Source organism: Amycolatopsis sp. NPDC043889 (assembly GCF_056435645.1).
Map to the genome: position 1 here is coordinate 137,057 of NZ_JBWKEC010000002.1, position 57,671 is coordinate 194,727.

The 57,671-nt window shown below is 70.1% G+C and carries 39 protein-coding genes and 2 pseudogenes (1 of these 41 cut by a window edge); 17 read left to right on the forward strand and 24 right to left on the reverse strand.

All coding sequences use genetic code 11. From position 1 onward, the window contains the following. Nucleotides 1-372 precede the first annotated feature (372 nt). Both AC0685_RS06200 and AC0685_RS06205 read right to left on the reverse strand, forming a co-directional pair. Entirely contained in the window at nucleotides 373-1,098 is a 726-nt protein-coding gene (locus AC0685_RS06200) for a GAF and ANTAR domain-containing protein (protein WP_478224593.1), read from the reverse strand. A 55-nt stretch (nucleotides 1,099-1,153) separates the two neighbouring features. Continuing rightward, nucleotides 1,154-1,786 (reverse strand): GAF and ANTAR domain-containing protein, encoded by a 633-nt coding sequence (locus AC0685_RS06205; protein ID WP_478224594.1) that lies wholly within the window; start codon nucleotides 1,784-1,786, stop codon nucleotides 1,154-1,156. A 218-nt stretch (nucleotides 1,787-2,004) separates the two neighbouring features. Between AC0685_RS06205 and gap the strand changes: the two genes are divergently transcribed. Genes gap through AC0685_RS06220 form a run of 3 tightly spaced genes read left to right on the forward strand, consistent with a single transcriptional unit; the run spans nucleotide 2,005 to nucleotide 5,122 of the window. After that, on the forward strand, nucleotides 2,005-3,024 hold the full coding sequence (gap, locus tag AC0685_RS06210) for a type I glyceraldehyde-3-phosphate dehydrogenase (protein WP_340681315.1): 1,020 nt from the start codon (nucleotides 2,005-2,007) through the stop codon (nucleotides 3,022-3,024). Then, on the forward strand, nucleotides 3,021-4,169 hold the full coding sequence (gene nagA, locus AC0685_RS06215; protein WP_478224595.1) for an N-acetylglucosamine-6-phosphate deacetylase: 1,149 nt from the start codon (nucleotides 3,021-3,023) through the stop codon (nucleotides 4,167-4,169). Before gap ends, nagA begins: the two co-directional genes overlap by 4 nt. Beyond that, on the forward strand, nucleotides 4,166-5,122 hold the full coding sequence (locus AC0685_RS06220; protein ID WP_478224596.1) for a DUF3048 domain-containing protein: 957 nt from the start codon (nucleotides 4,166-4,168) through the stop codon (nucleotides 5,120-5,122). The genes nagA and AC0685_RS06220 overlap by 4 nt, the downstream gene beginning before the upstream one ends. Before the next feature lie 12 nt (nucleotides 5,123-5,134). Here the strand turns inward: AC0685_RS06220 and AC0685_RS06225 are convergent, their stop codons facing one another. After that, nucleotides 5,135-6,136, reverse strand: coding sequence for a zinc-binding alcohol dehydrogenase family protein (locus AC0685_RS06225; protein WP_478224892.1), 1,002 nt, complete (start codon nucleotides 6,134-6,136; stop codon nucleotides 5,135-5,137). Between the two features lie 134 nt (nucleotides 6,137-6,270). Here AC0685_RS06225 and AC0685_RS06230 point away from each other — a divergent pair, with 134 nt between their 5' ends. From AC0685_RS06230 to AC0685_RS06240, 3 genes are all read left to right on the forward strand, one after another. Beyond that, the gene (locus tag AC0685_RS06230) at nucleotides 6,271-6,564 is read left to right on the forward strand and encodes a DUF4342 domain-containing protein (RefSeq protein ID WP_478224597.1); all 294 of its coding nucleotides are present in this window, start codon (nucleotides 6,271-6,273) and stop codon (nucleotides 6,562-6,564) included. Then, nucleotides 6,561-7,211, forward strand: a complete 651-nt coding sequence (locus tag AC0685_RS06235) for a LiaF transmembrane domain-containing protein (protein ID WP_478224598.1) — start codon at nucleotides 6,561-6,563, stop codon at nucleotides 7,209-7,211. The genes AC0685_RS06230 and AC0685_RS06235 overlap by 4 nt, the downstream gene beginning before the upstream one ends. A 1,118-nt stretch (nucleotides 7,212-8,329) precedes the next feature. Then, nucleotides 8,330-9,403: a family 43 glycosylhydrolase gene (locus AC0685_RS06240; protein WP_340681310.1), complete on the forward strand. Its 1,074-nt coding sequence runs from the start codon at nucleotides 8,330-8,332 to the stop codon at nucleotides 9,401-9,403. Nucleotides 9,404-9,972: 569 nt separating this feature from the next. Here the strand turns inward: AC0685_RS06240 and AC0685_RS06245 are convergent. Beyond that, nucleotides 9,973-10,788, reverse strand: a complete 816-nt coding sequence (locus tag AC0685_RS06245; RefSeq protein WP_478224599.1) for an HAD-IC family P-type ATPase — start codon at nucleotides 10,786-10,788, stop codon at nucleotides 9,973-9,975. A gap of 113 nt (nucleotides 10,789-10,901) precedes the next feature. Beyond that, nucleotides 10,902-11,255, reverse strand: a pseudogene (locus tag AC0685_RS06250) (P-type ATPase actuator domain-containing protein); the annotation flags it as partial. On the opposite strand from AC0685_RS06250, the gene AC0685_RS06255 reads away from it, so the two are divergent. Beyond that, nucleotides 11,137-11,379, forward strand: coding sequence for a hypothetical protein (locus AC0685_RS06255; RefSeq protein WP_478224905.1), 243 nt, complete (start codon nucleotides 11,137-11,139; stop codon nucleotides 11,377-11,379). The pseudogene AC0685_RS06250 and the gene AC0685_RS06255 overlap by 119 nt on opposite strands. 310 nt (nucleotides 11,380-11,689) lie before the next feature. Here AC0685_RS06255 and AC0685_RS06260 read toward each other — a convergent pair whose 3' ends face one another. The 8 genes from AC0685_RS06260 to AC0685_RS06295 form a co-directional block, all read right to left on the reverse strand. Further along, entirely contained in the window at nucleotides 11,690-12,634 is a 945-nt protein-coding gene (locus tag AC0685_RS06260; protein ID WP_478224600.1) for a TauD/TfdA family dioxygenase, read from the reverse strand. Continuing rightward, on the reverse strand, nucleotides 12,631-13,908 hold the full coding sequence (locus tag AC0685_RS06265) for an ATP-grasp domain-containing protein (protein ID WP_478224601.1): 1,278 nt from the start codon (nucleotides 13,906-13,908) through the stop codon (nucleotides 12,631-12,633). Before AC0685_RS06265 ends, AC0685_RS06260 begins: the two co-directional genes overlap by 4 nt. After that, nucleotides 13,905-15,176, reverse strand: a complete 1,272-nt coding sequence (locus tag AC0685_RS06270; RefSeq protein ID WP_478224602.1) for an ATP-grasp domain-containing protein — start codon at nucleotides 15,174-15,176, stop codon at nucleotides 13,905-13,907. The genes AC0685_RS06265 and AC0685_RS06270 overlap by 4 nt, the downstream gene beginning before the upstream one ends. Further along, nucleotides 15,173-20,605 carry a non-ribosomal peptide synthetase/MFS transporter gene (locus AC0685_RS06275; protein WP_478224603.1) on the reverse strand — a complete coding sequence of 1,811 codons (5,433 nt, stop codon included), beginning with the start codon at nucleotides 20,603-20,605 and terminating at the stop codon, nucleotides 15,173-15,175. The genes AC0685_RS06270 and AC0685_RS06275 overlap by 4 nt, the downstream gene beginning before the upstream one ends. Next, nucleotides 20,602-23,640, reverse strand: a complete 3,039-nt coding sequence (locus AC0685_RS06280; RefSeq protein ID WP_478224604.1) for a non-ribosomal peptide synthetase — start codon at nucleotides 23,638-23,640, stop codon at nucleotides 20,602-20,604. Before AC0685_RS06280 ends, AC0685_RS06275 begins: the two co-directional genes overlap by 4 nt. A 112-nt stretch (nucleotides 23,641-23,752) precedes the next feature. Further along, on the reverse strand, nucleotides 23,753-29,065 hold the full coding sequence (locus AC0685_RS06285; protein WP_478224605.1) for a type I polyketide synthase: 5,313 nt from the start codon (nucleotides 29,063-29,065) through the stop codon (nucleotides 23,753-23,755). 13 nt (nucleotides 29,066-29,078) lie between these two features. Further along, a complete protein-coding gene (locus AC0685_RS06290) occupies nucleotides 29,079-32,534 on the reverse strand; it encodes an acyl carrier protein (RefSeq protein ID WP_478224606.1) in 3,456 nt (1,151 codons plus the stop codon). Continuing rightward, the gene (locus AC0685_RS06295) at nucleotides 32,531-35,959 is read right to left on the reverse strand and encodes a non-ribosomal peptide synthetase (protein ID WP_478224607.1); all 3,429 of its coding nucleotides are present in this window, start codon (nucleotides 35,957-35,959) and stop codon (nucleotides 32,531-32,533) included. The genes AC0685_RS06290 and AC0685_RS06295 overlap by 4 nt, the downstream gene beginning before the upstream one ends. Before the next feature lie 262 nt (nucleotides 35,960-36,221). On the opposite strand from AC0685_RS06295, the gene AC0685_RS06300 reads away from it, so the two are divergent. After that, a complete protein-coding gene (locus tag AC0685_RS06300) occupies nucleotides 36,222-36,575 on the forward strand; it encodes a hypothetical protein (RefSeq protein WP_478224608.1) in 354 nt (117 codons plus the stop codon). Nucleotides 36,576-36,623: 48 nt separating this feature from the next. Here the strand turns inward: AC0685_RS06300 and AC0685_RS06305 are convergent, their stop codons facing one another. The 3 genes from AC0685_RS06305 to AC0685_RS06315 form a co-directional block, all read right to left on the reverse strand. Then, nucleotides 36,624-36,893, reverse strand: coding sequence for a hypothetical protein (locus AC0685_RS06305; protein ID WP_478224609.1), 270 nt, complete (start codon nucleotides 36,891-36,893; stop codon nucleotides 36,624-36,626). 486 nt (nucleotides 36,894-37,379) lie between these two features. Continuing rightward, complete coding sequence (locus AC0685_RS06310; protein ID WP_478224610.1) at nucleotides 37,380-38,330, reverse strand: DMT family transporter; 951 nt, start codon at nucleotides 38,328-38,330, stop codon at nucleotides 37,380-37,382. A 657-nt stretch (nucleotides 38,331-38,987) separates the two neighbouring features. Beyond that, the gene (locus tag AC0685_RS06315; RefSeq protein ID WP_478224611.1) at nucleotides 38,988-39,788 is read right to left on the reverse strand and encodes an SAM-dependent methyltransferase; all 801 of its coding nucleotides are present in this window, start codon (nucleotides 39,786-39,788) and stop codon (nucleotides 38,988-38,990) included. A 361-nt stretch (nucleotides 39,789-40,149) separates the two neighbouring features. On the opposite strand from AC0685_RS06315, the gene AC0685_RS06320 reads away from it, so the two are divergent. After that, nucleotides 40,150-40,929 (forward strand): alpha/beta fold hydrolase, encoded by a 780-nt coding sequence (locus AC0685_RS06320; RefSeq protein ID WP_478224612.1) that lies wholly within the window; start codon nucleotides 40,150-40,152, stop codon nucleotides 40,927-40,929. 29 nt (nucleotides 40,930-40,958) lie between these two features. Then, nucleotides 40,959-41,153, forward strand: a pseudogene (locus AC0685_RS06325) (MerR family transcriptional regulator); the annotation flags it as partial. Between the two features lie 657 nt (nucleotides 41,154-41,810). On the opposite strand, the gene AC0685_RS06330 reads toward AC0685_RS06325, so the two are convergent. Then, nucleotides 41,811-42,500, reverse strand: a complete 690-nt coding sequence (locus AC0685_RS06330; RefSeq protein WP_478224893.1) for a LysE family translocator — start codon at nucleotides 42,498-42,500, stop codon at nucleotides 41,811-41,813. Beyond that, entirely contained in the window at nucleotides 42,449-43,012 is a 564-nt protein-coding gene (locus tag AC0685_RS06335) for a MarR family winged helix-turn-helix transcriptional regulator (RefSeq protein ID WP_478224613.1), read from the reverse strand. Before AC0685_RS06335 ends, AC0685_RS06330 begins: the two co-directional genes overlap by 52 nt. Nucleotides 43,013-43,103: 91 nt before the next feature. On the opposite strand from AC0685_RS06335, the gene AC0685_RS06340 reads away from it, so the two are divergent. After that, entirely contained in the window at nucleotides 43,104-43,832 is a 729-nt protein-coding gene (locus AC0685_RS06340) for an SDR family NAD(P)-dependent oxidoreductase (RefSeq protein WP_478224614.1), read from the forward strand. An 836-nt stretch (nucleotides 43,833-44,668) separates the two neighbouring features. Here the strand turns inward: AC0685_RS06340 and AC0685_RS06345 are convergent. Beyond that, nucleotides 44,669-46,048 carry an amino acid permease gene (locus AC0685_RS06345; RefSeq protein WP_478224894.1) on the reverse strand — a complete coding sequence of 460 codons (1,380 nt, stop codon included), beginning with the start codon at nucleotides 46,046-46,048 and terminating at the stop codon, nucleotides 44,669-44,671. Nucleotides 46,049-46,242: 194 nt separating this feature from the next. After that, a complete protein-coding gene (locus AC0685_RS06350; protein ID WP_478224615.1) occupies nucleotides 46,243-47,130 on the reverse strand; it encodes a LysR family transcriptional regulator in 888 nt (295 codons plus the stop codon). A gap of 72 nt (nucleotides 47,131-47,202) precedes the next feature. Here AC0685_RS06350 and AC0685_RS06355 point away from each other — a divergent pair, with 72 nt between their 5' ends. Then, nucleotides 47,203-48,198 carry a YeiH family protein gene (locus tag AC0685_RS06355; protein ID WP_340688428.1) on the forward strand — a complete coding sequence of 332 codons (996 nt, stop codon included), beginning with the start codon at nucleotides 47,203-47,205 and terminating at the stop codon, nucleotides 48,196-48,198. Here AC0685_RS06355 and AC0685_RS06360 read toward each other — a convergent pair. The 3 genes from AC0685_RS06360 to xsc form a co-directional block, all read right to left on the reverse strand. After that, the gene (locus tag AC0685_RS06360) at nucleotides 48,176-49,168 is read right to left on the reverse strand and encodes a phosphotransacetylase (protein ID WP_478224616.1); all 993 of its coding nucleotides are present in this window, start codon (nucleotides 49,166-49,168) and stop codon (nucleotides 48,176-48,178) included. The genes AC0685_RS06355 and AC0685_RS06360 overlap by 23 nt on opposite strands. 67 nt (nucleotides 49,169-49,235) lie before the next feature. Then, nucleotides 49,236-50,600: an aspartate aminotransferase family protein gene (locus AC0685_RS06365; protein WP_478224617.1), complete on the reverse strand. Its 1,365-nt coding sequence runs from the start codon at nucleotides 50,598-50,600 to the stop codon at nucleotides 49,236-49,238. A 347-nt stretch (nucleotides 50,601-50,947) separates the two neighbouring features. Then, nucleotides 50,948-52,756 carry a sulfoacetaldehyde acetyltransferase gene (gene xsc, locus AC0685_RS06370; protein ID WP_125795585.1) on the reverse strand — a complete coding sequence of 603 codons (1,809 nt, stop codon included), beginning with the start codon at nucleotides 52,754-52,756 and terminating at the stop codon, nucleotides 50,948-50,950. Between the two features lie 144 nt (nucleotides 52,757-52,900). Between xsc and AC0685_RS06375 the strand changes: the two genes are divergently transcribed. The 3 genes from AC0685_RS06375 to AC0685_RS06385 are packed head-to-tail and all read left to right on the forward strand — an operon-like array spanning nucleotide 52,901 to nucleotide 56,328. Beyond that, nucleotides 52,901-53,701 (forward strand): IclR family transcriptional regulator, encoded by an 801-nt coding sequence (locus AC0685_RS06375; protein ID WP_340688425.1) that lies wholly within the window; start codon nucleotides 52,901-52,903, stop codon nucleotides 53,699-53,701. Between the two features lie 9 nt (nucleotides 53,702-53,710). After that, on the forward strand, nucleotides 53,711-54,643 hold the full coding sequence (locus AC0685_RS06380) for an AAA family ATPase (protein ID WP_478224618.1): 933 nt from the start codon (nucleotides 53,711-53,713) through the stop codon (nucleotides 54,641-54,643). Next, a complete protein-coding gene (locus AC0685_RS06385) occupies nucleotides 54,640-56,328 on the forward strand; it encodes a cobaltochelatase CobT-related protein (RefSeq protein ID WP_478224619.1) in 1,689 nt (562 codons plus the stop codon). Before AC0685_RS06380 ends, AC0685_RS06385 begins: the two co-directional genes overlap by 4 nt. Here AC0685_RS06385 and AC0685_RS06390 read toward each other — a convergent pair. Next, the gene (locus AC0685_RS06390) at nucleotides 56,311-56,511 is read right to left on the reverse strand and encodes an antitoxin (RefSeq protein ID WP_125682836.1); all 201 of its coding nucleotides are present in this window, start codon (nucleotides 56,509-56,511) and stop codon (nucleotides 56,311-56,313) included. The genes AC0685_RS06385 and AC0685_RS06390 overlap by 18 nt on opposite strands. Nucleotides 56,512-56,809: 298 nt before the next feature. Here AC0685_RS06390 and AC0685_RS06395 point away from each other — a divergent pair, with 298 nt between their 5' ends. Then, a complete protein-coding gene (locus tag AC0685_RS06395; RefSeq protein WP_478224620.1) occupies nucleotides 56,810-57,349 on the forward strand; it encodes an OmpA family protein in 540 nt (179 codons plus the stop codon). Further along, nucleotides 57,346-57,671, forward strand: the 5' portion of a protein-coding gene (locus tag AC0685_RS06400; RefSeq protein WP_478224621.1) for a polysaccharide pyruvyl transferase family protein. The gene runs 898 nt beyond the window's last position; only the first 326 of its 1,224 coding nucleotides appear in the window; its start codon is at nucleotides 57,346-57,348; the stop codon falls past the right edge of the window. The genes AC0685_RS06395 and AC0685_RS06400 overlap by 4 nt, the downstream gene beginning before the upstream one ends.

Consider the following 57,671-nt stretch of genomic DNA (forward strand, 5'->3'; position numbering starts at 1 on the left):
GGGAAGGGTGTGGGTTCCCCCCCGCGGGGGAGGTTTGGGGGGGGAGGAAAAGGGGGGGGGGGTGGGGGGGGGGGGGTGGGGGGGGGTTTTTGGGTTCCCACCCAAAAACCCCACCCACGACCCTCTTCAAACCTTCTTCTTCACCATTCCACCAGGCGAGCGCTCCCGGCGAGGCGCCAGAATCTCGACGCTCCCCGCAGCGACCTGGTACGCGTCCAGCGTGTCGACGAATTTGCCACCACACGGCCACCGACAAGAGCAAATTCAACTACGCCGAAGGCGGGTGAACCTTCCACCACGATGGGTTAGCGATCAAAGCGCCCCTGAATACTCTCCAATCCTCCAATGCGCAGGCTGATCGACCTCCCACGGTCATTCCGGAGCATCGAGCAATGCCGACGCGCTGAGTTCACCTTCGATCACGGAACCGGCGACCGCGCTCAACTTCAGATTGCGCTGACTCGCATAGCCGCGGAGCGCGGAGAGCGCGGCCGCCATGTCGACGGCTAGATGTTCGGCGACGACTCCCTTCGCCTGCTCGACCACGATGAGACTCTCCAGCGTCGCCTGAAGCTGCTCGGTCACGAACTCGTAGTGGCGAACAGGGTGATGCTGGAACAGACCGATCGTCCCGACGTCCGCCAATGCCTGAGCGGTCCGGAGGTCCCTCACATCGAACTCGCCGCGGTTCCGCCGGAGAATGTTGAGCACCCCGACGGCCTCGCCTCGCAGACGCATGGGAATCGCGGCTACGGCGGCGAAACCGGCATCGGTGGACGCGATCGCGAACCTCGGCCACCGAGCCGGTGCGACGTGCAGATCCGGCTCCTCGACCCGCACACCGGATTGGAAGGCATCCAGTGACGGGCCTTCCTCTGTCTGAAGGTGGAACAACTCCGTCAGCCGTATGCACTCCTCGGACGTGGCGACCAGTTGCAGCGGACCGTGCTGGGTGGTCAGCAGCACGCCTGCCGCGTCCGCGTCCAAGAGCTGTGTACAACGTTCCACCAGCAGGTGGAAGAACTCTATGACATCGAAGTCGGCCAGCAACGTGTCAGCCAGCTCCGCCAGCGCATCAACGATACGGTCTTCGATCATCGGAGCGTCCTTGTCCTCTGATCCGTAAGAGGTCCTTGAGGAACGGGCGAGAGGGTCATGGCGGCTCCTTGAAGGGAGCGAAGCGAACTTCGCGAGCCACGACCGCGGCAGCCAGATCGCTGAGCGTTCTCTGTTCCGCGAAGGCGCGTGCTCGCAGACTGGCCAGCGCGTCGCGCGCACTGACCCCCAGTTGAGCGGAGACCATTCCGGTCGCCTGGTGCACCTGCGCGCTGTGCAACGGCAAAGCTTCGATCCGGGGAGCGGGACTCAGCGCAACGGCGTCAACCCGGTGCAGTGAGAAAGCGCCGAGCACGATCGAGCCGACCCGTAAAGGCAAGGCGAACACCGCCACCGCCAGGGGTGTGAACAAGGGCCAACGACTTTGAAGTTCCGGAGTGTCGAGATCGGCGGCCAGAACGGCGATACCCTCCCGACACGCGTCCACCGACGGCCCCTCCTCGACTGTGTTGTGCAACTCGGCCAACTGCTCCGCGAGTGGACTCGTCGCGCAGCGGGTGTCGGACACACCTCGCGGCGTGTCGATCGTCAAAGCCACGCCGTCCACCTCGAGCCGCCCGACAGCCGCCTCGCACAGCGTAGTCGTGGAAAGTGAGCGCCCCAGTGAGGCGGCATGTTCAACAGCCCAAAGCAGCACTTGAGGCAGCGGGCCGCCGTTGTCGCCGGTCATCGTCACCGCCTCGTTCCACTGTCGAGTAAACCGCTCTCCACGTCAGACCGGTTATTGAAGCAGACCCCGAAGGGGTTAGCGGGCACTGCGGGCACGGGGCAAATCACAACAGATCCGACGCGGTCATTCGCCTGTTCGAGGGAGGACCTTCGTCTCTACGGCGTCCCTCGCTGCCGAGCAGATCATCGGTGGACCGAAGGACGACAAGGGAGACGATCATGACGGTACGGCTCGGGATCAACGGCTTCGGCAGGATCGGGCGGGACATCCTCCGCTGCGTTCTGGAGTCGCCGGAAAGCCCGATCGAAGTGGTGGCGGTCAACGACATCACCTCGCCCGAGATGCTGGCGCACCTCCTGGTCCACGATTCCACCTACGGCAAACTCCGCACACCTGTCGAGATCGTCGACGGCGAGGCTCTCCGCGTCGGCGACCAGCTCGTCCAGGTCACCGCGGAGGCCGATCCGGCCCGGCTGCCGTGGGGCGAGTACGGCGTCGATGTCGTCATCGAGTCCAGCGGCAAGTTCCGGACTCGTGAAGCCGCGGGCGCGCACCTGGCCGCCGGCGCCAGGAAGGTCGTGATCTCCGCGCCGGGCAAAGACGTCGACGCGACGATCGTGCTGGGCGTCAACGAAGGCGACTACGACGCCACCAACCATCACATCGTTTCCAACGCGTCGTGCACCACCAACTGTGTCGCGCCGATGGTCAAGGTTCTGCACTCGGCGTTCGGTATCCGGCGCGGCCTGCTCACCACCATCCACAGCTACACCGGCGATCAAGCCCTGCTGGACCGTCCGCACAAGGACCCGCGCCGGGCTCGGTCGGCGGCGGTCAACGTGGTGCCCACCAGCACCGGCGCCGCCAAGGCGATCGGACTGGTCCTACCAGAACTGGCGGGCAAACTCGACGGGGTCGCGGTGCGCGTGCCGGTCGAGGACGGCTCGCTGACCGACCTCACCGTCGAACTCGAGCGCCCGGTGACCGCCGAGCAGGTCAACCATGTGTTCGCCGAGGCCTCGGACGGTGCCCTCAAGGGGATTCTGCGCTATACGGAAGCGCCCGTCGTGTCGCGCGACATCATCGGCGACCCGGCCTCGTGCGTGTTCGACGCCCCGCTGACCAAGGCCGACTCGCATCTGGCGAAGGTCTTCGGTTGGTATGACAACGAATGGGGTTACGCGACTCGCACAGTGGAACTGGTCGAGCTGATCGCGCGAAGCTTGCCGCCGCGATGAAGCGGCTGGGTGTCGCCGGTGCCCTGGTGGGCGGGAACTATCGCGCCGGTGACGTGGAGATCGACGAGGACTCCGGCCGGGTCGCCGCCGTAGGGCTCTCCAGCCCCGGTCGTGGCCTGGCCATCCCCGGATTGATCGATCTCCAGATCAATGGCTTCGCCGGAGTGGACTTCCTGACCGCGGACACCGACGACCACGTGCGCGCCGGGATCGCGCTGGCCCGGACCGGCGTCGTGGCCTACCAGCCGACACTGATCACCGACCGGCCCGACCGGACCCTCGGAGCGATCGCCACCGCCGGCGAAGCTCAGGGTGTGCCCGGCGGGGCCCGTGTCCTCGGGGTCCATCTGGAAGGTCCGTTCCTGTCCTCGGAACGGCCTGGCACCCATCCCGTCGAGTACCTGCGCGCTCCGGATCTCACGCTCGCACAGCGGCTGCTGGACGCCGGCCCGGTCACACAGTTGACCCTCGCTCCAGAACTCCCGGGCGCTGTGGAGCTGGTCGACCTGTGTGTGCGGTCCGGGGTACTCGTCTCCTGTGGACACAGCGACGCCACCGCCGCCGCGACACACGCCGCGATCGATCACGGCGCCCGGCTGATCACGCATCTTTTCGACGCGATGCGTCCGTTCACCCATCGCGACCCCGGTATCGTCGGTGCCGCTCTCACCCGCCGTGAAGTGTCCATCGGCCTGATCGCCGACCCCAGCCACCTGGCTCCCGAGGCGATTCACCTGGCCTTCCAAGCGGCTGCGGACCGGATCATCCTGGTCACCGACGATCTCGCCGCCGGCGGTTGTCCGGACGGCCACTACCGCCTTGGAAGCGTCGACTTCGCAGTGTCCGACGGCGTCGCCCGCCGCGCCGACGGCACTCTGGTCGGTACGACCATCACTCTGCTCGATGCCGTCCGCCACGCCTGCGACATCGGCATCGCCACCGAGGCGGCCGTCAACGCGGCGACCCGCACTCCGGCCAGGTTGTATCCAGGGGCCGACATCGGCCTGTTGCGGCCCGGCGACCGCGCTGATGTGCTGGTTCTCGATGAAGCCATGCGTCTCCTGAGCATCTTCCACCGGGGAATACCGGTCGATCATCAGGCGCCGGCGTCGAGCCGGACGAAGGAAACGGGCCGACCCTCGTGAAGAAGTCCTGGTGGATCGCGTCGACGGCGGGGGCCGTGGTGCTCGTCGTCGCAGTGGTCCTCCTCGTGCGGGAACTGTCCGGCCCGACGAGCGGGACCGACTCGGCCCCCGCTGCGTCGTCCAGCGAAGCCGCCGCGTCTGATCGCCGGGCGGTACTGGCCGTCAAGATCGACAACGTGGCGGCCGCCCGGCCGCAGACCGGGCTGGGTGCCGCGGACCTCGTGTACGTGGAACCTGTCGAGGGCGGACTGACCCGGCTGCTCGCGCTCTACCGGGGCCGCCCGCCGGCCGTGATCGGCCCGGTGCGCAGCGCACGGGCCACCGACCTCAGCCTGCTGGCCCAATTCGGACGACCCGCTCTCGCCTTTTCCGGCGCCGCACCGGAGCTGCTGCCGTCTCTGCGTTCGGCTTCACTGACGAGCGCTTCGCCCACGGAAATCCCGAACGCGTACTTCCGCGACGACTCCCGGCCGTCACCGCACAATCTCTACCTTCGCCCACGTCAGGTCCCCGACAGCGAGGTCGCGCCGGAAGGCACGTTTCCCGAGGCGGGCGCCGCACCGGAATCCGGCACGGCAACCGCCACCTCGGCGATCCGCTACCCGGCGGCCGCCTTCACGTTCACCTGGTCCCAGGACATCGGCAGGTACCTGATCGGTCTGGACGGCTCGCCACTGACCTCGGTGGACGGCGGCCAGGTCGGCGCGGCGACGATCGTCGAACAGCGGGTCGCCGTCCGGCTCGGCGAACGCGGGGAGACCGGCACGGTCCCCAACTTCCCCATCGCCCAGACGGTCGGCACCGGGCAGGCGACGATGTGGCGAGGCGGGCAGCGGTTCGTGGCTACCTGGGACCGTGTGACGGCAACGGCGCCGACCAGGTTCACGACCGCGTCCGGGCAGCCGCTTCCGGTGTCCGACGGTCCTTTGTGGATCCTGCTCGTTCCCGCGTGAACGACGCGGCGGTCAGCCCACCCGCAACACGGCCGCGCCGTTGACCCGGTCCGCCGCCAGATCCGTGAGCGCCCGATCCGCCCCGTCCAGTGGGTACGGCACCGTGCTCACCTCGAGGTGGTGTGTCCCCGCCAACGCCAGGAACTCTCGCGCCTCGGCGCGCGTGTTCGCCGTGACGCTGCGCACCTGACGTTCCTGGAAGAGGTGCCGCTGATAGTTCAGTGACGGGATGTCGGAGAGATGGATCCCGGCGAGTGCCAGTGTCCCGCCTCGATCGAGAGCCTCGAGGGCGGGTGGAACCAGTTCTCCGGCGGGCGCGAACAGGATCGCCGAGTCCAGAGGCTCAGGCGGCGGCTCGGTAGCTGCGACGGCCGAGACCGCTCCGAGAGCCAAAGCAAGCTTCCTGGCTTCCTCGCTGCGGGTCATCACGTGCACGGTGGCGCCACGGGCGATCGCCACCTGGGCGGTCAGGTGGGCACTTCCGCCGAACCCGTAGATCCCCAGCCGACCGCCCTCGGGTACTTGCGCCCGCTCCAGCGCGTGGTAGCCGATCAGACCGGCGCACAACAAGGGCGCGAGCTCGTCGTCGGTGTACCCCTCGGGTAGCGGAAGAGCGTAAGCGGCCGGTACGACCGCGAATTCGGCGTACCCCCCGTCTTCGTCCCAACCGGTGTAGCGCGACTCCGGACACAAGTTCTCCCGGCCGCGAAGGCAGTACCGGCACCGGCCACAAGTTTCACGTAACCAAGCGATTCCAACCCGGTCGCCCGTACTGAAGCCGGAGACCTCGTTCCCCACGGCGACCACCTCGCCGACGACCTCGTGTCCCGGAATCACCCCCACCCGACGTACCGGCAGGTCACCCTCGGCGACGTGCAGATCGGTGCGGCAGACCCCGCACACCAGCACCCTGACCAGCACCTCGTCGGCGGCAGGTCGCGAGACCGGCACCTCCGCCCACTCAAGTGGGCTCGAAGCCATCGGCCCGGGCCGGGTGACCCGCCATGCGCGCATCTTCACGAACGGCCTCCTCCGTCGGAAAGTCCTCCGTTCAGGATCGTGCGCCTTTCGGCCGCGGGGAAGGACCGAAGGTCACTGCCACCCGGCGAGCCGAGGCCTCACCGTGGAAGCGGAAGGGAGAGGAAACCATGACTGTGCAGAAAGAAGATCAGCAAGTGACCGAATCCTCGGCGCCGAAGGAGCCACGCGAAGTGTTCACCGAGAAGGTGCGACGGCTCGTCCGTGAGGGCAACGTCCGGCGCATCGTCGTCAAGGACACCCAGGAGCGGGTGATCCTCGATGTACCCGTGAACGCCGGTATCGTCGCCGCGGTCCTCGCACCGGTCGTGACCGCGGTCGGCGCGATCACCGCGCTCGCGGGCCCCTGGTCCATCGCGGTCGAACGCCGCGGCGACCCGGCGTCGGAAGAGAAGCCGTCGTGAAACCCGTTCGATTCTGGGTCGGGCTGGTCTTGGTGGCCCTGGGCGTGCTGGGGATCCTCGACGCGACCGGCGTCCTCGAAACCGGTGGCTTGCTCGGCGCGTGGTGGCCGGCTTCCTTGGTCGGCCTCGGCATCGTCGCGATGCTGTCCCAGCGACGGATGTCGATCGGACCGGCCGCCGTGACGGTGATCGGGCTCATCCTGCTCGCGGGCACCCTGGACCTGGCGGAAGGCGGCCTCTGGTGGCCGACCCTGCTGGCGGTGGCGGGATTCGCCGTGCTCGCCGGACTGCGCCGGGAGCACGGCACCAGGACGCCGCTCGTGATGTTCGGTGGAGCGACCACCAGGGAACAGTCCCGCCACCTGCGGCACACCGATGTCTCGGCGATCTTCGGCGGTTCGACGCTCGACCTTCGTCAAGCCCGCATCGACGAGGGAGCGACGGTGGACGCTTTCGCCTTGTTCGGCGGCGTCAAGGTGCTGGTACCGCGGGGCTGGCGGGTCTCGCTCGGCGGTCTGCCGTTCATGGGCGGCCTGGAGGACAAAACCGACGGTACCGGTGATCTCCCGGCGGACGCTCCTGTGCTCGCCGTGAACGCGACCGCGATCTTCGGAGGCGTCGAGGTCACGAACACACCTGAGAAATGACGAAGTGGCTGCGCGGTGCAGTCGCGGCCCAGAGGTCGCGCCGGTACCGCGGCAGCCGAGCCTTCACGTGGTCGCGATCGGCTCGCGGCTCCGGCGGAACAGGGCCGGCGGTCGCGCCACCGGCGGCTTGGACCGCGGTCACGAACCGCCCCCGAGAAGGTCCTGGAAGGCACGCAGTGCCGGGCTTGGCGTCGATCGGCAGCGCCTCGGCGCCTGGCCCCCAGCGCGTACTGCAGCCGCTTGGCCGCTTCCCGCACACCGCGAACAGTGCGGTCATGGTCCGGGTGAGTGCGCACATGCGAGCGGAGCGTACGGCACGACTACACCGATGCCGCCCCTATACAGCCATCCACGAACAGCGGCGAGCGACAGCGCGTCGACCATGACAGCGTCCGACCCTCAGATCGAGATCGCGCACCGTCTCTCGCCACGCGCCCCATCGGGTCCTTTGCCTCGCGCGAGATGAAGCTGCGGAACGGAACCTCGAGGTTTTGAAGAGGTGACCTCCGACTGCGACGCCCAGTTCGACAGGGCAACTTTCACCGAGGTGACCTTCACCCCAATGCCGCACAAGTATCAACGCTCTTCAGTCTCGATCCTTTCCTGGGAGCGACCTTCCACAGAGACATCCCGTTCCACGGGTAACGAAGAATGGCGAGCCCTACCACCCCACTGACGCCTCCGACAACGACAACGATCCAGACCAGCCAGGCCGAGCTCCGCCTGTTCACGGGCGACAAGGTCGCAAGACCCGCAGGTTCCCGGCCCATGCGACGGCGAAATCGACCGCTTGCCAGGGCAACGCGGCTCGGATGTCATAGCCATTCGGCGGGCGGATCGGATCACCGCGCAGCGCCGCGGTAGGTCGAACGGCACCGCCGGATAGGCCGTACGGACGCATCGACCGGCAGTTTCCACGCTTTCAGTCGCGTTGGCGACTGGGGTCACATAGTTTGCAACCGGCGCACTTGTCCGTCGACAAGTAACCGGGGAGAGCAGCTGGTCACCCCGGCGAATCATGCTCGGCATCGCAGCGGCCGGGCTTGCCGCCTCGGCCGCGGGCGGCCAGGTGCTCCTCCTGACCGACACCACTCTCCTTGCCCAGTAAGGGATTCAGCATGCGCAAGTGGACGACCAGATTACTCGTGGCGGGCGTGCTCGCGACGACCGCCGCGACCGCCGTCATGGCGGTCAACACGGCCAGCGCGGCCGACGGTGTCTCAACCGCGGCTGCCGAGTCGACGTTCCCACTCGCCGACCCGGACACCGTCCAGGCGAAGGACGGCACATACGTCACTTACGGCACCACGGTCGGCGCCGGTGTCGGCGCCCGGTGCGGCGTGACCGGCAAACTGTTCGTGCCGGTGCTCGTACACGGCTCCGGCAACACCGTCGGTGTGGGCACCTGCGCGTCGGCCGACGCACTGCCCAACGGGCCGGGTAGCTGGGCGGAGGGCAACATCTGGGCGCCCGGCGTCGTCCGCTTCGGCGACACCTACTTCATGTACTACACCGCGTCCAAGCGGGGCACCGGCCAGAAATGCCTCGGCCGCGCCGTCTCGGGCAGTGCACGCGGGCCGTTCACCAACCCCGTCGAGTGGGCGTGCCCGGGCAACGGCCGCTGGGCCATCGACGCGAACCCGTTCGTCTCGGGCAGCGCCATGTATGTCGCCTACCGGGACGACGCCATCACCTCGTACCCGGAGACCGGCATCTCGATCGTGCGCACCCAGTCCAACGGCATGGCGGATTGGGCTACCCGCCGGGACGCGTTGAAGAGCACCGACATCGGCTGGGAGACCATCCGGATGAGCGGCGGCACACACGTGATCGAGAACCCGTCGATGTTCAAGTCCGCCGACGGTTACTGGTACCTGGCCTACTCCGGCAACAACTGGGACAGCGCACGGTACGCGACCGGCATCGCCAGGTGCGGCACCGGCCCGATCCCGTCGACGCGCTGCACACCACGGCAGAACGGGGCCGAGCGGCCGTACTTCGGGTACACCGGCGCCGGGGGCCTCAACCCCTACCGCGGCCTGCCCGGCAACCACCCCGGCCCAGGCGGGATGGACTTCTTCCAGGCGGCCAACGGCCAGTACCACGCGGTCTACCACTGGTGGAACGGCACCCGCCGGTTCCCGATCGTGGCGACTGTCCTCCGCAACGACGGCGGCTTCTACCTCAGTTAAGGCCCCTGATCCGGACGTCTCACCCGGGCGTGTGCTGAAAGGGCTTTCACGCACCCGGCTTGTCATGAACGGCGGCCAAGGGCCGCTCCCGGGCAGGGGGTCGGGCAAAGTCGATCGCCTGCCCGGGAGCGGTTTTCTGTCGTGCGTTTGCGAGGTTTCCTTTGACCGATCCGGCGCGACCAGGCAGACCGTTCTCACCGTGGAACGCACCGACTGGGATTCACTTCCGGCCGGAGCCATCGCAGTCGCGGACTCGGTCTCGATGCCGGCGCCACAAGAGACTCATCCCGCCCCGTCGGCATCGAAGCCCTTGTCGAGCATCTGCCGTGATCGCGGCGTCCACTGGACGAGCCGCCGCCACGTTCGGGCAGTCCACGCACTCACCGACGGAAGCGTGCTCGCCGCGCTCGAGGGAGTCGCGCTCGAATGCCGGCCCCCCGATTCCACCGAAGCCGCGTGGTCCCTGCCCGCTGAGGGCCTCGGCTGTCAATCAAAGTCGCTCCTGACGAGCGCACCACACTGATCAACGTCGAGCCGCTGATCCAGCCACTTCACGAGGCGCTTGACCATCAGGACTTTCCTCCGGTGGACGAGGCTGCCCGTCGCCAGGCCGGCTTGCGCAGCAGCCGCAGTCCGTTGAGGCCGACGATGACTGTGGACCCTTCATGCCCGGCCACGCCGAGTGGCAGGGGCAGATGGCCCACCAGATCCCACACCACGAGCACCCCGATGAAGCCGGCGGCGATGATCAGGTTGGCGACGACGAGACGCCGGGCGCGACGGGCAAGACTGATCACGGCGGGGATGGCGGCGAGTTCGTCCCGGGTGACGACCGCGTCGGCGGTGTCCAGCGCGAGGTCGGATCCTCCCCGGCCCATCGCGACGCCGGTGTGGGCCGCGGCCAGCGCGGGAGCGTCGTTGACGCCGTCACCGACCACCATCACCTTGGCACCCCGCGCTTCCAGTTCGCGCACCGCGGCCACCTTGTCCTGGGGCAGCAGGCCCGCCCGGACGTCGGTGATGCCGACCTCGCCCGCGAGGCGATCGGCCGCGCGCCGGTTGTCACCCGTGAGCAGCACCGGCTCGGAACCGGTCAGCGCCGTCAGCCGGGTCATCGTCGCGGCCGCCGCGGGCCGCACCCGATCGGCCAGTCCCAGTACACCCGCCGGGAGGCCGTCGACGAGGACCACGACGGCCGTGTTCCCGGCTTCCTCCAGCTCGGCCACGATGACGCGAGCCTGGTCGTGATCGTCGTCGAGCAGCCGCAGCGGACTGCCGACCTCGATCCCGCGGCCATCCACGCGAGCCGACACGCCACGTCCCGGCGCCGAGGTGAAGTCCCCGGCCGGACGCAGCGCGATCCCGGCGTCGCGAGCCGCCGCCACGACAGCCCGGCCCAACGGGTGTTCGGAGGAATGTTCCGCGGCCGCGGCCAATGCGAGGTGCCGGCGAACACCTCGTCCCCGACCCTCTTGTCGACCGGCAGCGACTCACCGGTGATGCTCGCCTGATCGACGTCACCGGCGCCCTCGACGACCTCCCCGTCACCACCGATCCGCTCACCCGGCCGCACGACGATCAGATCGCCCACCCGCAGCACCGCGGTGTCCACGATCTCCTCGCCCACGCCGGTGAGCCGGGCCGCCCGCTCGGGGGCGAGGTCGAGCAGCCCACGAACCGAGTCCTCGGTGCGTTTGGTGACGATCGCCTCCAACGCCCCGGAGATGGCGAAGATGACGATCAACAGCCCACCATCGAAAACCTGGCTCGTTCTCGGCGCACTCGCACTACTCGGGCTCGCCGTCACGATCCGCTCGTGGCCACGCCGCGACCCCCTGCTTCTCGAACACACCCACCATGGGCCCATCGACCCCGCTCACCTCGCCGACGCCGTCCAGGCCGGCGACGGCACGTGGCGGCACAGCCACGAGTTCGTCATCGACCAGGACCACCGCCGCTGGCCGGCGGCCTCGTGAGTGGTAAGGACGGTTCTCTTGAGGGGTAAGGCAACTGTGGCGTGTTGCGAAGCCACTTTCGCACCGTCAGCCGAAGTGATCGACCCAGGTGGTGGTGAAGGCCTCCTTGCCTACCCTGAAGGTAGGGAAGGAGGCCTTCGCTACGTCGTCGACATGGTCTGGGCGTGTGTCGAAGGCGGCCATGAGCGGACCGCCCACCGCACCCGACACAGTTGCCTCACCCCTCAATAACCGTCCTTACCACTCACGAGGCCGCAACGGCAGCACCCGCGCGTCACCCTTCTCCAGCGTCGCCGCGGCCTGAGGCGGCTCAGGTCATGGCGACCAGGGTCCGCCGCTTGCCCGTGAACGGCTCGCGTCCGTGCGCCATCAGCATGTTGTTGATCACCATGATGTCGCCCGGCTGCCACGGGAACGCGTAGCTGACCTCGTCGTACGTCGCCTTGATCGTGGCCAGGTCCGCCTGCGGGATCGGCGAGCCGTCGGCGAAGAAGGCGTTGCGGGGCAGGTCTTCCTCGGGGTACAGCTCCAGCAGCGCCTCGCTGACCTCCTCCCCCAGGCTCGAGACATGGAACAGGTTGGCCTGGTTGAACCACACCGTCGCGCCGGTGTGCGGTTCCGCGACGAACGACGGGCGCACGTGCCGGGTGCGCAGGCCCTCGTCGGTCCACTCGTACGTCTGCCCGTTGCCGGTGCAGTAGTCCGCCACCGCCTGGCGGTCGTCGGTCTGGAACGCCTCCTGCCAGGTCAGCCCGAGGCCTTCACGGAACGCCCGGGTGTAGGTGACGCCGCCCGCGAAGCGCTCCCGCAGGTCCTCCGGCAGCAGGCGGTACATCGCGCGGCTGTCGGCGATCGGCGTCGCGCCGCCGGTTTCGGCCGCGGTGTCGCACAGGAAGAACAGGCGGGCGGGCCAGTGCGCCGAGTACGAGTTCTCGTTGTGCATCGGGATCGACTCGGCAGGCGGGTACTCCGTCGAGGTGTAGATGTTGCCCGAGACCGCCGACCGCGGCGTCGACCGTTCCGTGTACGTCAGCAGGGAGCCGCCGATCTCCTCCGTGACCTGGTTGAACACCGCCAGATCGGCAGGCATCCCGCGCAGCAGGATCGCGCCGTGCTCGCGCAGCCGGCCCTGCAGCACTTCGCGATGCGCGCGCACCCAGTCCAGACCCGTGGCCGCGTACACGGTGATCTCCGTGTGTTCGTTGCCCTCGACGTGGTGGGCGCTGTCGAGGTTCGCCGCGAGTTCGGCGGTCATGACTCCTCCAGTTCGAATCGGATCAGCTTGGCGGCCTCGGCGTGCAGCGCGGCGAGGTCTTCGGTGTCGGCGAACCCCGCGGCGAGTACGTTCACCGCGTAGATCTCCTGGTCGTCGGTGAGCAGCTGGCCGGGGCGCACGATCGTGACGACCTCCAGGACCTCGGGCAGCCCGGCGACCTCGTCGGTGCCCTCGACGCGGATCAGCCGCCCGGTGCCCTCGGCGTAGAAGATCAGGTAGCCCACCGGCACCGGCAGGCCCGCACCTCGCGCGGGCGGTGGCGTGCCCAATGCCAGCGACACGGCTTCGGCGATGACATCGATGCCGGTCGCGAGCTTCAGCAGCACCGGCTGGGCGCCGCCTGCCGGGCGGCCCGCGTTCACCTCGACGATCGTCGGGCCCAGTTCGGCATCGTCGATCAGTTCCAGGTGAGCGCAGGTGTTGTCCAGACCCAGGGCGAGCGCGGCGGCCGTAGCGGCCGCGAACAGCCGCCCGGTGTCCTCTTCGGACAGTTCGAGCGGCGGGCAGACCATGCCCAGCTCGAACTTGCGCTCGTCGATCAGCGGCTTCTCCACCACGGCGACCGGTTCCGCGACGCCGTCGCGCACCAGGACGTCGACCGCGTACTCCGGACCGCGCAGCAGGCCTTCCACGAGGAACACCTTCAGCGGGTCGATCGGCGCCGGTCCGCCACCGACGAGCCGGTGGTACCGTGCGTCCTCCGACAGCGGCAACCGCTCGGCCAGCAGCCGGTACGCCGCCGCCAGTTCATCCACTGTGGACACAGTACGCACGAGATTGCTCGCCGCGCCGTTCACCGGTTTGACGATCGCCGGGAGCCCGACTGCCGAAGCCACCGACGCCGCCTCGGACTCGGCCGAGATCAGCGCGCAGCGTGGCCCCGGCAACCCTGCCGCGCCCAACGCCTGCCGGACCGCGAACTTGTTGTGCGTCACGGTGAACACCGACGCCGGGCAGCGCGCCACCCCGAGCAGCTCGGCCGCACGGGCGACGCTCGCGATGATCCCCTCGGCGGCGGTCACCACCCCGGCCGGACTGACGGTCCGCACCCGAATCGCCTCGGCGACGGCTTCGGCGTCACGGACGTCGTCGACGACGACGATGCCGTCCACCAGTTCCGCCACCTGTGCCTGCTCGGCCGGTTCCAGGGGTTGGGTGACCAGCTCGGCCCGCAGGCCGGTCGCGTGCACAGCGGCCACGAAGTCGGCGATCCACTGCCCTGCGGTCTCGCAGACCACGAACGCGGTTTTCACACTTCCTCCAGTTCGAGCCGGACGAGCTTGCTCGCCTCCGCGTGCAGGTCGGCGAGGTCCTCGTGATCGGCGAACCCGGCCACGACGAGGTTGACCGCGTAGGTCTCCTGTTCGTCGGTGAGCACCTCCCCCGGCGAGACGGTGGTGACGACGTCGATCACCTCGGGCAGCTCGGCGATCTCGTCGAGCCCGCCGATGCCGGTCAACCGGCCCGAACCGGCCGCGTAGAGGATCAGCATGCCCAGCGGGATGGGCAGTTTCGCGGGTTCCCGCACCGGCGGTGGAGCGCCCACCGCGAGCGCCGCCAGCTCGGCGAACACGTCGATGCCGGTGCGCAGCTTCGCCAGCAGCGGCATGATCGAGCCGGCGGGCCTGCCCGCGTTGACCTCGACGATCGTCGGGCCACGGTCGACGTCGTCGATCAACTCGACGTGGGCACAGGTGTTGTCGAGCCCCAGCGCGCGGACGGCGGTGACCGCCGCGGCGGTCACCAGCTCGGCCCGGTCGGCGGTGAGCCCGGCGGGCGGGCACGACAGCGCCAGCTCGAACTTCCGCTCGTCGATCAGCGGCTTGTCGAGGATCTCGACCGGCTCGGCGACCCCGTCACGGACCAGCACGTCCACCGCGTACTCCGGGCCGGACAGCAATCCTTCGACGAGGAATGTCGCCGAAGGATCCAGTGTCCCCAATGGACGGTGGTAGCGCGGATCCGCGGACTCGGGCAGGCGCGCGGCCAGCAGCTCGTACGCGGCCGCTAGTTCGTCCACAGTGGACACCGCGCGGATCAGATTGCTGCCCGCCCCGTTGACCGGTTTGACGATCGCCGGGAGCCCGACCGCGGAAGCGACCGATGCCGCCTCGGCGGCCGACGAGATCAGGGCGTGCGCGGGCCCGGGCAGCCCGGCCGCGGCGAGCGCCTCCCGGACCGCGAACTTGTTCGCGCACAAGGCGAACACCGACGCCGGGCAGCGCGCCACCCCGAGCAGTTCCGCGGCGTGGGCGGTGCTCGCGATGGCGCCGTCCGAGCCGGTGAAGATCCCGGCCAACGCGCCGCCGTCGATCTCCCGGACCTTCGCCGCGACGGCTTCCGGGTCGTGGACGTCGTCGAGCGCGACGACGTCGTCTACCACGTTCGTCAGCGCGGCGCGCTCGGCCTCGTCCATCGGCGGGGCGAGCAGCACCACGCGGTGCCCGGCCGCCCGCATCGACGGCGCGACCTCGCCGACCCAGTGTCCGCGGGCCTCCCTGACCAGCACTGCCGTACTCATGCGGCTTCCTTCCCGGCGAGCTTGCGCTCCCGTTCCTGCGCCCCCACCAGATCGTCGGGCAGCGAATCGGGCACCTCGGTGTCGAAGCGGCGCAGGCGCCGCAGCGAGAACCCGCCCACGTTGATCAGCAGCAGGATCAGCGCGAAGACGACATAGGCGAGCCCGATGCCCCGGGTCTCGCCGGTGCCGAGCACGGCGCCGACCGACCCGGTCAGCGCGCCGCCCGGTGCCAGCAGCGGCGAGAACCAGCCGACGGCCAGCGGCGCCAGCACGGCGAACCCGATCGGCAGCGTGGACCAGGTGATCGTCTGGTTGATCGCGAACACCCGGCCGTGGAACCGCTGCGGCACCTTGACCTGCACCAGCGTCGCGTAGATGCCCTGCGACACGGACATCGCGGCGGCCAGGAGGAACACCCCGGCCGCGACGACGATCAGCGACGGCCGCAGGCCCATCACCAGGCTGCCGAGCGCGATCCCTATGTTGCCGACGAGCACACCGACCATCCGGCGGTGCCGCGGGCCGCCCCACAAGGCCATCCCGATCCCACCCGCCACCGCGCCGATGGCCTCGGCCAGCGCCACCTGCGCGACGTCGGTGACCGAGCCGAACGACAGCACGAGCGGCGAGACCAGCACCAGCGCGGGAGCGAGGAAGACGTTCGCCAGCGCGAAGTACAGCAGCATCGTGCGGAAACCGCGGTGGTTCCACGAGTACCGCAGCCCACCTGCGATCGCCGTCAGCAGCGGTTCGCGCGGGCGCCAGCCCATCATGTCCGGGAACCGCACCAGCAGCAGGCCCACGATCGCGAACGCGTAGCTCGCCATGTCCAGGATCAGGATGCCGGACAACTGAATCGTCGCCAGCAGCCCGGCCGCGAGCACCGGCATCAGCAACTGGGCGAAACCGGTGGACAGCTGCGCGAGACCCATCGCGTGCCCGAGATACTGCTTCGGCACCAGCTGAGCCACCGACGACTGATAGGCGATGCGCTGGAACGAAGCGGCCACCGACCCGAGCGGGATCAACACGTAGAACAACCACAGCTGGACATGCCCGGTGATCAGCAGCAACGCCAGTATCAGCTGGATCCCGCCGGCGATGCCGCTGGCCGCGATCATGATCCGCCGCCGGTCGCCGCGGTCGACCAGTGCGCCGGCCACCGGCAGGACGAGCACGCCGAACAGCAGCGCGAGCGCCCACAGCAGGCCGAGGTCGGCCACCGAGCCCGTGCGCGTGTAGAGCCAGATCGGCACCGCGAAGGACGTCAGCGCCGAACCGGTCGAGGACACCAGTTGCCCGACCGTGATGGTGACGAACCGGGCCATGCTCGGCCGCACCGCGGGTTTCTCGTCCACGTCCGCCCGGTGGGTCTCGTGCACCGCCCAGGCCGCGTCTTCGCCGCGGACCCGGACGTCGAGTTCGCCGGGGTCGTCCAGCGCCGGATGCACGCGCGTGACGATCTCCGCGAGTTCGTCGGCCCGGTAGCGCAGGAAGAAGTGCCCGGCCCGGTCGAGCACCACGAGCGCGGTGGTGTCGGTGAGGAACTCCCATTCCCGGTACCGCTCGGCGTAGTAGTCGGTGACCGGGTCCTCGGAGCCCACGACCGACACGATCGGCGCGCGCAGCTTGGCCACGCGGGCGTCGAGCAGGCCGCTGAAGTACTCCTCGGCGGCGCGGCTGTCGGCGCGCATGTTCGTGATGATCCGGTCGGCCTGCGCCGGGTCGAGGTCGTCGGTGTCGACGCCCATGCCCTTGAGCCAGTTCGAGTAGTACCGGTTGCTGCGCAGCTTCTCCAGCCGGGTGCGCAGCGTGCCCACCGCACCCTTCATGCGGGCGAACGGGAAGATCGCGCCGATGTAGACGACCTCCAGCTCGCGGCCGCGCTCTTCGAGCAGCCGGGCGACGGCGACGGCGAGCGCGTTGCCGACACCGCAGTGGCCGTAGATGGCCAGCGGGCCGTCGACGCGGTCGAGGATCTCGTCGGCCAGCCGCTCGACCAGGTCGTCGAAGGGCAGGGCCTCTTCGGACAGTCCGACGTCGTGGCCGGGGATGGCGACCGAGTAGAGCGAGTAGCCCGCCGGGAGCGCGTCGGCCAGCGGCTGGTACACGATCGCGCTGCCGCCGCCGTAGGGGAAGCAGACGTAGGTCAGCGTCCGCTGCGTCGTCGGCTTGGTCAGCTCGTACAGCAGATGCCGCGGCCGGTCGGTGGCGTCATCGTCCATGAAGGACGCCAGGTCGCGGATCGTGCGGTGCTGGAACAGGTCCATGACGCCGACCTGCCCGGCGCCCGCCTTGCCGATCCGTGCCACCACCTGGGTGGCCAGCATCGAGTGGCCGCCGAGGTCGAAGAAGTCGTCGTCGACGCCCAGCTCGTCCACCTTGAGCACGTCCCGCCAGATTTCGGCCAGCAGGGTTTCGACCGGGGTCGACGGCGCGACCAGTTCCTTGGTCGCGTCCCGGGACGCGACCGGAGCGGGCAGCGCCTTGCGGTCGAGCTTGCCGTTCGGGGTGAGCGGCAGCTCGTCGAGCGCGACGAACGACGGCGGGACCATGTAGTCCGGGAGGCTCTGCTTGAGCGCCGTCCGCAGCGCGCCGGGCTCGGCGTCGCCGACGACGTACCCGACCAGCCGCTTGTCCCCCGGCGTGTCCTCGCGGACGATCACGGCGGCGTCGCGCACACCCGGCTGGGCGCGCAAGGTCGTCTCGATCTCCCCCAGCTCGATGCGGAGGCCGCGCAGCTTGACCTGGTGGTCGATCCGGCCGAGGAACGCGATCGTCCCGTCCGGGCGCCAGTGCGCGAGGTCGCCGGTGCGGTACATCCGTCCACTGTGGAACGGGTCGGGTACGAACCGCTCTGCCGTCAGCTCCGGGCGGTTGTGGTACCCCAAGGCGAGGCCGACGCCGGCGATGTGCAGTTCGCCCGGCACGCCGACCGGGCAGGGCCGCCCGGCACGGTCGAGCACGTAGATCCGGATGTTCTGGATCGGCGCTCCGATCGGCACCGACGCGACGTCGGCGAGCGCGGCGGGCGTGCAGTGCCAGGCGGTGACGTCGATGGCGGCTTCGGTCGGGCCGTAGAGATTGTGCAGCTCGCAGTCCGGCAGCCGCCGCGTGAACTCGCGGGCAGCGTCGAGCGGTAGCTCCTCGCCGCTGCACACGACCCGCCGCAGCGCCGTGCAGGTCTCGACGCCTTGTTCGGCCAGGAAAAGCGTGAGCATCGACGGCACGAAGTGCGCGGTGGTGATGCTCTCGGACGCGAGCAGCTCACGCAGGTACGCGGCGTCCTTGTGGCCGCCGGGTTCGGCGAGCACGAGCCGCGCACCGGTGATCAGCGGCCAGAAGAACTCCCAGACCGACACGTCGAAACCGGCCGGGGTCTTCTGCAGCACCGAATCGGTGTGGTCGAGGCGGTACGCGCGCTGCATCCAGTCGAGCCGGTTGACGATGCCGCAGTGACCGTTGGGCACGCCTTTCGGCTGACCGGTGGAGCCCGAGGTGTAGATGACGTACGCCGGGTCATCCGGTCCGGCAAGCGGCTCAGGCGGGGTGCCCGGTTGCCCGGCCGTCTCGGCGAGGTCGTCCAGGACGACGACGGTCGCGTCCCCCGGCGGCAGTGTTTCACGCAACGCCGCCTGCGTCACGACGACGGGCGCGGCCGCGTCCCGCAGCATGAACGCCAGCCGGTCGGCCGGGTACTCCGGGTCGAGCGGGACGTACGCGCCACCGGCCTTCAGCACGCCGAGGAGCGCGACGACCAGCTCGAAAGACCGCTCCGCGAATACCCCGGTGAGCACGCCCGGTCCGACGCCGAGCCCACGCAGCCGGTGCGCGAGCCGGTTGGCCCGCTCGTCCAGCTCGCGGTAGGTCAGCGACGCACCGCGGAAGGTCACCGCGGGCGCGTCCGGGGTCCGGGCGGCCTGCTCCTCGACGAGGACGTGCAGCGTGGTCTGCGGGAACTCGGCGGTCGTGTCGTTCCAGCGCTCCAGGACGAGTTCGCGCTGTGCGGCGTCGAGAATGTCCACTTCGGACAGTCGCCGGTCCGGGTCGGCGACGATCGAGCGCAGCAGCGTGACCAGCCGCCCGGCCATCCCGTCGACCGTGTCCGGGGTGAACAGCGCGGTGTTGTATACGAGCTTGCCGATCAGCCCGCGTTCGACCTCGATCGCGTGGAACTCGAAGTCGAACCGGGTAGCGGGCAGGTCCATCGGCAGCCAGCGGAAGTCCACTTCGGACTCACCGGCCGCGCCCATCCGGCCCATCTCGTAGTTCTGCAGCACGAACATCGCCTGGAACACCGGCGAGCGGCTGACGTCGCGGGGCACGCCGAGCGCGTTCACCAGCCGTTCGAACGGGACGTCGGCGTGCTCGAACGCGTCCAGCACGTGCCGCCGGGTGCGTTCGAGCAGCTCGGCGAACGTCGGGTCACCCGCGAGCTGGGCACGCAGCGGCAGCATGTTGATGAACATGCCCGCCACGCCCTCCAGCTCGGGCAGGCCGCGTCCGGCCGACGACGAGCCGATCGCGAAGTCCTCCTGGCCCGAGTACCGCGAAAGCAGCACCTGGTAGGCGGCCAGCAGGGTCATGAAGAGCGTGACGCCGTGCTCACGGCTCAGCTCGCCGAGCGCGCGGGCGAGGTCGCGCTCGACGAAGAACTCGTGGATCGCGCCGTCGAAGCTCTGCTTGGCGGGCCGGGGCCGATCGGTGGGCAACTCCAGCGGCTCGACCCCGGCGAGCTGTGCCTTCCAGTGCTCCAGTTGCCGGTCGAGTTCGCCACCGGTGAGCGTGCGGCGCTGCCAGTGCGCGAAGTCGCCGTACCCGATGCTCAGCGCGGGCAGCTGGGCCGTGCCGCCGGTGCTCAGAGCGTGGTACTGCGCGGCGAGGTCACGCAGCAACAGGTCGACCGACCAGCCGTCACCCACGATGTGGTGCGTGCACAAGACCAGCAGGTGCTCCTCGTCGGACACCCGGGCCAGTGTCGCCCGCAGGAGCGGGCCCGTCGCCAGGTCGAACGTCTCGGCCGCGGCGGCGTCGACGGCGGCGCGGGCGGCTTCCTCAGTTCCCGCATCCACTATGGACAAATCAACCGAGACCGAAGGTTCGATGTGGACGGTCGGCTGTCCGTCGTCCCCCTCCGGGAAGCGCATCCGCAGCGCCTCGTGCCGAGCGGGCAGGGTGTCCAAAGCGGACTGGAGCGCGGCGACGTCGAGCCTGCCGGTCAGCTGGATCGGCACCGGGATGTGGTACGACCCGGTGCCCGGCGCGAACTGTTCCATGAACCAGACGCGTTCCTGCTGATAGGAAAGCGGGACGACGGCGTCGGCGGGGCGCGGCGTGATGGTCGCGGCCCGCTCCGTGCGCCGTCGCAGCCGCTGTTCGAGCAGGGCCCGGCGCGCGGCCGCGCTGCTGGTTTCGTCGATCGCGGTCATGAGAGCTCGCCTTCGGCCAGCTGACGCTGGACCTCTTCGTCGCTGAGCTGGTCGAGGTCCTCGGCGAGCCGCCGTTCGATCTCGGCGGCGAGCCCGGCGACGGTGGTGAGGGAGAACAGCCCCCGCACCGGGATGTCGACTTCGACCTGTTTGCGGATCCGGGACATCGCGCGGATCGCCAGCAGCGAGTTGCCGCCACGGGCGAAGAAGTCGTCGTGCGCGCCGAGGTCGTCGACGCCCAGCAGCTCGCCGAGCACCTCGGCGACGAGTTCTTCGGCCGCGGTCCGGGGTGCGACGTACGCCGGCGTCTCGCCGGGTTCGGGATCCGGCAGCGCGGCCCGGTCGAGCTTGCCGCTGGCCGCCATCGGCAGCGCCTCGAGCGTCACGAACCGGGTCGGCACCAGGTAGTCCGGCAACGTCTTCCGCAGGGCGTCGGCCGCCCCCTCGGTGCTGCCGACGACATAGCCGACGAGCGTGTCACCGCGGACCGCCACGGCCGCGTCGCGCACCTCCGGCAGCTCACGCAGCGCCGCTTCGACCTCGCCGGGCTCGATGCGGTAGCCGCGCAGCTTCACCTGCTCGTCGACGCGGCCGAGGTAGTCGAGCGTGCCGTCGCGGCGCCAGCGGGCGAGGTCGCCGGTCGCGTACATCCGGCCGTACGGACCTTCGGTGAACTTTTCGGCGGTCAGATCCGGCAGCCCGAGGTAGCCGCGGGCGAGCTGCGACCCGGCGATGTACAACTCGCCCGGGACGCCCGGCGGCACCGGCTGCCGCCGTTCGTCGAGGACGTACACGCGGGTGCCGGGCACCGGACGGCCGATCGGGACGGGCCCGGACGGCAGCTCGTCCCCAGGTTCGACCCGGTGCACGACGCAGCCGACGGTGGCCTCGGTCGGGCCGTACTCGTTGACGACGAGCGTGCCGGGGTGCCGACCCCGCCACGGCTGGACGGCCTCGGCGGTCAGCGCCTCACCGCCGAGCACCAGCTCACCCGTCGGGAACAGCTCCTCGGCGAGGACGGCGAGGTGTGTCGGGGTCGCCTTGACGAACGTCGGGCGTCCGCCATCGACCACCGCGCCCCCGGCGGTGAGGGTGCCGAGCAGCGTCGTCACGGTGAGGTCGAACGACGGCGACGTGTGCAGCAACGCCCGTCCGGCCAGGCCGGGGTACGCCTCGCGCGCCCACGCCAGGTACGTGTCGACGGCCCGGTGCTCGACCTCGACGCCCTTGGGCCGCCCGGTCGAGCCCGACGTGTAGATCACGTAGGCGACGTCGCCCGGCCCGGCCGTCGGGTCCGGGTCCTCGGTGGCCGCGGCGGACCACTCGGCCGGGTCGTCGAGGGCCAGCGTCTTGATGTCCAAAGTGGACTCTCCGGAGACCAGCACGAACGGGACACCCGCGTCGGCGAGGATCAGCGCCTGCCGGGGAGCCGGGTTGGCCGGGTCGAGCGGGACGTAGGCCGCGCCGCTCTTCAGCACCCCGAGCACGCCGGTCAGCAGATCCGCCGAGTTCGGCACGCACACGCCGACCACGGTGCCGGGGCCGGCGCCCAGCTCGCGCAGCCGGTGCGCGACGCGGTTGGCTCGCGTGTTCAGCTCGGCATACGTCAGGCGAACTCCGCCGAAGTCGACGGCGGGCGCGTCCGGGGTCCGCCTGGCCTGTTCCTCGAAACGGGCGTGCACCGTCTTGGTGTCCGGAGTGGACAGTTCCGTCGGGTTCCACCCGGTCAGGACCAGCTCGCGCTCGGCGTCCGACAGCAGCGGCAGATCCGCGACCGACCGGGCCGGATCGGCGACCGCCGCGCTCAGCAGCCGCACGTACCGCTCGGCGATGGCTTCGGCGGTCTCGCGGTCGAACAGATCGGTGCGGTAGACGAGCCTGCCGTCCACGGCGGTCAGGTCGATCGCGATGTCGTCCTTCGCGGTGGCCGAACGGATCGGCTCCAGCCCCGAGTCGGGCAGGAAGTTGAACCCGAGCTGGTACAGCGCCTGCACGCCGGGATCGCGCTCGGCCCCGACCGCCTCGGCGACCGCCTGGAACGGCACCTGGCTGTGGTCGATCGCCTCCAGCAGCGTGGTCCGGACCCGGCCCACCAGCTCGGTGAACGCGGGCGCGCCCGAGCAGTCGACTCGCACGGCCATCTGGTTGACGAACATGCCGATCAGGTCGGCCAACTCGGGAAGGTCACGGCCGGCGACCGGGACGCCGACGACGATGTCGTCCGCTCTGGACAGTCGCGACAGAAGCGCCGAATAGCCGGCCAGCAGCACCATGAACGGCGACGCCGACAGCTCCCGGCCCAGCTCACCGACCCGGTCGATCAGTCCGTCCGGCAGGGTGAAGTGCACCTGGTCACCGGCGAACGTCAGCTCCGACGGCCGCGGCCGGTCGGTGGGCAGGCCGTGCACCGGCGGCAGCCCGGCGAGCTGCTTGCGCCAGTAGTCCAGCTGCTCGCTGGACGTTTCGAGCTGCCCGCGCTGCCAGGCCGAGAAGTCCGGGTACTGGATGGCCAGTTCGGGCAGCTTCGGCTCGCGGCCCTCGAACACGGCGTCGCACGCCTCGCCCAGCTCGGCCCCCAGCACCAGCACCGAGCCTGCGTCGAACACGGTGTGGTGCACGACGAACGTGAGCACCCACTCGGCGTCGGCCATGCGGCAAACCTGGGCCCGCCACGGCGGCGGCGAGTCGAGCGGGATGGCCCCGCGCGACACACCACCGACGAGTTCGGCGAGCCGGTCTTCACGGGCGTCGGCGGGCAGGTCTCGCAGGTCGTGCACCTCGGGCTCGATCGGCACCTCTGCGTGCACCACCTGCATGAGCGCGCCGCCCTCCATGCGGAACGACGTGCGCAGCGCCTCATGCCGCCCGACGATGACGCCGAGCGCGGCGCGCCACTGCTCCGCGGTCAGCGGGCGGTCCAGCCTGGCCTGGCAGTGCAGGTTGTACACCGGGGACGCCGGGTCGAGCTGGCCGGACAGCCAGATCCGCTCCTGCCCGAACGAGGCCGGGAACGTCCATTCCTTCGTGTCGCTCATGATTTCCTGTTCAGTGAGAGGTCAAGCGCAAGTGCCGCGTCGGTCCAGGGGGTCGTGAGTGGTAATGACGGTTAGAACGATCATTGCCACTCACGAGGCCTGACCCACCGCTTCAGCGCTCAAGCTTCGGGATGGTGGTCCGGGCGGATTCGTCCGGCGCCTCGGCCTTGCCGGCGCGCAGCTCCTCGATCCGCTCGGCCAGAGTGGCCACTGTGGACGCTTCGAACAGCGTCTTCATCGCCAGCCGCGTGCCGGTGGCCTTGCGCACCTGGGCGATGAGCTGGATGGCGACCAGCGAGTTGCCGCCGAGGGCGAAGAAGTCGTCGTGCACGCCGATCTTCTCCACGCCGAGCAGCTCGGTCCACTGGCGGGCGATCTCGGCCTCCAGCTCGGTGCGCGGGGCGACGTAGTCGTCCTCCGACACCTTCACCGGCGCTTCGTCGGGTTCGTCCAGCTCCTCGACGGTGACCTGGTGCTCGATCAGCTCCCGCACCGGGAGGGTGCTGATCACCACCTGCCCGCCGAGACCGGGATCCAGCGCCCGCACGAACGCCTCGGCACCGTCCACCGGCCGGATCCCGGTCGACGTCCCAACAGTGTCCACAGTGGACGCCGAAGTCAGGCCGCCGCCGACGGCGGCCTGATCGACCTGGCGCAGCACGAAATCCTCGATCGTGACGAGCACGCGACCGGTCTCGTCGCACAGCGAAAGGTCGGCCGCCACCACCTGGTCGCCGCCGGAGTCGCGGTAGCGCAGGTGGCTGCGGAAACTCGCCGGGAGCGCGTCGTGCACGACGATCCGGCCGTAGCTCATCGGCAGGTAGGTGCCGCTCCCCCGGCCGCGGCCGAACGCGGTCGCGACGTCCAGCAGTGCCGGGTGCAGGCCCCACGCGCCGGCGTCACCCGCCGCCGCGTCGGGAGCCGTGATCGTGGCCAGCTCCTCCTCCGCGCCGATGCGGTGTTCGCGCAACGCCGCCCAGCGCGGGCCGAAGGTGACCATGCTGGTGCGGCCGGTGCCGAAGCCGTGCCCGTCGTCGATCGGCTCGGTCCGCCCGGTCACCGCCTCGATGTCCACAGTGGACGTCGGCCCCGCCTCGACCCATCCGGCGGATCCGCGCACGTGGGTCCGGCTCGCGCCGGCGACGTGGCTGGTCACGGTGAAGTCGTCGCCGTCGAACTCCACGCGGTACTCCGCGGTGGCGCCGTCCGGGACGCCGAACGGCTCCAGGAAGGCGACGTCCCGCAACTCGACGACGTGCCCGTCACCGGGCTTCGGCAGCGCCGCGGCCACCGCCGCGCGGACGGTCTCCAGGTGTCCCGTACCCGGCACCACCGGCACCCCGGCGATCCGGTGCTCGTCGAGCAGCCAGTGCGTGGCCGCCGAGACGAGCCCGTGCGCGCCGTCCTCGGTGCGCGTGGTGAGCACCGGGTGCTCGACCGGGCCGAGTGCCCGCGACCGGGTGGTGCGGATCGTGGTCGGCGCGGCCACTTCCGCGGCCATGCCGACCTCTTCCCAGCCACCCCAGGCGTGCGAGACGAGCCGCGCCCGCCAGCCGTGGCCGCCCCGCGCGTAGGCGTCGAGGAAGTTGTTGGCGGCGCAGTAGTCGACCTGCCCGATGCCGCCCGTCACCGCCGTGATCGACGAGCACAGCGCGACGAAGTCCATCGGCAGGTCGGCGAACGCCTCGGCAAGAGCCAGCGTCCCGGCGATCTTCGGGGCCAGCACGGCCTCAGCCGCGGCCCGCTCCTTCACCTCGGCGACGCCACCACCGGGCAACCCGGCCGCGTGCACGATCCCGTCGAGGCCGCCGAACTCGCGCTCGGCCAGCTCACGCACCTCACGCAGCCGCCCCGCGTCGGTGACATCGGCGGCGACGACGTGCACTACCGCGCCCGCGGTCTCCATCCGCCGCACGGCGAGCATCGCGCGCCCGGCACGGTCGGTGCCGCCGTGCGCGGCGAGGTGCGCGTCCCACTCCGCCCGCGGCGGCAGCCCGGCGCGGGTGAGCAGCACGAGCTTCGCCCGCACCCGGCGAGCGAGGTCCTCGGCGAGCGTGATGCCGATGCCGCCGGTCCCGCCCGTGATCAGGTACCGGCCGCCGTCGCGCAGCACCGGTTCGGCGGTCTCGGGCAGGGCGAGCTGGGTATAGTCGAGTATCCAGCGACGGCCGGCCCGCAGCGCGACCTCGGCGGCCGCGTCGGCGGGGCGGAACAGCTCAGCGACAGCGTCCTGCGGGCGATCTACATCGATCCGGCGCACCACCGTGCCAGGGACTTCCAGCGGCACGACCCGGGCGATGCCGGCGAGGGTCGCGTGCTCGGGGCGGTTCAGATCGGTGCCGGTGACGTCGACGGTGCCGGTACTCAGCACGTCGATCCGCACCGGCTCGCCCCAGGCCTGAACAAGATTGAGCAGGCTGAAGAACCCGTGGTCCTGTGCGGCCATGCCGCGCTCTTCCCCGGCCAGCGTCCAGGCGTGGACGACCCGCTCGGGCCGGGCGGGCAGCGCGGCCACGAGCGCGTCGTAGTCTTCGCGGGCCCCGGGCCGGACGGTGAATCCGGTCTCCGTCGCGGCGAACCCGTCACCGGGACGCACCTCGGTGACCGTCACACCCGCCTCGCGCAGAAGACCGGGCAAGACGTCGTCAGCGGCGAAGACGAGCGCGTTCGCGAAGGGCTCGCGTCTCAGGTCCGGTTCCGCCTGCCGCCACGCCGGGACCGCGAACCACTCGGACAGCGGCAGCGGACCGGTCGACCGCGCGGGCTGGGCAGCCGTGATCGGGTCCGGGTCGACCCAGTACCGCTTGCGCGCGTACGGATAGCCGGGCAGCGGCACCCGGTGGCCGGGCGCGCCGAACATGCGCGGTTCCAGGGAAACCCCGTTCGTCCACAAGAGACCGGCCGCGCCGTACAGTGTTTCGACGTCGCCGATGCGCTCGGTACGGCCCGGCAGGCTCGGCTGCGGCGCGGGCATGCCCTTGGGGACCTGGCCGCGGGACAGTCCGGACAGCTGATGACCCGGGCCGCATTCGACGAGCGCCCAGCGGCCGCCGCGCGCGAACAGGTTCTTGACGCAGTCGCCGAACCGGACGGCCTGACGCAGGTGCGAGGCCCAGTAGGCCGGGTCGGTGGCCTGGGCGTCGGTGATCCAGTCGCCGGTGACGTTCGACAGGAACGGCAGCGCGGGCGCGATGCGGGTGACGGCGGCGACGGCCGCGGTGAACTCGGCGAGGATCGGGTCCATCATCGGCGAGTGGAACGCGTGCGAGGTCACCAGCTCGCGGCACTGCACGCCGCTGGCCTTGAGCGTCGCCGCGAAATCCGCGACCGCGTCCGACGGCCCGGCCACGACACACGTGCCGGGCCCGTTCACCCCGGCGATCGCGAGCGTGCCCGGCAGCCGCGAGGTGACGCTCTCCTCGTCGAGCTGGACGGCCAGCATCGCCCCGGCGGGCATCGACTGCATGAGGCGGCCGCGGGTGGCGACCAGGTTCAGCGCGTCCGGCAGGGTGAAGACCCCGGCGACGGTGGCGGCGACGTACTCGCCGACCGAGTGACCGATCATCGCCGCGGGCCGCACACCCCAGCTCTGCCACAGCCTCGCCAGCGCGTACTCGACGACGAACAGCGCGGGCTGGGTCACGCGGGTTTCCCGCAGCGCCTGCTCGCCGCCGGGCCGGAAGATCAGGTCGCGCAGCTCCGGCAGCTCGGGTTCGAGCAGCCGCAGGCACTCGTCGACGGCCGCGGCGAACACCGGCTCGGCGTCGTACAGCTCGGCGCCCATCCCGGCGTATTGGGAACCCTGCCCGGGGAAGAGGAACGCCACGTTCGTCTCCCCGGCCTGTGCGGACACGAGGCGCCGGGGGTCGCGCAGCCCGTCGACCGCGTCCTCCGGGTCACGGGCGACGACGACCGCGCGGTGCGGGTACTCGGTGCGCCCGGCGGCGAGGGTGTACGCCACGTCGGCGAGGTCGAGGTCGACGTCCCCGGCCAGCCGCTCGGCGAGCTGGTCGACCGCGGCCGAGAGCGCTTCCGCGGTGTTGGCCGACACCCGCAGCAGATGCGCCGGATGCGGCGTCCGGGACCGCTGCGGACTCGGCGCCTCCTCCAGCACGACGTGCGCGTTGGTGCCGCCGACGCCGAACGAGCTGACGCCCGCCCGCCGCGGCACCCGGCCCGCCTCCCACTTCGTCACCTCGCGCGCCGGGAAGAACGGGCTCGCCGGGAAGTCGATCCCCGGGTTGGGTTCGTGATAGTTGATGGTCGGCGGGATCAGCCCGTGCTCCATGACGAGCACGGCCTTGATCAGCGAGACCACGCCCGCCGCCTGCGACAGGTGGCCGATGTTGGACTTCACCGAGCCGATCGCGCACCAGCCGGTGTCCGCGACCCTGTCCCCGTACACAGTGGACAGTGCGGTGATCTCGATCGGGTCACCCAGCGCGGTTCCGGTGCCGTGCGCCTCGACGTAACCGATGGTGCGCGGATCGACACCGGCCATGCCGACGGCCTGCGCGATCGCCTCCGTCTGCCCGGACACGCTGGGCGCGGAGAAACCGACCTTGGTGGCGCCATCGTTGTTGATCGCGTTGCCCAGCACGACACCCCGGATGTGGTCGCCGTCCTCGATCGCCTGCGACAGCCGCTTCACCAGCACGACCCCGACGCCGCTGCTCCAGACCGTGCCGTTGGCGCCCGCGTCGAACGCGCGCACGTGGCCGTCCGGCGAGGTGAAGCCGTCGACACCCATGTAGCCGACGCCGTGCGGCATTTCCACGTTGACCCCACCGGCCAGCGCCATGTCGCACTCGCCGTTGCGCAGCGCCTCGCAGGCGAGGTGCACCGCCACCAGGGACGTCGAGCAGGCGGTGAACACCGCGAGACTCGGACCGCGCAGGTTGAGCTTGTACGACACCGAGGTCGTCAAGTAGCTCGGCTGGTTGCCGGTCGAGATGCCGATCCCGCCGTGCTGCGAGGCGAGGAGCCGCTCGTTGCGCATCAGGTTCTCGGTCAGGTATCCGGTGCCCCCGGACCCGCCGTAGACGCCGATCGCGCCGTCGAAGCGGGCCGGGTCGTAGCCCGCGTCGGTGAGCGCGGCGTGGCACGACTGGAGGAACAGCCGATGCTGCGGGTCGGTGATCTCGGCCTCGCGGCTGGTCATGCCGAACAGCTCCGCGTCGAACTCGTCGAAGCCGTCGACCACGGCGGTGGCGTTCACCCAGCTCGGATCGTCCACTGTGTCCGGTGCGGCGCCGCGGGCGATCATCTCCTCGCGGGTGGCGGGCACGATCGACTCGACGCCGTCGACGAGGTTGCGCCAGAACTGCCGCGCGTCACGCGCGCCGGGCACGCGCACGTCGAGTCCGACGATCGCGATCGGTTCGGCTCCGGGATCGCCGGTGCCGGTTTCGGGGAGGTGGTTCACGGTGGTGCTCCTATCAGGAGCCGGCCGGGCCGGCGGTGCGACGGGGTCTTCTGGTCTGGGTCCGGCCTCGGCGGGCGGCGACGCGCTCGGCGGCGCGGGCCAGTTCCGGGACAGCTGCGCCGCCGGAGTGCAGGTGCGCGGCGAGGGCGCGGACAGTGGGGTGGGTGAACAGGTCGACCATCGGGATCCGGCGGCCGAGCCGGGCGGTGACCTGGGCGTGCACCCTGGCCAAGGCGAGCGAATTCCCGCCGGCGTCGAAGAAGTTGTCGGTGTGCCCGACTTCGGCGACGCCGAGGACGTCACACCAGGCACGAGCGATCACGGCCTCGGTCGCGGCGAGCGCCGCCGGATCCGCGGCCACCGACGGCGGCCGTGCCCGGACGCGGGTCGTCGCGGCGGGCGCGGCCGTGCGGACGTCCGCCCGCGGCAGCTCCGGCACGCTCGTCCCGACCGCCGCGTCCGGCGCCGCGGCCAGCGCGCCGAGCAGAGCGACGTAGTCCTCGGCGAGCCCGGCCATCCGGGCGTGGTCGAACAGGTCCGGGTTGTACAGCAGTTCGACGCCGTCGTCGTGGACGTACACCGTGAGGTCGAACGGCGACCCAGGCTTGTCGACCGGCAGCCACGCCGACCGCACGCCGGGCAGGTCCAGCCGCGGCTCGGTGAAGTTCAGGACGTTGAACATCACCTGCACGAGCGGGGCGTGCGCGGGATCGCGGGGCACGCCGAGCGCCTCGACGAGCCGTTCGACCGGCGCGGCCGGATGCGCGGTCGCGGCGAGGAGTTCCGCGCCGCCATCACGGACGTGCGTCGCGAAGTCCGCGGCGTCGTCGGCCCGCAGCCGCACCGGCACGATGTCCACGAAGAACCCCGCGACCTCCTGGCACTCGGCGAGCTGCCGGTCCGCGACGACCGTGGCGACCAGATGGTCGGTCGCGCCGGTGAGCCGCCGCAGCAGCTGGCCGAACGCGGCGAGCAGCACCCCGGCGCGTGTCGTGCCGGTGCGGGCGGCCAGTTTCCGGACCGAATCGGCGATACCATCCGAAAAGGACTGACGCAGGCTCACGCCTCGGTAGGTCTGCACGGCCGGGCGCGGCCGGTCACGCGGAAGGTCCACTGTGGTCGGTGCGCCGGTGAGATGTTCGCTCCACCAGGCGACGTCCACAGCTTCCCGGCGTTCGTCGCGTCCGGCCCGCCACACCGCGTAGTCCGCATAGGACGCCACCGGCGGCGGCAGCGGTTCACCCCGGTAGGCCGCCGACAGGTCTGCGCACAGCAGGTCCTGCGACCAGCCGTCGAACGCCGCGTGATGCAGCGTGAAGCCGAGCACGTGTTCCGTCTCGCCGAGCCGGTAAAGCCTTACGCGCCAGGGAGCCTCGCGGTCGAGGCGCACCGGTGTCGCGGCGTCGGCGGCCAGCCGGGACCGCAGACCGTCCTCGGTCACCGGCGCCACCGGCAGCGGAACATCCGACGGCGGCAGGAGATCCGCCAGCGGCGCGCCGTCGACGGCCCGGATCCGCCAGCGGAGTACGTCGTGCCGCTCGGCGACCGCGCGCAAGGCATGGCGCAGGGCGCCGACGTCCAGCGCGCCGGTCAGCCGGAACGCCATCGCGATGTTGTACGGTGCGGCGTCCGGGGCGAGCTGGTCGAGGAACCACAGCCGCCGCTGCTGCGGGGACAGCGCGGGCGCGTGCCCGGTGGTCAGCCCCGGTCCGGTCAGCGGCGGCGCGGCCGCGACCCGCCGGGTGAGCCCGTCGAGAGTGCCGCTCGCGAGCACGTCCTCCGTGGCGACGTCGGCGGCCAGCTCCGCCCGCAGCGCCGCGACCAGGCGCATCGCGGCTATCGAATTCCCGCCCGAGGCGAGGAAGTCCGTCCCCGCGCCGTCGCCGAGCACTCGCCGCCAGATGGCCGCGACCGCGCGTTCGGCCGGGGTGCCGAGCGGGCCGAGGTCCTCCCGTCGTCCCGCCAGCACCGCTTCGGCCAGGTCGCGCAGCGCGGGCCGGTCGATCTTGCCGGTGACCGGGTTGACCGGCAGGCGGTCGAGCACCCGGACCGCGGCCGGGCGCATCGCCGCGGTGAGCCGGTCCTGGCCGAGTGCGTCCACATCGGACGGTGCGGAAGCCGGTGCCAGGAACGCCACCAGCCGGGTGCCGCCCTGCCCGGGGACGGCCACCACGGCGGCGGCGACGACGTCCGGGTGAGTCGCGAGCGCGGCCTCCACCTCGCCCAGCTCGATCCGCTGGCCGCGGACCTTCACCTGGCGGTCGGCGCGGCCGGCGAACTCGAGACGGCCGTCGGGCAGCTCACGGGCCAGGTCACCGGTGCGGTAGAGCCGTTCCCCCGGCGTCATCGGGTCGTCGACGAACTTCGCGGCGGTCAGCTCGGGGCTGCCGAGGTAGCCACGCGCGAGGCCCGGTCCGCCGATGAGCAGCTCGCCGATCTCGCCCGGCGCGACCGGCCGCAGCTCGGCGTCCACGACGTACGCCCGGTGGTTCGGCGTCGGGCGGCCGAGCGGCAGCGGATCGGCGGGCATGCCGGTGACCTCGTCGGTGACGACCACGACGGTGGTCTCGGTCGGGCCATAAGCGTTGAAGAACCGCCGTCCCGGCAGCCAGCGCGCGGCGAGCTCCGCGGGCACCGGCTCGCCGCCGCAGGCGATGACACGCCAGCCGGGCACGGCCGCGGGGTCCACCATGGACAGCAGCGTCGGCGTGACGAAGCCCCACTCGACGTCGTGCTCGACGAGGAACCGCCGCAGCCGCTCGGGGTCGGCCCGGTCGGCGGTGCCGGTGAGCTGGACCGATCCGCCGTTCACCAGCGGGACGAACACGTCCATGGTGAAGGCGTCGAAGGCGGGCGAGGCGATGCCGAGCGCCCGGGCGCCGGGCCGGATCCCGAGGGCGGCGGCGAACCCGGTGACGAACGCGACCACGTTGCGGTGACTGGTCAGCACGCCCTTGGGACGACCGGTGGAGCCGGAGGTGTAGAGGAGGTGGACGAGGTCGTCCGGACCGGCGGGGCACTCGACAGGGCCGTCCGCGGGCGGGGGTACGTCAACGGCCTCGATGCCTTCCGTGGCACCGAATTCGGCCCGCGCACAATCACCTACGACGAGGGAGACCCCGGCGTCCGCGGCGATCTCGGCCAGCCGCGCCTTCGGGCCGCCGGGTTCGAGCGGCACGTAGGCGGCCCCGGACAGCAGCACGCCCACGACGGTCGAGATCAGCTCCGGCCGCCTGTCGGCGCAGACGCCGACGCGGGTGCCGGGCCCGGCACCCCGGGCCCACAGCAGCCGGGCGACGCCGGTCGCCGACGCGACCAGTTCGCGGTAGGTGAGCCGGGCGTCACCCTGCCGGACGGCGACGGCATCCGGGGTGCGCGCGGCCTGGGCGAGGATCAGCCCAGTGATCGTGGTGTCCGGATAGGACAGTGGCGGGCCATGGCCTCCCACGACGGGCAAGGTGTCGGTCACCGAGGGGTCTCCTGGTCGGTTGTGTGGTGATGCGGTGGCTCGATCCAGTGCCGCTCCCGCTGGAACGGATAACCCGGCAAGGGGACGCGGCCGGGATCGCCGTCCGCTATCCATTCGATCTCGCCGCCTCCGGCCCAGTGGGCAGCCAGGTCTCGCTCCGCCCCGGTTGGGCCCTCGACGTCGGTTCCGTTCGCCAGCAACGCATCGAGCGCGGCGACCGCCGACGTGACCGAGTCCGCCACCACGGCGGCCCGGCACGCGAAAGCCCGCCGCACCGATAGCGTGTACGCCACGTCCCTGAGGTCCGGCGCGTCCGTGGCGAGCCGGTCGCGCAGCCGGGATACCGCCTCGCGCAACGCTTTCGCGTCACGCGCGGACACCGGCAATACGAACGGACCGTTCGCCGCTTGCCGTGGTGGGACGGCAGGGGCCTCCTCCACGATCACGTGCACGTTCGTGCCGCCCATGCCGAACGAGCTGACCCCGGCCACCCGCCGCTCGCGGGCGGGCCAGTCGGTGGCCTTCGCCGGGACGTACCAGGGTCCGCCCGCCAGGTCGACCTCCGGGTGCGGGGCCGTGAAGTGCAGGCTCGGCGGGATGACTCCGTGCCGTACGGACAGCACGGCCTTGATCAGCCCGGCGATACCGGCGGCCGCGTCGAGGTGCCCGATGTTCGTCTTCACCGAGCCCAGCGCACACGTTTCCGGCAGCGTGTCCCCGTAGACGCGGTTGAGCGCGGCCACCTCGATCGCGTCACCCAGCGGGGTGCCGCTGCCGTGGGCTTCGAGCAGCGCGACCTCGTCCGGAGCGACCTCCGCGACGGCCAGCGCCTCGGCCACCGCTGCCGCCTGCCCGGCCGGTCCCGGCACGGCGTAGCCCGCGCGGTCCGGGCCGTCGTTCGTGATCGCCCAGCCGGGCAGCACAGCGTAGACGTGGTCGCGGTCGGCGAGTGCGTCCGCCAGCCGCCGCAGCACGACCACCCCGGCGCCCGAGCTGAACCCGGCACCCGCCGCGCCGACGTCGAACGCGCGGCACCGGCCGTCCGGGGAGGCGAGCCCGCCACTGCGGTACCGCGGCCACGTCACGCTCGCCCCGCCTGCCAGCGCGACGTCGCACCGGTAGTCCGCGAGGCTCTGCACGGCCAGCGCCACCGCCGCGAGCGAGCTGGAGCACGCGCTCTGCACGGCCACCGCCGGCCCGGTCAGCCCCAGCCGGTATGCGACCTGGCCGGGTAAATGATCGGCGAGCTGGCGGCCGGTCAGCCGCCCCTCCCAGTCGTCCGGGTCGACGTCACCGGTCACCGCCGGATTGCCGAACAGGTGGAACAGGAAGTAGCGGTTCACCGAGGCGGCCGTGAACACCCCGACCGGGCCGGTCTCGGCGGCGGGGTCGCGTCCCGCGTCCTCCAGCGCCTGCCACGCCGTTTCGAGGAAAAGCCGGTGCTGCGGGTCGGTCCGCGCGGCCTCGTCGGCGGTGAACCCGAAGAACCCGGCGTCGAACTCCTCGACACCGTCGATCCGGCCGCCCGCCCGCACGTATGCCGGGTCGGCACGCAGGCCCGGCCCGATGCCCAGCGCCGCCAGCTCTTCGTCGGTGTAGTCGTGGATCGAGTCGACGCCCGCGCAGAGGTTCCACCAGAACGAGGCGGCGTCCGGCGCGCCGGGGAACCGGCAGGCCAGCCCGACGACGGCGATGAGATCCCCGGCCCGCTCCTCCGCGGCAGGCGGCGGTTGAGTGTCCGAAGTGGACTCCGTGAACCAGGCGGCCTGCCCGGCGATCGTCGTGCGCTCGAACAGGACGAGCAGCGGGACGTCCACCCCGAACTCGTCGGCCAGCCGCGCCTGCACCCGGCCGAGCCGCAGCGAGTCGCCGCCGGCGTCGAAGAACGCCTCGGTGCGCCCGACCCGGTCACGGCCCAGCACCGTGCACCAGATCCGGTGCACGCGTTCCTCGGCCGGGGTCAGCCGCTCGGCCGGGACGGTCGCGGCCGTCCGCGGGTCCGGCAGCGCCCGTTCGTCGAGTTTTCCGGTTACGGTCAGCGGAAAACCGTCCAGCACCGCGACGGCCGCGGGGACCGAATAGCCGGGCAGGACGTCCGCCAGCGCGGCCCGCAGCGCCCGGCCGTCCGGACGCGAGCCGGACGCGGTCACGTAGGCGAGCAGGTCGCCGTCGCGCACGATCGCGCGGGCTTCGCCCACGCCGGGCTGTTCGGCGAGCCGGGCCTCGATCTCGGTCAGCTCCACCCGGAAGCCGCGGACCTTGACCTGCCGGTCGAGCCGTCCGAGGCAGACGAGGTTCCCGTCCGACAGCAGCCTGCCGAGGTCGCCGGTCCGGTAACGACGGTCGCCGTCGGCGGTCACCCCGAACGCCGGGCTCGGCTGGTCAAGGTAGCCGTCGACGAGATGCCGCCCGCGCACTTCGAGTTCGCCGCTGTCCAGCACGGTGAGCGTGAACCCGGGCAGCGCGTGCCCGATCGGCAGCGGCCCGTCGGCGTCCGGGTCCAGCTCGGCGGCGGTCGTCCGGTAGTGCGCGGCGAAGGTCACCTCGGTGGCGCCATAGCCGTTGACGAACACACACTCCGGCGCGAACCGGCCCCGGCGTACGTCGGAGTGGGTCGCCTGCTCGCCGCCGAGCAGCACGGTCCGCACGGACGGGAGGCCGGTCTCGCCGAGGACGTCGAGCAGGTGCCGGTAGACCGTGGGCGTCGAGTGGTAGACGGTCACCTCGTGCCGGGCCAGCTCGCGCGCGGCGTGGGCGAGGCCGTGCGCGCGCAGGTCGACCGGTACGAGCGCGGCGCCGGTGAGCAGTGCCGGGTAGAGGTCCGGGATCGCCGCGTCGAAGCCGAACGACGCGAGCAGGCTGAGCCGGTCGGCCGCGGTGATGCCGAGGGCGGTGATCTGGTTGTCTACGACGTGCAGGAGGTTGCGGTGGGTCTGCGCGACGGCCTTCGGACGGCCGGTGGACCCGGAGGTGAACAGCACGTACGCCAAGCCGTCCGGATCGGCTTCCGGCACCGGGAGCGGCGCGGTTTCCGTGCCCGCGCGTACAAGCCGCACGGATCCGGTGCCGCACAAGGACTCTGCCAGCTCGACGTACTCCGGATCCGCGAGCACGGCGGTCACCCGCGCGGCCGTGAGCTGGTACTCGAGACGCTCCCGGGGGAAGGTCGGGTCCAGCGGGACGTAGGTGCAGCCCGCGGCGAGGGTGCCGAGGATCGCCGCGATCGCGGCGCTGCCGTGCCCGGTGACGAGCCCGACCCGCTCCCCCGGCCGGACACCGGCGTCGCGTAACCGCAGCGCGCGGCCGCCCGCGAGCCCGGCGAGCCGGCCGTAGGTGAGCCCGGTGCCGTGCTCGAAGACCGCGACGTGGTCGGGCGATTGCCGGGCGTGCCTGTCGAATCGGCTGACGCAGCCGGGCTCCGTCATCGGGCGTCGAGCAGTCGCTCCGAGGTCTTCCGGGCGCGCGACGACAACGGCGTGGACTTCATCTTGCTCCCCAGTGCAGATTCAGGTGAAGAATTACGCAAGGTTAAGACGGCCGGCCGCGCCGAGGAATACGATTTCCGCTGATTTAGTCCGAATGATCCATCTATATTGGACCATACGTCGCAGTTATCCACGGCTTACGCCCGAATCCGCACACTGGACGACACTTCGTGACCATCGTTCGGCCACCAACGACACTCGGTTGATCACTTTCGGTGACACGTCGGATATTAACCGACACCATGCCATGAGCCACTTTTACCGGCAACCGGCGAGCCGTTTTCCACAATCGATTCAGAAATACGGATCCCCGATCGCACGGGTGAACCTCGCCTTCAACGCCGGCCGCGGCGGCGTGAAGGTTCAAGGGCTTGCCAAGACGCCCACGGCGGTCCCGCGCGGGGCAGGCGGAGAACATCGGCTTCCCGGACGCGACGAACACCCGCCCGGCGATGGACGACCGACGTGGGTCGGCACGCTTCCCAGCCTCACGCATGAGTCGTTCGGCTCGCTTGCCTCGCGAATCGACGTGTATCCATTTCAGGCGAATTCGTGAATCAGAGGGACGTTACTTCGGCGGGATTTTCTCCCGCGCGAAACAGCCTCAGGAGTCGGATTCGCCCATCACGAGACCTTCGATGGTGTGCTTCTGAGTGATGGGCCGCAGGGAATCGACGATCGGGCAATCGAGATGGGCGCGCACAAAATCCGGCAGGGTCGCCCAGAATTCGTGCGTCACGGCGGTGTCGTGGCGCGCGTCGTTGCCCGCTCCCGGCGCGTCGAGACCGAGGACGAGGACGGGGCGGCTTTTGGCCGAGTGGTTCGCGGTTCCCCTGTGGACGGTCAGGGCCGACCGGATCGAAATGTCGCCCACTTGCGGCTATCACGATGGCGTCCAGCGTCGAGTCGACATCCGGCTCCGCTTCCAGCGCGCGGGCGATCTCGCCGAGCTTCTTGCCAAGACCGTCCGCGGCATCATCGGTCACGTGCGGCACCTTGTCTCGTGGACAGGATGCCAGCGGGGGGGGGGGAAGGGAAAGGGTGGTGTGGTCGACGTGGGGGGGTGGGGGGGGGTTTTTGGGTTCCCACCCAAAAACCCCACCCACGACCCTCTTCAAACCTTCTTCCGTCGACCTTCATGACGGGAACTCGATCACGCCACCTTTGCCATACGGATCAAATAGAACGACAGCTCTTCATCACCAAAGGAAGTGATCGACAGCGTTTCGACCACCGGGGCGGATACCGGTCGACGTGACGAACTCGGGCCGCGGATCGGCGCCGGGGCCGCTGGTTTCGCCGACCGATTCGACCGCTGAGTCCACTCTGGACGACCGGCGATTTTCCCAGTAGCGCCGGATCACTGCGGTGCCGGTTCCTTCGACTGACGTCCGAGGCTGCCGATCGCGGTCATGATCAGCACGATTCCCACGACACCGGCCACCGTCAGCCGCTCACCCAGCCAGACGACGGCGATCACGACAGCGGTGACCGGCTCGAGCAGGGTCGCCACCACCGCCGCGCCGCTGGGTGTGGTCCGCAGGCCGGTGAACAGCAGCGCGTAGGCGAGCGCCATCGTCACGGCCCCGAGGTAGCCGATCAGCGCCCACGACCCGAGGTCGCCGGTCCACGTCCCACCGCCGCTCGCCAACGGCACGATCAGTCCGGCGGGAACGAGCACCATCGCCGCGACGCAGGTCGTCGTCGTGGTCATGGTCAGCGTGTCGAGCCGTAGGGACAACGGCCCGGCCGCGTCGGCGGAGAGGGCGTAGGCGGCTCCGGACGCGAGTGCGGTGAGCACACCTAGCACCGGGTACGGCGCTTCGCCGTCGGGGCTGCCGGCGACACTGACCAGGAGAAGCCCGGCCAGTGCGACTGTGACCGTGAGGAACTGGCCGGCGGAAGGCCGGCGGCGACGCCGGACGCTGCCGGTGATCAGCAACAGCACCGGCGCGAACCCGAGGCACACCACGGTGGTGATGCTCACCCCGGCCCACAGGACGGCCACAAAGAAGAGCAGCTGGAAGATCGCCGTCGAAACCCCGACCGCCGCCACCCGCCGCCAATGCCGCCGACCGAGCCGCACGCAGTCGCGCAACCGCCGCATCACGGCAGCGGCGATCACCAGGACGACCACCGCGACGAAGGCGCGGTACCCGCCGATGGCCAGTGGTGAGAGGCCCGAAGCGTCGTGGACGACCGGGATGACCGGACCGATCGTGCCCCAGAGCACGCCGGCCAGACACACCAGAACCAGTGCTCGCCCCCGGCCGGCGGGCGCCTGGACAGGCTGTGTTTCCGTGGTTGCCACACCGGCAGCATGACAAACGGACTCAAGCCCGGTCGCCACCCGGCGGTATCCACGACCGGGCCGGTCACGTCCGGCACCGCCCATTGTCGGACGAACACCGACAGGTCGACAGCGTTCTGTCGACCTGCGCGCGGCAATCCCCAAGTTTGGTTTTTCACCGGAGAGGCCGATTCCCGCGCCCAACGGAATAGACGAGCGAATCACGCAAAGCTCCGAGAGAGGGGAAACTTTGTCCAAATCGCGGTATGCCGGGTCGGGTTTCGGCAAATCCCTACTACCGGGACACGACCTCAAGTCCGAAGTGCACGCATTACGACAAGAAGATCTCGAAGAAGAAAGACTCGTCATGATCTGCCACTCCGGCCCGTTGTGGGACATCTGCGTCGACCGCGGCGTCACCCGGAGGCCGGGCGGAGTACGAGGCTGACGAAACCGAAAGCTTCCCGGTGGACGCGTAACCATTCTCTCGATGGGTGGCTGCCGCGGCAAGCGCGTGAGGACTGTCCGGACGATCGAGCCGGTCCGCCACGCCGAGATTCTGCGCGGTATGCGCAGGCTGTCGTCGTACCGACTCGTCCCCCGACGGTGACGCCACCGGATGACGCGCATGGGCAAGCCGGGAAATCCGTTCCCGTCGCGAACAGGACGCCGAGGACCTCAGACCTTGCGTCCGACCCCGGCGTAGACGTCGTCCGGTTCGATGTCACGGAGGCCGGGTTCGGGATGCCACTGTGGCGCGCTCACCACACCGGGATCGATCAGCTCCAGTCCGTCGAAGAGCGCGGCGACCTCGGCGTAGGGGCGGAAGTACATGGGATCCCTGCTGTTCTTCATCGCCTCGGTGACCGCCGCCATTTCCCGGGGCGCGTGGTCGGCGGTCAGATGCGACAGCGCGACCAGGCTGCCTGCCGGCAGTGCCTCCCGGTAACGGGCGACGATCTCGGTGGGGTGCAGGCTGTCCGGGATGAAATGGAACACGGCCACCATGAGCAGCCCGATCGGCTGGTCGGAATCCAGCAACGCCCGCACCGCGGGCGAATTCAGGACCGCCTGAGGCTCGCAGAGGTCTTCCTCGACAACGGCGGCGTTCGGGTTGGCGTCCAGGATGAGGCGGCTGTGGGCGACGGCGACCTTGTCGTAGTCGACGTAGACCACCTGACATTCGGGATCCATGTCCTGGGCGATTTCGTGCACGTTCCCGACCGCCGGGATCCCTGAGCCCAGGTCGAGGAACCGGGTGATGCCCTGTCCGACCATGTACTGCACGGCACGGCGAAGGAACGCCCGGTTGGACGCGGCGACCTGACGGCCAGAGGGCAGGACCGCCATGACCTTCTCCCCGACAGCGCGGTCGGCGTCGAAATTGTGGCTACCGCCGAGCAGCCAGTCGTAGACCCGTGCCGCACTGGGCACCCGGATGTCGACACCCTCCGGAACCCGTTCACCCGCCACGGACACCGCACCTCGCACTGTCTCGACTCTCGGTACACCGCTGTCGCCAGTACGGTACCGACTGCGACACCTCACCCGAAACCGTTTCGCACACCGGCCACTGAAGTACAGGAAGAACAAAGCCGGGCACGCGGACGGGCATATGGGGGCACGGCGGCAAGAAGAAGTTCAAGGACCGGTTCATCTCCACGACGAAGGACAACCGGGTCACGAAGAAGTGGCGTAAACCCGGTCAACGGACGGTCGCGATCGAAGGGGGTTCTCCTGGGCGGCGCGGTGCCGCCGTCGGCGATCATCCGGCTGTACCCGCGCTGAAGCCGCCGGCGGGTTGACCCTGACGCTGGGTCAACCCGTCAGCATGGCCGCCATGAGCACGAAAGACAGCTATTTCACGGTCCACCGGGACGGCGTCGCGATCGAGGTCTCCCGCGGCGGCCGGGGACGGCCGCTGGTCCTGTGTCCCGGGCTCCTCACGACTCAGGCCGACCTGCGCGAGCTGATCGAGCTGCTGCGCCGCGACCACGACGTGATGACCTTCGACCTCAGGGGTCATGGCCTCTCCTCGTCCGCGGACCGGTACACCTTCGAGGCGTTCCTCGGCGATTTCGGCGCCGTCATGGCGGAGTCGGAAGACCACGCGCCCCTGCTCGTGGGGCATTCGCTCGGCGCGGACCTGGCCGTGCACTACGCCGCCGGTCATCCGGACGCCGTGTCCGGGCTCGTCCTCATCGACGGCGCGAACCCGGTACCCGAACCGTTCCTCACCGAGGCCGACCTGCCGGGGTTCCGTGCGATGGCCGAGGGACTGCGGCACGAGTTCGAGCGGGTCGCGGGCACCGAGCGTCAGGTGCTGCTGACTCCTCAGGACTTCCTCGATCTGAACATCGAGATCGAAGCGGTGCGCTCCGGCATCCTCGACCGGTACCGGAAGATCGACCGCCCGATCCACCTGATCATGTCGGCTTCGATGGCCGGGAACAGCGACGACGATCAGGCGCGGCGGCGCAACGAGAATTGGCGGGCCGGAGTCGAACGGCTCGTCCGGGAACGGCCACACCTCACCACGTCGTGGCTCGACGCCGACCACCGGCTCGTCGTCACCCACGCCCGGGACATCGCCCGGTTGATCCGCGAGGCGACCTTCTGACCAGCACGCGGGGCGAGGACACTGGACAGATGCTGACCATCGGCGAGCTGGCGTCGTACGCGGGGGTGACGGTGCGCGCGGTGCGGCACTATCACGCCAAGGGCCTGCTGCCGGAGCCCGGGCGCGACCACTCCGGCTACCGGAGGTACGACGCCGGTGCCGTGGTCGAGCTGATCAGGATCAGGACTCTCGCCGAAGCAGGGGTCCCGCTGTCGCGGGTGCGGGAACTGCTCCACGCCGGGGAGAGGGAATTCGCCGCGGCGGTCACCGACATCGACAAGCGGCTGCGCGCCGAGATCCGGCAGCGGCAGCGGCATCGCGAGCGGATCGCCCGGCTCGCCTCCGGGGACGGTCTGGTGCTGCCCCCGGAGGTGGTCGAGATTCTCGACCGGCTGCGGGCGCACGGTGTCGACGAGCGGATCGTCCAGGTCGAGCGGGACGGCTGGATCCTGCTGGCCGCGCATTCACCCGAGCGAGTCCCGGAGTGGGCGGCGCGCAAGAGGGAGCAGATCACCGACCCACCGCTCATCGATTTCTATCTCACCCTGGGACAGGCTCTCGACCGGGCAGGCAACGATCCCGAACTGGTCGAGCTGGCCGACAAGCTGGCCGTCTACATCACGCGGATGGCCGACGAGCGGGACGAGGCCTATGTCGGCGACACCGAGGTCACCCCACCGTTCGCCGATCTGATGGACACACTGGCCTTCGACACCGCCCCGCCGGCCCGCCGCCTGATCGAGCTGCTGAGAACGCGAGGCTGGACCGGCTGGACGAAGCTGGAACGCGTGGCCCCGGCACCGGACACCGCCGTTCACCCTGGCCGCGGCACGAGAATCTCCTGTCACAGAGCCGGTTCATCCTGTCGCACGACCACACCGTCACACTCCCACCAAGGCGACGACGCCGAGTCCCAGCAAGATCACGCCCACGACCGAATCCAACGATCTCTTGACCGGCGGCCGGTTCAGGAACGGGTGGAGACTTCCGGCCGCGAACGCGAACCCGAACAACCACAGGGCGCTCACCGTGACATAGATGGCGAAGAGCACGAGCTCGGCGCCGAGGGCCGACGCCGCCGAACCCGGGAGGAACTGCGGAAGAATCGACAGATAGAACAGGCCGATCTTCGGATTCAGGCAATTCATGAGCAGTCCGCGCAGGAAGAAACCCGTGTTCCCGCGACCTTCCCGGTTCGGCGCGGGAGCAGGCGGCGACAGCGCGGAACGCAGAGCCATGACCCCGAGCCACATCAGGTAGGCCGCGCCGATCACCGTGACGACCCGGAAAGCCACACTGCCGTTGGCCGGCAACGCCGATAGCCCCACCACCGAAGCGATACCCCACAAGACGATGCCGAGCAGGACCCCGGCGGCGGTGCGCACCGCCGCCGGACGTCCGGCGGCGGCACTCGTCTGGAGCAGGAGCGCTTGGTCCGGCCCCGGAACGATGACGATGACCGCCGCCGCGGCCGTGAAAGCGAGCACAGTGAACAGTGTCAAGCGATCCCCCGGAGGGTTCAGAGGGCCGTACCGACATCGCCGACATGGGAAACACCGTGATCGTCGCACCGGCTCTGAACCTCGGCGAGCAGCACCCGCAACAGTGAGGCGAGTTGGGCCCGCTGCTCGTCGCTCAGCCCGGAAATCAGTTCGAGTTCCCGCTCGAGCACCCGGTCGACGGTCTGCTCCACCAGCGCGTGCCCGGCCGGAGTCAGTGTCACGTACACGCTGCGGCCGGGCGGTTCGGTGTGCCGCTCGACCAATCCGTCGCGTTCCGCGCGGGCCACCCGCTGCGAGATCGCTCCCGCCGTGACCAGGGTCGACCTCGCCAGTTCCCTGGTCGTCAACGAGTATGGCGGCGAGCTGCGCCGGAGCACGCTGAGCAGGTCCAACGTGGCCGAATCGACGCCGGAGTCGAAGAGGACGCGGCGGCGGTCCTCGCCGAACACCTTGGCCAGCTGCCACACCCGGGTCACGATGCCGATGGACTCGGTCGACGTTCCGGGCCGTTCGCGCTGCCACGCCGCCTCGATCTCGTCCGCCGCGTCCGGCGTCGGATCCTGTTCGGCCGCTGCACTCATCCAGACCTCCACCACGGTTGTCGCCACACGCCGCCCAGCCTATCATTTAGGTCTAAACGTGACAGGGATCGGCCAACACGAAGGAAGTCAGATGACTCGGACAATCCTGGTCACCGGTGGGGGCACCGGCATCGGCAAGGCCGTGGCGGCGAAATTCGCGGCATCGGACGCCGTCGTGCACATCACCGGACGGCGCGAGGACGTACTGGTCGCGGCGGCGGCCGAACTGGGCGGCTCGTCGGTCCGGCCACTCGTCTGCGACAGCACCGATCCCGAGCAGGTCGTCGCCTCGCTGGCCGAGCTGGACGGACCGATCGACGTGCTGGTCAACAACGCCGGCGGCAACACCGACTTCGATCTCCCCGAGCGGGATGGGCTCGCCGGAGTCCTCGCGCGGTGGCGCGCCAATCTGGACGCAAACCTGATCAGCGCGGTGCTGACCACCACCGCCGTGGAGAGCAGGCTGTCCGAAGGCGGATCGGTGATCCACATCGGGTCCATCGCCGCCGACCAGGGTGCCGGATCGTACGGCGCGGCCAAGGCCGGGCTGGCGTCGTGGAACGTCGACCTGGCCCGCCGGCTCGGCGCCCGCGGGATCACCACGAACGTGGTCGCGCCTGGCTACATCCGGGAAACCGAGTTCTTCCGGGACAAGCTCCCCGCCGAGCGGGCCGAGCAACTGGTCGACGCGACCTGCACCGGCCGTGCCGGGATTCCCGTCGACATCGCCGAAACGGTGTACTTCCTCGCTTCCGCGGGCGCTCGGCACATCACCGGACAGACTCTCGGAGTCAACGGCGGCGCCCACCCGAGCAGGTGAGGACCAGAACGGCGGCCCCCTCGTGGTCATCGGTTTGGACCCCTTGCACGCGGGTAGCCCCTTGCCAGGCCGGCAGACTCCCTGACGGCGGTGGTGTGCACGCGTCCCACCGCGTCACAGGGCGGCCGGCTTTCCCTTGGTGAGGGCGGAAAGTCCCGGGGGCAAGCCGGCCGTTCAGTGCGGCTCCGTCATCCTCACCGTCCTCGCGTCGTTCCACGACCTCCGTTCCCACGAGGCGAGGACGAAGCTGCCGTCACCGGCGTCCTCTCGTAGGGTTACTGTTCCGGGGCGCCGGCCCCGGAGTGGCCCAGGCGGAGAAGAAGCACGGCAGTGGATGGGCGGCGTCGAAGACCATTGTGGCGGGCCATCGCCTCCGCCGCCGAGGTGGCGGGTCGTCGTGACAGCTGGGCGCAGACGGTCTGTCTCGCCTGTGTGGAGACCTTGGGCCAGGTGGACGCGGCGATCCTGGCGTTGCGGGGTGGTTCACACGCCGAGGAGGTCTTGGGCGCCAGCGGACAGGGGGCCGCCGACCTCGCGGAAGCGCAGTACACCGTCGGCGAGGGACCCGGCGTGGAAGCGTTCACGAGCGGATCGCCGGTGCTGGTTCCGGATCTGAATATCGAGCAGGTGCGCTGGCCGGGTTTCGCGCAGGCGGGAGATCGACGGCGTGCTGGCGGTACGGGTCGAAAACGGCTACGTCACCGGCGCCTACCACGTCCGCAATCCCGAGAAACTTTCAAGCGTGACAAGGGAGATCACCGTGAGCCGGTGAACGGGGAAACGGCCCGCCCGCAGGAGAACCCGCGGGCGGGCCGGGCTTCACGGTGCCCGCCGGGTCACTCCCGGACGGCGGCCGGGGCCGCGTCCCTCGTGGGTTCGGGATCGATGGGCCCGGAGGGCACCTTGGCCACCGGCCTCCCCCGCCGCCGCCGGATCTCGAATCCGACGAGGATCAACGCGAGTGTCACCGCGCTGAGCCAGAACTGCGAGCGCGTCGACGGCAGCAGCGCCATCGCCAGGATCACCGCGGCCATCAGCGCGATGGTGGCATAGCTCAGCCACGGGAACAGCCACATCTTGAGCGTGAGCTTGTCCGGATCCTCTCGTTCCAGCCTGCGGCGAAGCCGCACCTGCGCGAGCGCGATCGAGAGGTACACGAACAGCGCGACGGCACCGTAGGAGTTGACCAGGAACTGGAAGATCAGATCCGGCGAGGTGTAGGCGGCGATGACGGACACGTACCCGATCGCGGTCCCGGCCAGGATCGCGCGCCGCGGCACACCGCTGCGGGAAAGCGCGGTGAAGGCCTTCGGCGCGTCGCCGTTGCTGGTGAGCGCGAACAGCATCCGCGACGAGGTGTACAGCGCCGAGTTCAGGCAGGAGAGCACCGCGGTCAGGACGATCGCGTTCATGATCGTGGCCACGGCCGGGATACCGAGCACCTCCAGCACGGCCGCGTACGGACTCACCGCGGTCGCCGGGTCGTCCCAGGACTTGATCGCGACGACGAGGAACACCGAACCCACGTAGAACAGCACGACCCGGAAGATGATCGACCGCATGGCCTTCGCGATCGCCTTCTTCGGTTCCGCGGACTCGGCGGCGGCGATGGTGACGATCTCCGCGCCGGTGTAGAAACCGATGCACGGGACCACCGCCGCGAGTACCGCGCCGATCCCGAGTGGCGCGAATCCGCCGTGAGAGACCAGATTCGTCAGTCCACCTTGGGCACCCGGCCAGAAGCCGAACAGGTACAGGGCACCGACGACCAGGAAGACGACGATCGCGACGACCTTGATCGAGGAGAACCAGTACTCGAACTCGCCGTAGGACCGGGCCGAGACCATGTTGGTGCCGGTGAGGATCAGGAGCAGGCCGAGACTGAGCACCCACAGTGGCACGTCCGGTACCCACAGCTGCAGGATCCGGCCGCCCGCGACGGCTTCGACCGCCACGACGATGACGAAGAAGTACCAGTACATCCAGCCGACGGCGAAACCCGCGCGGTTGCCGAGCGCTTCCCTCGCGTAGACGTAGAACGAGCCGAGCGCGGGTTTGGCGATCGTCATCTCCGCGAGCATCCGCATGATGAGCACGGTGATCAGGCCGGCGATGAGGAACGAGACCACCGCGGCCGGACCGGCCGACTGGATGACCACGCCGCTGCCGACGAACAGCCCGGCCCCGATGACGCCGCCGAGGGCGATCAAGTTCATATGTCGCTGCTTGAGCCCTGGTTTCAGGCCGCTGCTCTGTGCCGGGTCGGACGCTGAAGTCACGTCTCCTCCTTCTCGCACGCACCGCCGGGGCGGTGGCGCTGGGAGCTCCATTGTGGTTCCGGTCACCGTAGGAACAAGTCGGGCCCTGAGCGAGTGCCAGTTACGATGTGGGAAAGGGGTCCAGATACCACTCAGGACGGCTTGTGCGTCGCCAAGGCCAGCAGTTCCGCCGCCGGGCCGTCGAGGCGCCGTCCGACGGGCCAGACCGCGCGCAGGACGCGACCGAAGTGGACATCTTCCACCGCGACGACCACGAGATCGTGTCCGGCGACGTCCAGTGCGCTGATCACCGCGGGGCCCGCTCCCGCGAGTACGGCGTTGCGGACGGCGGACGCGGAACCCAGCTCCAGCAACGGTTTCACCGGCCCCACGCCGGCCTCGCGCAAGGCGGTGTCGACGGTCTCCCTGGTTCCGGAGCCGTGTTCCCGCACCACGAGCGGCGTACTCGCCAGCTCCGCCGGGGTCAGCCGACGACGTTCGCGCGCCCAGGGATGGGTGCCGGAGACGACCACCACGAGATGGTCACCAGCGACTTTCCGCGACGCGAGACCGGGCAGCGCCCCGGGCGACTCGACGAAGCCGAGGTCGACCTTGCCCTCGCGGGCCAGTACGGCCACCTGCTCCGAATTCGTGACCTCGAGGCCGAGGTAGAGGCCGGGGTTCGCGCGGTTGAGCTCGCCGATCCAGCCCGGGACCAGGTGTTCGGCCAAGGTCATGCTCGCCGCGACGCGGAGCTCTGCCTCGTGCCGGGTCCGCAGGGCCTCGGCGCCGTCGAGCAGCCCGTCGAGCTCGGCGAGCACGCGGCGCGCCCAGCCGGCGATCACGCGACCGTCCGGGGTGAGCGCGGAACCGCGGCGGGTCCGGTCCATCAGCACCAGACCGAGTCGTCGTTCCACAGAGGACAGCCGCTTGCTCGCCGACGCCTGCGCGAGTCCGAGGACGGCGGCGGCCTGCCCGATGCTGCCCAGTTCGCCGACGAGGACGAGCAGGCGCAACGAATCCAGCTCCGGTGCTGTCATAGCCAAACTGCATGATCTACCCGCCGTATTCCCGGCTACCGGCACCGTGCTTTCCGGACGACGCTCGTCAGCATGAGCACCACGTATGCGCGGCGGACGAAGCCGCATCTGATCGGTCTCGCCGTCACCGCGCTCGGTGTGGCCGTCGCGTATCTGCTGAGCACCGCCGTTCCCGTGCTCAGCGCCCTCACGCTCGCGGTCGTGCTCGGGGTGCTCGCCGGCTCGCTGCCGGTGCTCTCGGACGGCACCAGGCAAGCCATCGCGAAGGTGACGAAGAAGCTCCTGCGCGCCGGTGTCGTCCTTCTCGGTTTGCAACTCGCGCTCCCTTCGGTGCTTTCCCTCGGTCCTGGCACCCTGCTCGCGGTCGTGCTGACGGTCGGCCTCACGTTCCTCGGCACGCTCGGGCTGGGCAGGCTGATCGGCGTTCCGCGCGGTCTCGCGATGCTGGTCGCGACCGGGTTCTCCATCTGTGGCGCGTCGGCGATCGCGGCGATGGAAGGCGTCGTCGAGCGTGAAGACTCCGACGTCGCGACCGCGGTCGCGCTGGTCACCTTCTACGGCGGCCTGGCGATCGCGGCGGTCCCCCTCCTCGGCGGCCGGCTGGGCATGGACGCGCTGCGGCTCGGCGGCTGGGCCGGGTTGAGCGTGCACGAGGTCGCGCAGGTCGTCGCGGCCGCCACCCCGGCGGGGACCGCCGCCGTCGCGGTCGCCGTGGTGGTAAAGCTGAGCCGGGTCGTCCTGCTGGCGCCGATGGTCGCCGCGGTCAGCGTGCACGAACGCCGTCGCCGCCCGTCCGCCGGCGGGAAGCGCACGCCGCTGGTCCCGCTGTTCGTCCTCGGTTTCCTGGCGATGGTGGTGGTGCGCAGCACCGGGATCCTGCCGGGCGTCGCACTCGACGTCGCCAAGGTGGTCTGCACGCTGCTGCTGGCGGGTGCGCTCTTCGGGCTGGGCTGCGCGGTGCGGATCGGCACCCTGGTCCGCACCGGTGGCCGGGCGCTGCTGCTCGGCCTGCTCTCCACGTTGCTCGTCGGCACCATCGCCTACGTCACCCTTGCCGTGCTCGGCTAGCTTGGACGGCGCTCAAGAGCGCGAGCGTCTCGATGTCGGAGGCCGAGCAGCCGCGGGAGAGATCGTTGAGCGGCGCGGCGAGGCCTTGAAGGATCGGGCCGAGCGCGACGGCGCCGCCGAGCCGTTCGGCGATCTTGTAGCCGATGTTGCCCGCGTCCAGATTGGGGAAGACGAGGACGTTCGCGCGGCCGGCTACCGCGGATCCGGGAGCCTTGGCCGCCGCGATCGACGCCACCAGCGCGGCGTCGAACTGCAATTCTCCGTCCACGGGAAGGCCGGGTTCCCGCTGCCGCACCAACGAAGTCGCCTCACGGACGACGTCGACGCGCTGATGGGCGGCACTCCCCTGCGTGCTGAACGACAGCATCGCGACCACGGGATCTTCGCCCGTCAGGCCGCGATGGGTCGCCGCCGCGGCGAGCGCGATGTCCGCCAGCTGCGCCGCCCCCGGCTCGGGTACCACGGCGCAGTCCGAAAAGGTCAGCCGCCGCCCGTCCGGGAGCAGCAGCAGGAAGCAACTGCTCAAAGTGGACACCCCTGGGGCGAGGCCCACGACCCGGAGTCCCGCCCGCAGGACGTCGGCCGTCGGCCGGGTCGCGCCGGCGACACAGGCGTCCACGACGCCCGCTCGCAAGGCCGCGGCCGCCACGAACACCGGATCGCGCCGGGCGGCGTCGAGGTTTTCCGGACGACGCGCGAATCCCGCTGTCAGCGCGGCCTCGATCCCGTCGTCGGCAAGAGCGTCCGCGAGGTCCACGATCAGGTCGTCCGTGGCCCCCGCCGTGCGAAGGCGCGCCCCGTCACCGAAGAGCAGCGGCCGCACGATCCCCTCGTCCCGCAACGTCAGTGCGGCGCGGACGGCGCGCTCGTCGTCACCGTCAGGCAAGGCGACGCGGAGATCCCGGCCGCGCAACGCCTCCCGCCATGCGTCGAGCGTGGCGTCCGGCGTGACCTCGGTGGTCAGGCTCATCGAAGTACCTCCACGGACGAAGCGGGGGCCGCCGCGAAACGGCGACCCCCACCGGGTGAACAGAGGATCAGGGCTGGACGGCCTTCTCGACATCGTTGAGCATCGCGTCGACGCCGTGGAGAAGCTCGGTGAGCACCTCGCGATCGGCGACGAGCGGCGGCGAGATCATCAGCATCGTCGCGCCGCGATCGTCACCGCGGAGGATGACGCCCGTGCGCCGGAACGCCTCCGGGAGCACCTCGCGAAGCACCTTCAACGACTCCGCCTCGGTCAGCTCCCGGCCGCTGTCGCGGTCGGCCATCAGCTCGATGGCGTAGAAGAACCCGGTACCGCGGACGTCCTTGACGCAGCGGTGCGCGGACTTGAGCGAGTTCAGCGCGGCGAACAGCTCCGGCCCCTCGGTGAGCACGTTGTCGAGCACCCGCTCGTCCCGCATCGCGGTGAGGTTCGCGACGGCGACGGCGGTGGCGACCGGATGCCCGCCCCACGTGGCGCCGTGGGTGAAGACGCCACCCTTCGGGGAGTCGTACAGCTCGGTGACCAGCTTCTCGCGCACGATCACCCCGCCGAGCGGCGCGTAGCCCGACGTCGATCCCTTGGCGAAGGTGATCAGGTCCGGCACGACCCCGGTGACACCGTGCCCGAACCAGTGCCCCAGCCTGCCGAACGAGCAGATGACCTCGTCGGACACAAGCAGGACGCCGTATTTGTCGCACAGGGCGCGCAAAGCGGGCCAGTACCCCTTCGGCGGCACCAGCGCCCCGCGGCCGTTCTGCACCGGCTCGGCGAACAGCGCCGCGATCGTCTCCGGCCCTTCCTCCAGAATGACCCGCTCGATCGCCGTGACACAGTCCAATTCGGACGCCGGACCGCAGTCTCCCAGCAGTCCCAAAGTGTTCGGCACGTGCCGGACGCCCGGCATGAGCGGGCCGAAGGGCTCCTTGATCTTCGCCAGCCCGGTCACCGAGAGGGCGCCGATGGTCGTGCCGTGGTACGCCATGTCCCGGCTGATGATCTTCGTTCGCTCGGGCTCCCCCTGGCTGCGGTGATACTGCCGGGCGAACTTCAGCGCGGTTTCGACCGCCTCGGAGCCCGAGTTGACGAAGAACGTCGTCCCGAGGTCGCCGGGCGCGAGCTCGGCCAGCAGCGTGGCCGCCTCGATCGCCGGGGTGTGCGCCGAACCCCAGTTGCTCGCGTAGGCCAGGGTGCCGACCTGGTCGGCGGCCGCCTTGGCGATGTCCGCCCGCCCGTGGCCCATGTTGACGCAGAAGAGCCCGGCGAGCCCGTCGAGATGACGGCGTCCTTCGGTGTCGATCAGGTAGCTTCCCTCGCCGCGTACGAACACCGGGAAATCCGAGGCCCAGGTGTCCTTGCGGGTGAAGTGCGGGCCGAGATGCCGTCGAGCCTGCGCTCGCAGCTGGGTGACGTCCACCGGAGACCTCCTTCGAGACACGAGTCTGTGCTTCGACTTTCGCAACCCGGCTGGCACCGGCCCAGCACCAGAGCGGCGACGATCGATGGGTCCAGTTGCCCAGCCATGGGTGGCCGGTCCGTGAAGGCCTCCTTCCCTACTCTCAAGGTAGGGAAGGAGGCCTTCACGGCGTGGTCGCAAGCAGAAGGGGAGGACTGGGGGAAAGTCCCCTTCACGCCGTCGCGTGCGGACGACCACCTCGCCGCCCGATGGGCACTTCCAGCTTTCCCAGCTGAACGCGCGTGAAGGCCCCCTTCACCTTCGACCGAGCCAAGAGGAAGGGGGCCTTCACGCGCAAATAACGAGACCTACACGTAGTCCTTGTACTTCTCCAGGAACCGCACGGGCTTGGACAGCGCGTCCCGGCGGAACGGGTCGCCCAGCTCGCGGGTGCACATGATCTCGATGACGGTGGTCTTGCCCTCGTTCATCTGAGCGTCGACGGCGCGCTGCAGGGCGGGACCCACCTCGTCGAGTTTCTCGACGACGATGCCTTCCGCACCCATCGCCTTGGCGATCCCCGCGAAGCTCTCGCTCTCCAGCTCGCCCGCGACGAACCGCCGGTTGTAGAAGTCGACCTGGTTCTTCTTCTCCGCGCCCCACTGCCGGTTGTGGAACACCACCGCCGTGACCGGGATGTCGTGCCGGACCGCGGTCATGATCTCACCCATGCTCATCCCCCACGCACCGTCGCCGGCGTAGGAGATCGCGGGCCGGTCTGGCGCGGCGGCCTTGGCGCCGATGATGGTCGGCAGCGCGTACCCGCAGTTGCCGAAGCTCATCGGGGCGAAGAAACTGCGCGGCTCCTCGAAGCGCAAGTAGCTGTTCGCGACCGAGTTGATGTTGCCGATGTCGGTCGACACCATCACCCGCGGCGGCATCGCCTTCTCCAGCTCCCGCAACACTTCCCGGGGGTGCAGCCAGTTGCCTTCCTCGCTCTCCTGCTCCGCGATCATGTCGAGGCTGAACGGGTCGGTCTCGTGGGTCCAAGCGTCGAGCTCGGCCTCCCACGCGTCCTTCTCCGCCTTGATCTTCGCCGCGCGAGCGTCCTTTGTGGAGTCACAGGCCAGTGTACGGTCCGCCAGGCGCCTGGTCAGCGCGACCGCCGCGTCCTTGGCGTCGCCGCAGATGCCGACGGTGATCTTCTTGACCAGGCCGAGCATCTTGTGGTCCGCGTCGATCTGGATGATCTTCGCGTCCTTGGGCCAGTAGTCCATGCCGTGCTGCGGCAGCGTGCCGAACGGGCCGAGGCGCGAGCCGAGCGCGATCACGACGTCCGCCTGCGAGATCAGTTTCATCGCGGCCTTGGAACCCTGGTACCCCAGCGGTCCGCACCACTGCGGGTGGCTCGCCGGGAACGAGTCGTTGTGCAGGTAGCTGTTCACCACGGGCGCGCCGAGGCGTTCGGCCAGCGCCTTGCACTCCTCGACGCCGTCGGCCATCACGACGCCGCCGCCGGAGATGATCACCGGGAACTCCGCCGTCGCCAGCAGCGCCGCGGCCTCGTCGAGGCTCCGCTCGCCGCCTGGGCCGCGGTCGAGCCGGGCGGGCTCCGGGATCTCGGCCTCGATCTCGCCGTAGAAGAAGTCGCGCGGGATGTTGAGCTGCGTCGGGCCGAGTTCCGAGTGGGCCCGGTCGAAGCAACGGCCGGTGTACTCGGCCATCCGCTTCGGGTTGTTGACGTGCCCCTGGTACTTCGTGAACTCCTGGAACATCGGCAGCTGGTTGGCCTCCTGGAAGCCGCCGAGGCCGGTGCCCATAGTGCCCGCCTCCGGCGTCACGATGACGACCGGGCTGTGCGCCCAGTAGGCGGCCGCGATCGCGGTCACGCAGTTGCTGATGCCGGGGCCGTTCTGCCCGATGACGACGCCGTGCCTGCCGCTCACCCTGGCGTAGCCGTCGGCCATGTGCCCGGCGCCCTGTTCGTGCACGACCGGTACCAGCCGAATGCCCGCCGGCGCGAAGATGTCCATCGCGTCCATGAACGCCGACCCCATGATGCCGAAGATGTCGGTGACGCCGTTCGCCACGAGCGTCTCGACGAAGGCCTCGGACGGGGTCATCTTCTTCCGGCCGCTGACGACCACGCGGCCGTCACCCGTCTTCCGTTCCGTCATGTTGCGCTCCTTCGACAGGCAAGATTTACAAAAAACGATACGTGGCGTTCCTGAAATCAGGATACGACCGACGATAGGACGCGGATCGCCGAGCGTCAACGTCGGATTCTGAAAACCGAGACGAACTGTGCTACTTTCCGGAACATGGAGCTGCTTCGCGAACCCGATCCGATCAACGGGGACACGCCGACCATGCGGCTGTTCTCCCTGCTCGAGCTGATCGCCGCCAAGGACCAGCTGGTCTCCCTGCAGGGCCTCGTCGAGGAGACCGGCCTGCCGAAACCGACTCTGCACCGCATGCTGCAGCAACTCGAAGGGGCGGGCCTGCTGGTCCGCCAGGCCGACGGCCGCCACTACGGCACCGGCCACCGGCTGCGACGGCTCGCGGAGAACCTGCTCCTCAACGCGACCCACCACGGCGCCCGGCACGCCGTCCTGCGCCACCTCGTCGACGAACTCGGCGAGAGCTGCAACGTGACCACGTTGTCGGGCAACGAGATCGTGTACCTCGACCGGGTGGAGACGCCGGAGCCGCTGCGGTTCTACCTCCGGCCCGGCTCCCGCGTGCCGATCCACTGTTCGGCCAGCGGCAAGATGATCCTCGCGCAGATGAGCCCGTCGCAGCGGCGGAAGCTGCTCGCGCACGCGCCGCTCAAGCGGTACACGAACAAGACCCTCACCGACCTCGACGCGCTCGAAGCCGAGTTCACCCGCATCCGCCGCGACGGGTTCGCGCTCGACGACGAGGAGTTCCTGCCCGGCTTGGTGTGCGTCGCGGTCCTCGTGCCCGGGCGCGCCAACCTCTGCGTCGCCGTGCAGGCGCCCGTCATGCGCCTGACACCGGACAAGGCGCTACAGACGCTGCCCGCACTCCAGCGCGCGGCCGAGGCGATCAGCCGGGTCGACGCCGAGGGCGCGTCCGAACCGGAAAGTGTTCCGTCGTAAGGAGTTCTCATGATCCCCGAGCTTCGGCTCCCGGTACGCGAAGTCTTCGGCATCGATTCGGACCTCGTCGTCGGCGCGTTCCGAGAGCGCGGCGAGCACGTCCCCGAGGTCGACGAGGCGTACCGCTTCAACCCGGACGTGACGCTGGCCCTGCTCGCCGGCTTCACCCGCGACCGCCGGGTGCTGGTGCAAGGTCTGCACGGCACCGGGAAATCGACCCATATCGAGCAGGTCGCCGCACGGCTCAACTGGCCGTGCGTGCGCGTCAACCTGGACGGTCACCTCAACCGCCTCGACCTCGTCGGCCGCGACGCCGTCGTGCTGCGCGAGGGCAAGCAGGTCACCGAGTTCCAGGAGGGCATCCTCCCGTGGGCGCTGCAGCGGCCGGTCGCGCTGGTGCTCGACGAGTACGACGCGGGCCGCCCGGACGTCATGTTCGTGCTCCAGCGGGTCCTCGAACGGGACGGCAAGTTCACCCTCACCGATCAGAACCGGGTCCTGCGGCCGCATCCGTCGTTCCGGCTGTTCGCCACCGCCAACACGGTCGGACTGGGCAACCTCAACGGGCTCTACCACGGCGCGCAGCGGCTGAACCACGCGCAGATCGACCGCTGGAACATCGTGGTCTCGCTGAACTACCTGCCCGCCGCCGAGGAGATCGCGATCGTGCGGGCGAGGGTTCCCAGCGTCTCCGAGACGCTGGCGGCGTCGCTGGTCGCGGTGGCCGCCCTGACCCGCAAGGGTTTCCAGGCCGGTGATCTGTCCACATTGATGTCCCCGCGTACGGTGATCACCTGGGCGGAGAACATCGAGATCTTCGGTGATCCGGCGACGGCCTTCCGGCTGTCCTTCGTGAACAAATGCGACGAAGCCGAGCGGGACCTGGTGGCGGAGTACTTCCAGCGCTGCTTCGACGACGAGCTCCAGCTGCTCTCGGCATGACTACGGGGCAGGCGGAAACCCGGCGCCGCAACCAGGTCGAGGAGTTGTGTGCGGCCGCGATCCGGGCGCTCAGCGGCGATCCGGCGCTCCACTTCCGGGCACGACGGCTGCACCGCGGACGCGAACCGCTCCCCCTGCACGCACCGCATCTTCGTCCGTCGGCCGACGACGATCCGCTGTCGTCCCGCGGCATCGCGGACGGGATGGCGCTGCGCCTGACGTCCTCCGACGCCGCCCTGCACCGGAGCCTGTGCCCGCGAGACCCGGCCGAACGCGGGATTTTCGAGCTGCTGGAACAGTTCCGCGTCGAGTCGCTCCCGCCCGCGGACCTACCGGGAATGCGGCGGAACCTGCGCCTCCGCCATCTTCGCTGGTCACTGGAGTTCCACCGGTCCGGCCTGACCGAGACCGCACGCGGACTGCTGCTGTACACGGTCGCGCAGATCTGCCGGTCACGGATCACTGGCGAACCTGTGGTCGAGGAGACCGAAGACCTCATCGAGGCGACCAGGTTCGCGCTGGCCCCTTCGCTCGGCCACGACCTCGCCGGGCTTCGGCGGCACCGGACGGACCAGAAGGCGTTCGCCGAACACGCGCTGGCGATCGCCCGGACGACCGGCGTCCTGCTCGCCGGGACCGAGCAGGACGCCGAGGACGATGGTGATCCCACCGACCCGCGGTTCAGCCTCGTGATCGACTTCGACGCGAGCCTCGGCGAGCAGATTCCCTCCGCGACCGCCGGTACCAGCCGGACGTTGGGCGAATCCGGTGCGGCGTACCGGGTTTTCACCACCGCGTACGACCGCGAACGGCGTGCGTCGGATCTGGTGCGCCCCGGACTGCTGGCCGAACTCCGCGAACGGCTCGACCGGCGGGTCGCCAGGCAGGGCGTCGGGCCGGGACGGCTGGCACGCGACCTCAAGGCGGTGCTCGCCGAGCCCGCGCGCGACGGCTGGGACGGCGGCCAGGAGGAAGGCCGGCTCGACGGCCGCACCCTGGCGCAGCTGATCAGCTCGCCCACCGAACGCCGGATCTTCCGCACCGAGCGGATCGAACCGGTGGCGGACACCCTCGTCACGTTCCTGATCGACTGCTCGGGCTCGATGACCGCGCACGCGGAACCCGTCACGGCGCTGGTTGACCTCTTCGCGCGCTCGATCGAACTCGCCGGCGCGTCCTGCGAGGTACTCGGCTTCACGACCGGCGCCTGGAACGGCGGCGGACCCGGGCGGGAATGGAGACGAGCGGGACGGCCGCGCCATCCCGGCAGGCTCAACGAACGCCTGCACCTCGTGTTCAAGGACGCCGAAACCCCATGGCGCCGGGCGCGCCCGGATCTCGCGGCACTGCTGAAAGCCGATCTGTTCCGGGAAGGGATCGACGGCGAGGCCGTGGCCTGGGCCTGTGGCCGGATGCGCGCGCGAACGGAGGCACGCCGGATCCTGCTCGTCCTCTCCGACGGCAGCCCCATGGACAGCGCGACGAGCCTGGCGAACGATCCGCACTACCTGGACGAACATCTGCGGGAAACGGTGCCGCGGGAGGAGAACACCGTCGAGATCCGCGGGATCGGCGTGGGGCTCGACCTCAGCCCTTTCTACCGCCGCTCCCGGGTTCTCGACACCTCGGTCACGTCCGGGTACGCGCCGTTCCGGGAAGTCCTCGGGTTACTGACCCTGCGGTGAATCCTGCTGCCCCTCGCCCGGCTGCTGCTCGCCGCCGGACTCGCCGAGGTAGTCCTTCGCCTTGTCGGCGGCCGAGTCGATCTTGTCGGAGTGGTCACCGAAGCGGGATTTCGCGAAATCGGCGGCCTTGTCGACGTGCTCCCCGCTCACCTTGTCCTTCATGCCTTCGAAGTCGATACCCATGAGAACTCCTCACCTATTGTGAATACGCCGACTACCGGCGCATAACTCCCATCAAAGTCCCTTCGCGCTCCATCGCAACTTGAGCCGGACGGTTGGGTGAGTCGCGTGAACTTCACCTCATTTACCCTTTGCGGGTAAGGAAATCGGACTCGACCACCGCGAACGCGGATCGCCGGAGGTAGCTCACTCGGGTGGACTTACCGCCGCTCCACCGGTTCACGATTGGCGCATTTAGCTCTTTCGTGTTCGTATCCCTGGGGTCACCAATGCGGACACGGCCAAAGGGAGTTCGAACTTCATGCGCAGGAATATTGCCCGGACGGTATCGGGCGTGGTGATCGTGGCCGGCCTGGTCGCCGCGTGCGGCTCCGAGGGCGAGAACGGTGCGGCTGGAACATCTGGCGCGAATGGAACCGCTTCAAGCGCGGCCGCTGCGCCGTCCTCCGGCGACGGGGCCCCGGCTTCTTCGGGAGCGGACGCGGGTCAGGCCGGCGGCGAGGCGGCGCAGAAGGTGACCGCGGCGATCCAGCAGGCACTCCAGCAGTCGCCGATCGCCTTCACCACGGAAAGCGCCGAACTGTCCGAAAAGAGCAAGGCGGCACTCGGCGAGATCGCCAAGGCCATGCAGGGCAACGACGTGAAGATCATGGTCGCCACCCACGCGGGTTACCCCGACGCGGAAAAGTCCAAGGCGCTCTCCGAAAAGCGCGCCGAAGCGATCACCGCCGCGCTCGAAGGAGCGGGCGTGGCCGAGGACCGCGTCAAGACCGAGGCGACCGGCAACGAAAAGGCGCAGGGCGACAAGGCGTTGGACACGCAGATCACCGTCGCCCAGTGACCCTCGACGGAAGCGCGGGTGGGCGGAACGATCCGCCTTCCCGCGCTTGTCACTATCTGATCGGCCCGAGCGGTTTTCCCAACTACGGCGACGAACTGATCGCCGCGACGTGGCTGCGTCATCTGGCGCGGACCGCGCCGGAGGCCGACGTCTGGCTGGACACCCATTCGCCGGGACCCGCGCAACTGCTCTTGAACGATCTGCATCCGCGCCTCCGCTGCACGGACACCCTGTGGCGGCTGTGCGGTGAAGCGCCGTCGGACGATCCGTGGGAGGTCGCGCGCTGGGTGCAGTCGGCGGTGGACGACCCCGGGCTCGCGCC

What these genes read in the sequence shown, in the direction of transcription:
- AC0685_RS06375 (WP_340688425.1), top strand. Translation starts at nt 52,901, where the DNA reads ATGGAGCTGCTTCGCGAACCCGATCCGATCAACGGGGACACGCCGACC.
- AC0685_RS06230 (WP_478224597.1), top strand. Translation starts at nt 6,271, where the DNA reads ATGACTGTGCAGAAAGAAGATCAGCAAGTGACCGAATCCTCGGCGCCG.
- AC0685_RS06390 (WP_125682836.1), bottom strand. Translation starts at nt 56,511, where the DNA reads ATGGGTATCGACTTCGAAGGCATGAAGGACAAGGTGAGCGGGGAGCAC.
- AC0685_RS06225 (WP_478224892.1), bottom strand. Translation starts at nt 6,136, where the DNA reads ATGCGCGCATGGCGGGTCACCCGGCCCGGGCCGATGGCTTCGAGCCCA.
- AC0685_RS06335 (WP_478224613.1), bottom strand. Translation starts at nt 43,012, where the DNA reads ATGAGTGCAGCGGCCGAACAGGATCCGACGCCGGACGCGGCGGACGAG.
- AC0685_RS06380 (WP_478224618.1), top strand. Translation starts at nt 53,711, where the DNA reads ATGATCCCCGAGCTTCGGCTCCCGGTACGCGAAGTCTTCGGCATCGAT.
- AC0685_RS06340 (WP_478224614.1), top strand. Translation starts at nt 43,104, where the DNA reads ATGACTCGGACAATCCTGGTCACCGGTGGGGGCACCGGCATCGGCAAG.
- AC0685_RS06205 (WP_478224594.1), bottom strand. Translation starts at nt 1,786, where the DNA reads ATGACCGGCGACAACGGCGGCCCGCTGCCTCAAGTGCTGCTTTGGGCT.
- AC0685_RS06255 (WP_478224905.1), top strand. Translation starts at nt 11,137, where the DNA reads ATGACGATCAACAGCCCACCATCGAAAACCTGGCTCGTTCTCGGCGCA.
- AC0685_RS06275 (WP_478224603.1), bottom strand. Translation starts at nt 20,605, where the DNA reads ATGACCGCGATCGACGAAACCAGCAGCGCGGCCGCGCGCCGGGCCCTG.
- AC0685_RS06360 (WP_478224616.1), bottom strand. Translation starts at nt 49,168, where the DNA reads ATGAGCCTGACCACCGAGGTCACGCCGGACGCCACGCTCGACGCATGG.
- xsc (WP_125795585.1), bottom strand. Translation starts at nt 52,756, where the DNA reads ATGACGGAACGGAAGACGGGTGACGGCCGCGTGGTCGTCAGCGGCCGG.
- gap (WP_340681315.1), top strand. Translation starts at nt 2,005, where the DNA reads ATGACGGTACGGCTCGGGATCAACGGCTTCGGCAGGATCGGGCGGGAC.
- AC0685_RS06355 (WP_340688428.1), top strand. Translation starts at nt 47,203, where the DNA reads ATGAGCACCACGTATGCGCGGCGGACGAAGCCGCATCTGATCGGTCTC.
- AC0685_RS06280 (WP_478224604.1), bottom strand. Translation starts at nt 23,640, where the DNA reads ATGAGCGACACGAAGGAATGGACGTTCCCGGCCTCGTTCGGGCAGGAG.
- AC0685_RS06200 (WP_478224593.1), bottom strand. Translation starts at nt 1,098, where the DNA reads ATGATCGAAGACCGTATCGTTGATGCGCTGGCGGAGCTGGCTGACACG.
- AC0685_RS06295 (WP_478224607.1), bottom strand. Translation starts at nt 35,959, where the DNA reads ATGACGGAGCCCGGCTGCGTCAGCCGATTCGACAGGCACGCCCGGCAA.
- AC0685_RS06395 (WP_478224620.1), top strand. Translation starts at nt 56,810, where the DNA reads ATGCGCAGGAATATTGCCCGGACGGTATCGGGCGTGGTGATCGTGGCC.
- AC0685_RS06260 (WP_478224600.1), bottom strand. Translation starts at nt 12,634, where the DNA reads ATGACCGCCGAACTCGCGGCGAACCTCGACAGCGCCCACCACGTCGAG.
- AC0685_RS06385 (WP_478224619.1), top strand. Translation starts at nt 54,640, where the DNA reads ATGACTACGGGGCAGGCGGAAACCCGGCGCCGCAACCAGGTCGAGGAG.
- AC0685_RS06270 (WP_478224602.1), bottom strand. Translation starts at nt 15,176, where the DNA reads ATGAGTACGGCAGTGCTGGTCAGGGAGGCCCGCGGACACTGGGTCGGC.
- nagA (WP_478224595.1), top strand. Translation starts at nt 3,021, where the DNA reads ATGAAGCGGCTGGGTGTCGCCGGTGCCCTGGTGGGCGGGAACTATCGC.
- AC0685_RS06320 (WP_478224612.1), top strand. Translation starts at nt 40,150, where the DNA reads ATGAGCACGAAAGACAGCTATTTCACGGTCCACCGGGACGGCGTCGCG.
- AC0685_RS06345 (WP_478224894.1), bottom strand. Translation starts at nt 46,048, where the DNA reads ATGAACTTGATCGCCCTCGGCGGCGTCATCGGGGCCGGGCTGTTCGTC.
- AC0685_RS06240 (WP_340681310.1), top strand. Translation starts at nt 8,330, where the DNA reads ATGCGCAAGTGGACGACCAGATTACTCGTGGCGGGCGTGCTCGCGACG.
- AC0685_RS06350 (WP_478224615.1), bottom strand. Translation starts at nt 47,130, where the DNA reads ATGACAGCACCGGAGCTGGATTCGTTGCGCCTGCTCGTCCTCGTCGGC.